Raw genomic sequence first — 55,991 nt, 5'->3', positions numbered from 1 at the left:
ATCGATGACGGACGGGGCGAGCCGCTGACGGCGGCTTCCGTACGGGGGCGGCCCTGCCACGCGGACCCCGCGCACGACAGCGGCTGCCCCGGCCACGCCCGCCCCGCCCCACCCCGCCTTCGGGCCCGCTACCCCTCCACCAGCTCTGCCTTCAGCCGCTTCTTGTCCGGCTTGCCCACGGACGTGAGCGGAATCGTGTCCACCTGGTGCACACCGCTCGGCGCGTACATCGCGCCCTTGTGCGCCACCACGAACGCGGTGATCGCGGCGGGGTCGACCGTGCGCCCCGGTGCGGGGACGACGGCGACGTGCACCTTCTCCTCCTCGTCGGCGGTGCGGACGCCGAAGACCGCGCAGTGCGCAACGTCCGGGTGGGTGTGCAGCAGGTCCTCCAGCTCTCCCGGGTAGACGTGCCCGCCCACCACGATGACCATGTCCTTGACCCGGTCCATCAGGTAGAGGTAGCCCGCCTCGTCCAGGTAGCCGACATCGCCGGTGCGTACCCAGCCGTCGCGGATGACCTGCGCGGTCAGTTCGGGCTTCTTCCAGTAGCCGGTCATCATGCCCTCGGAGCGGACGTACACCTCGCCGCTGGTGTCCGGCGGGAGGCGGTGGCCGTCCTCGTCGCGGATCTCGACGGTCACGCCGGGTACGGGCCGGCCGACGGTGATCTGGCCGCCCTGCCCGGTCCTGCCGTGCTCGTCGGGGCTCATCTCGGTGAGCAGCAGGGCCTCGGACTGGCCGTACCAGCCGTAGAGGACCGGGCCGAGGAGGTCGAGGCCCTGCCGCAGCCGGGCGGGAGAGGCCGGGCAGCCGCCGTAGGTGATGCGGGTGAGGCTGCTGAGGTCGGTGGTGGCCAGATCGGGGTGGTCGAGCAGGTGGTAGAGGAGGGGCGGCAGCAGCCACATGTGGGTGATGCGTTCGCGGGCGACCGCGGCGAGCACCGCGCCGGCGTCGAAGCCGTCCTGGAGGACGACGCTGCCCCCGGCGGCCAGCGTCATGTCGGCCAGCTGTCCGGCCAGATGGGCGAGCGAGGTGCAGGCGAGCAGGCGGGGCGGGTCGCCTGCGGAGGTGAAGGAGTACGCGACCGCTTGCGCGTACGGGCGGTGCGCCATCTGGATGCCCTTGGGGACACCGGTCGTGCCGCCCGTGTAGCGGATGCACCAGTCGTCGTCGGGACGGGCCGCGCTCTCGACCGTACGGCCCGACGGGCGGGCGGCTGCCGCGGCGGTCAGGTCCTCGGCGTCCAGTCCGCAGGGGGCGCCGGGGTCGCCGGGGGCGAGCAGCAGGACGTCCGGCGCGGCGCCGTCCAGATGGGAGAGCAGTTCCGCGGCGGGCTTGGCCGATTCCGGACCCACGAGAAGCAGGACGGTCTCCGCGCTCTCCACGACGCGCGCCTGGGTTTCCGGTGCCTGCCCCTCGTACAGCAGGACGATCCTGGCGCCCAGCAGATTGACCGCGTACCGGGCGGACAGCGCTTCCGGCCGGTTGCCGGACAGCATCGAGACGGTATGGCCGCGCCCGATGCCGCGGTCGGCCAGTTCCGCCGCCGTACGGTGCACGCTGTCGTGAAATGCGGCGGCGGTGATGTTCCGCCCGTCGGAAGTGGTCAGCACCCGGCGTTCCGGGTGGTCCGCCAGTTCTCGCAGGATGTTTTCGACGTAACTCGTGAACGCTGTCATGAGCTGCGCCTCCTTGTCGTACAGCGCACCGGCGCGCGGCGCGTGGGCGGCGCGGAGTGCGTGCGGATGGGGATGAGGAAGGGGAAGGGGAAGGGGCAAGGGGAATGCGTACGGACGGGGAGCGCGAAGGGCGCGAGCACGACGTTAGGCGGGATCCCTCATGCCTTCCAAGACCAATTCCGGCATGTGGCGATACCCGGGGAGGCATGAGAGGGCGAGCGGGCCGGGGGCGGAGACGCTCCGTGCGCGCGGAGCGCCCGGCAGCGGTACGGAAATCTCGTCGCCACGCGTTGTCATACCTTCGGCCATTTCTTTCTCCCCCGTTACGGTGAGGAAAGGAACGGGCCCGCCGATTAGCCTGGACGGCTCGTCACTCCATTTCCGCACCGCGGCATTGCGGTATCGCGGTATCACCTGGAAGAGAGCCTTTCGTGCGTTCCAACATGCTGTTCGGAGGCGTGTACGGAACGGTGCTCGCCAGTGCGCTGCTGGCCGCCCTGCAGAGCGAGGGAACGCCGTTCACGCCCGTTTACGACGCGCTGTGGGTATTGGTCACGGCCGCCACCGCGGCGCTCGCGCACGGCTACGCCCACCACATGTCCACCCACCGCGGCAACAGAGCGGGCCACCGCTGGTACGCGCTGGGGCACCGGCTGATCGACGAGTGGCCGCTCGTGGTCGCCTCGCTCCCCACCGTGGTGCTGCTGCTGGCCGCCGGGGGCTGGGGCTGGCCCGAAGGGCCCACCACGGCGGCCGGGCTCGCGCTCAACGCCACGCTGCTGTTCGGCTGGGGCACGGCCGCCGCGCTGCGGATGGGGTACCGCAGGCGCGGGGCCGCGCTCATCGGGATGGCCGACGCCGCGCTCGGGCTGCTGATCGCGGTGGCGAACGCGCTGATCAAGTGAGGGGCGCCCGGGCCTCACCCGTCACTCAGGCGCCCGGCCCCGCCCCCAACGACGCCTCCGCCGCCGCCAGCACCTCCGTCACCCGCAGTCCGAACCGTACGTCGCAGGGGTGCCGTTCACCGGTGCGTACGGCGGTGAGCAGCGCGTCCACGGCGCGCCCGTACGCCACGTCCGGGCCGTCCTGGCGGCTCGGGAGCGCGGTGGTGCCCGAGGTGCCGTAGAGCGTGACGGAGACTCCGGAGGCCGCGCGCGGGGCGGTCAGGCTGAGGGTCGCCGAGCTCGCCGCGCCGCCCGTGTGCCGCAGCGTGAGCAGCACGGTGTCGCCGGGCCCCCGGGTGGCCGTGACGTGCTCCGCGTCCCCGAGGACGGGCAGCAGGAGGGAGAGCGCGTGCGGGCCGACGTCCCACAGGGCGCCCTTCTCACGGCGCCAGGGGGAGTCCACGTACGGGCTGTCGCTGTCGGCCGCGAAGACCGAGCCGAGCCAGTCGGCGTGCGCGGTGAACCAGCCACCGGCCGCGGCGGCCTGGTCGGTCCACTCCCCCTCCGCGACGCCGAAGCGCGCGGTGAAGAACACGACGGAGGCGACGCCCGCCCGGTCGGCGGCGTCGGCCACCGCACGCGCTTCGGCGACGGTGGTGGCGACGGGCTTGTCCAGGAGCAGGTGCCGGCCGGCGTCGGCGGCCCGTACGGCGAGGTCCGCCTGGACGGACGGCGGCAGCGCGACGGCGACCGCGTCGGTGTCGGCGAACAGGTCCTCGGGGGTCGCGTACGGGCGGGCGCCGTGGCTCGCGGCCAGTTCGGCGGCGGCTTCCGGGCGGCGTCCCCAGACGCCCGTGAAGGAGACGCCGGGGTGCGCGGCGAGGGCGGGGGCGTGGACGCGCTGTGCCCAGGGGCCGGTGCCGAGGAGTCCGATGCGCAAGGTCGTCGTCATGCCCGCCAGTGTGCCCCGCCGCGCAAGGACACCTCTGTACGCCGGGCCGCCCCGCACGCCCATCCCCGCCCCGGCCGACGCCTCCGGCACTCCCGCATCCGTGCACCCCCGCATCCCGCATCCCGCGCGCGCACGTTGCGCGCGTCGTGGCGCGCCGCGCACCGGCCCGCAAGGCCCGGCCGTGCCCGTTCTCCGTGCGGAAGTTCTCCGTGGCCGGGGCGTCCCGTTTTCGGTGGGAATCTCGTGCCGATGGCGGGGCACTTCGGGACGGATGACGTAGCAGAGGGCCATCCGCAAGAATTCGCCGCATCTTTCGTTGTCCGGCTCCCGGGACCGCAGTACAAGGAGAGGACTCCATCGAGGAGAACCCCCACAGTGCACCGCGAGACCCGAGAGGCCCGGTGACCCGCAATGCCGATCGAGTTCCACACCGCCGTCTCGAACGAGCCGGAGGAGCAGCAAGTCGTCTTCACCGCCGAAGAACTGGCCGTACAGCAGCCGTCCGAGGGGCCGCAGGGCGACGCGGCCAGGGCGACTGCCGACGGCCTGGAGAACGTACGGGGCTACAACCGTCCCGAGGGCACGCCCGAGCAGCTCTGGCAGCCGCCGACCGCGGTGCTGCCGGACATCGGCGAGGCGTCCTTCGGCCCGCCCCCGGTCGCGGCCGAGACCGTGCACGGCCCGGACGACCGGGTGCAGATCACCGACACGTCCGTGTACCCGTGGCGGGTGCACTGCTCGCTGCTGATCACCGCGGCGGACAACTCCCGCTGGATCGGCACGGGCTGGTTCATCGGCCCGCACACGCTGGCCACCGCGGGGCACGTCGTCTACATCAAGAACAGCGGCGTCGCCGGGCGCGACGGCTGGGTCAAGAGCATCAACGTGATGCCGGGCCGCAACGGCAACACCCTTCCGTACGGCGTCGTGACCAGCACCAGCTTCCGTACGGTCAACGGCTGGGCCAACAACGGCGACGAGAACTACGACTACGGCGCCATCATCCTGCCCAGCAACCTCGGCAACACCACCGGCTGGTTCGGCTTCGGCGTGTGGTCCGACGCGGACCTGCTCAAGACCGTCGGCAACATCTCCGGGTACCCGGGCGACAAGCCGGCCGGTACGCAGTGGTACGACGCGCGCGGCGTCGCCTCCGTCGGTCCGCGCAAGGTGTACTACGACATCGACACGGCGGGCGGCCAGAGCGGCAGCTCCGTCTACCACTTCTACAACGGCGGCCGGTACGGCATCGCGATCCACGCGTACGGCGGCGCGGTCACCAACTCGGGTACGCGGATCACCACGCCGGTGTACAACAACTACGTGGCGTGGAAGGCGTGACAGGCCGCTCGGCAGGCCTGACCGACCGGCAGTAGGAAATGAAAGGTCCCGGTATGGCGGTGATCTCCGGAGTCGTGGTGGACGCGGACGGCCGGCCCGTCCCGGACGCCCGGGTGTACCTCGCCGCGGGCCCCGGGTCCTTCCCGGACGTGGCCGCGCTCACGGACGACGAGGGGCGCTTCACCCTCTCCGCCGGCACCGACGGCGGCTACACCGTCGAGTGCCGGTCGGAGCGGGGCGGCGCGTCACAGGTCGCCGGGACCGCGGTCACGGTGCGGGGCGGATCGGCCGACCCGGTCGAGATCCGCCTCGCCTGAACCGGGGCCCGGGGCCGGTCCGGCCGGTCCGGCCCCTGCCCAGGGATGATGGAGGGCATGAAAGCGCCCTCCGCCTACGCTCCCTGGCTCACCCCGCTGTACGTCGGCGCTGTCCAGCTCGGCGCGTACGCCACCGCGCGGCTTCCCGCGCGGGAGCGCGCCGAGCTGCTGCGCGCGCACTCCACCAACGTCGACAACCTGCGGGCGGGCCGCTGGCGGACGCTGGCGACCAGCGCCGTGTTCGTGGAGAGTCCGCTGCCCGTCCCGTACGGACTCGCGCTGCTCGCGGCGCTCGGCACGGCCGAGGCGGCGTGGGGCACCCGGCGCGCCGCCGCGATGTTCGCCGCCGGGCACATCGGCGCCAGCATGCTCGTGTACGGCGGGCTGCGGGCGGCCCGCGCGCTGTCCCACAAGGCGGTCACGCCCGACACCGAGCGGGCGGTGGACGTGGGCGCGAGTTACGGCTTCTACGCCACGGTGGGCGCGCTCGCCGTCTCCGTACCGCACCGCGGCGCGCGGGCGGCGGCCACGGCGGGGATGCTGGCACTGGGCGTCGGTCCGCTCCTGGACCGACGGCGGGACTTCACGGACGCGGGGCACCTGGCGGCGCTGCTGCTGGGCATGGGAGCGGGCGCCGCGTTCAAGATCCGCCACCGCGTGGCCGTCCCCCTGCGCCTCCCGTCCCGCGCCACCCCGCGCAACCGTCGTACGGCCGCCCCGCCCCGCCGCCGTACGGCCGCCCCGCCGCGCCGTCCGTTTCGCGCCGGTCCGCAGGCCGCGTGAAGGACAGATCACCGGCTGTCTGATTGAATGGGGTCATGGCCAGCCTTACCGACACCGCGACGGGTCGCAGCGACCTTGAGCCCTTCTGGCCGTCCCGGCAGGGACATCACTTCGACCGTCTGTGTTGCCGCGCGCACTGAGCGCGGGCCCGCACACGCCTCCCAGACGCCTTCCAGCGCGTCTCCAGCCCTGCCCGCGCGCACGACGTCCACCGACGCCCCTCTGCGCGAAAGAGCTGACGATCATGACGAACGTCCGTACCCTGCCTGCCACTTCCGCCGCCGCCGCGACGGCCACCGCCTCCCCCGTCCCCGCCGTGCCCGGCAGGCAGCGACAGCGCCTGCGCGCCGTGGCACCCGACGAGCTGCCGCCGGTCGCCGAGCTGCTCACCTCCGGCGCGACCTGGCTCCCCGCGCCTCAGCACAGCCTTCCGGCGCTCCCGGGGCAGCCGGCGATGGTCGGCTACCTCGTGCTCGTCCCGGCGGAACAGGTGCCGGCCGCGGCCGTACCGCCCGTGTCCGCCGGGGAGCCGGACCCCGCTCCGGCCACGACCGGTGACGCGAGCGTCCGTATCGACCCCGAGCAGCGGACCGTGCACGTCCACGGCCGGGCCCTGGACCTGACGTACCTGGAGTTCGAGCTGCTCGCCCACCTCGTGGCGCACCCGCACCGGGTGCACACCCGCGACCAGCTGGTGACCACGGTGTGGGGGTACGGGCACGTCGGGGACGGCCGTACGGTCGACGTCCATGTCGCCCGGCTGCGCCGCAAGTTGGGCGCGGGCCTGCGCTCGTCGATCGTGACCGTACGGCGCGTCGGCTACAAGTACGTACCGAGCGCCTGACCGGCGGTCACGCGGTCTCCATGCTGCCGGGCCGGCCCTCTGACGGTGCCGTTGACGGCCGCGCGGGCGCGTTCCGCCAGTGCGCGCCGGTCGTGCGCGCCGGAGTGCGGGAGCAGCGGCGGGTGCACGGTGACGCGGACCGTCAGGCCGCGCGCGCCGACCACCCGCCGCACGGAGGACAGGAATTCCTCGTCGCCGAGGAAGCCCGCGACCGTGCTGGGCAGCCCCTGCTGTTCGTAGGCGATGGTCACCGGCCGTACGGGGGCGCCCGCGTCCAGCGCCGCCTGGAAGGTGGCCCGCCGGAAGGCGCCGTACGCCACCGAGCACCAGGTGGTGGCCTGCGGGAACGCGGCCACCGACCGTCCGGAGCGCAGCAGTTCCGCCAAGGAGGCCACGGTGGCGGGCAGGTGCCGCGGACTGTCCCGGTCGATGAAGCGGGTCCCGGCGCGGCGGGCGAGGGTGCCGACCAGCGGCCAGTCGCCGATCTCCCGCTTGGCGAGCAGGGTCACCGGCTCGACGGCGAGCAGGGCGGGGATGTCCAGCCAGGAGATGTGGTTGGCGACGACGAGGGTGCCGGAAGGGGACACGGCCGGGACCGAGAGGCCCGCCGTGTCCGTCGCCGCGTCCACGACGATCCGCACGCCGATCGCGCCGAGCACCGCGCGCGCGTGCGCCCGCAGCCTCGCCGGTTCGGCCGTCCGCTCGCCGTCCCGCAGCGCCCGGCCCGCGGCGTGCGCGAAGGCGGCGCAGCGACGGGCGGCCTCCGTGAACGGGACGCGTGGCACGGCGTGGGCGGCGCAGCCCGTGGTGCACTCGGACCGTACGTCCCAGGTACTCACGCCCGGCTCCCGGACGGTGTGTCCCGCCGCTCCGAAGCGTCCCGCCCGTCCGGCAGGCCCCCCAGGAAGAACCGGCGGTACCGGTCGCCGAGCCGCTCCATGTCCAGCACCACGAAGAAGTCGGCCACCCCGAACTCCGGGTCGTACGCGGGCGGCCCGCACACCCACGCGCCGACCCGCAGGTAGCCGCGGAGCAGCGGCGGCAGGAGTGACACGTGCGGCCGGGCGTCCGGTCCCGGCCCTTCGGGGCGCCATGGCCGGTGCGGGGTGACCCGCAGTCCGGGCGGCGCGGCGTACCGGGTGCGGCCCAGCTCCCAGGCGGCGGCCGCGGCCACGCCCCCGTCCCCCAGCGGTACGGAGGCGCAGCCCGCCAGGTAGCGGTGCCCGGAGAGCAGGGTGTAGCGGGCCAGCGCGGCCCACATCAGGTTGATGACGGCGCCGCCGCGGTGGTCCGGGTGGACGCAGGACCGTCCGGCCTCGATGAGCGAGGGGCGCAGCGCGGCCAGTGCCGACAGGTCGAACTCGCCGTCGGAGTAGAGGCGGTCGCCGCGTCCGGGCGGCACCAGCCGGTAGGTGCCGACCACGTCGCCGGTCGCGGTCTCGGTGACGATCAGGTGGTCCGCGAGGTCGTCGACGGGGTCGATGTCGTGGCCCGCCAGGGGCGAGTGCAGGGTGGCGCCCAGTTCCTCGCCGAAGACCTGGTGGCGCAGGCGCTGGGCGGCGCGTATCAGGCCGGGGGTGGCGGCGATCGAGGTCGCGTACGCGGCCGGCGGTGCGGCCGGTGCGGTGGTCGGCGTGACGGCGGGCTGGGGGGCTGCGGACACGGTCGCGGGGACGCTCATGGGGCTCTCCGTCCGGGGAATTCGAGACGTGGTGAGGCCGGCAGGGGTCGCGGATGCGGGAGAAGGGGGAAGGCGGAGGGGAAGGGCCGGGGCGCCGGGTTCGGCTGGGTGCCGCGGGTACCGGCCCGCGGCTGCCCACCATGGTGGGGCTGGCTACACCCCACTGTGGGGGCGGAGCCCAGTGACCTGGTCTTCTCCACCCGGCAGACTGTTCCCGTGCCCGACGTCCGGGCACGTGAAGCGCAGGGAGCGTACGGATGAGGGTCCGCCGAACACTGGTTGCCGCCGCCCGGGGGGTGGGGCTCGCCGCCGTCTCGCTGGCGGGATCGGTCCTGCTCTTCTCGCTCACCCTCGTCTCGCTCACCCTGCTCATGGTGGGCCCCGGCTGGCTGACCACCCCGCCGGTGGTACGGCTGACCCGCCGGTTCGCCGACCACCGGCGGGCGTGGGCGCACAGCTGGACGGGCATCCGCATACCGGCCGACTACCGGCCGTCGCCCGGCCCGCAGCCCGGCCTGCCGGGTATGGCGCAGCGCTGCCAGCACGTGCTGAGCGACCCGGCGACCTGGCGGGAGCTGCTGTGGCTGCTGGTGGACATGGTGGCCGGGTTCCTCACGGCGCTGCTGCCGGTCCTGCTGATCGCGTTCGGTATCGAGGGATTCGTCATCCCGGTGCTGGTCTGGAGCGGGGTGGACCTCGGCGGCCAGACGTACGGGTTCCTGTACGCCTCGGACCCGGTGCAGGTGGCCCTCATGCCGGTGCTGGGCGCGGCGGCACTCGCCGCGTCCCGCTTCAACCCGAAGCTGCTCGCCCTGCACTTCCGCCTCGCCGCGGTGTTCCTCACGCCGCCCAAGGCCGAGCTGGCGGCCCGTGTGGCGCGGCTGACCGAGACCCGGCACGACGCGGTGGACGCCTCGGCCGCCGAACTGCGCCGGATCGAACGCGACCTGCACGACGGCGCGCAGGCCCGGCTGGTCGCCATGGGCATGGACCTGGGCACCATCGAGGCGCTGATCGAGCGGGACCCGGCCAAGGCCAAGGAGCTGGTCGCCCGCGCCCGTACGTCCTCGGCGCAGGCCCTGACCGAACTGCGCGACCTGGTCCGCGGCATCCACCCGCCGGTGCTGGCCGAACGCGGGCTGGACGACGCCGTACGGGCCCTGGCCCTGCGGATGCCGCTGCCGGTGGAGGTGACCGGACGGCTCCCGGGCCGCCTGGAGGCGCCGGTGGAGTCGGCCGCGTACTTCTCGGTGAGCGAGCTGCTCACCAACACCGCCAAGCACGCGGACGCGGCGCGGGCGTGGGTGGACCTGGAGTACGCCGACGGGCGGCTGCGGATCACCGTGGGGGACGACGGCCGGGGCGGCGTGGTCCTGGCGCCCGCGGGCGGGCCCGGCCAGACCGGCACGGGGATGCCCGGCCAGGCCGGTACGCACTCCGGCCTGCACGGACTCGAACGCCGACTCGGTACATTCGACGGCATACTGGCCGTCAGCAGCCCGGCGGGCGGTCCCACCCTGGTGACGCTGGAGATTCCGTGCGCGTTGTGCTCGCCGAAGACCTCTTCCTGCTGAGAGACGGTCTGATACGGATGCTGGAGGCATTCGACTTCGAGATCGCCGCCGCGGTCGACAGCGGTCCCGCCCTGACGCGGGCGCTGGCCGAGGAGCAGCCGGACGTCGCGGTCGTCGACGTCCGGCTGCCGCCGTCCTTCACCGACGAGGGCCTCCAGTGCGCGCTGGCCGCCCGTCGCGCCCGGCCCGGACTGCCGGTGCTCGTCCTGTCCCAGCACGTCGAGCAGCTGTACGCGCGCGAGTTGCTGGCCGACGGCACGGGCGGCGTCGGCTACCTGCTCAAGGACCGGGTCTTCGACGCCGAGCAGTTCATCGACTCGGTACGACGGGTGGCGGCCGGCGGCACGGCCATGGACCCGCAGGTGATCTCCCAGCTGCTGTCCCGGCGGTCGCAGGACCGACCGATGGCCCGGTTGACGCCACGCGAGACCGAGGTGCTGGAGCTGATGGCCGAGGGGCGCTCCAACACGGCCATCGCGGCCAAGCTGGTCGTCACCGAACGTGCCGTCGCCAAGCACACCTCCAACATCTTCGGAAAGCTGGATCTGCCGCCGTCCGACGACGACAACCGCCGGGTCCTGGCGGTGCTGGCCTATCTGGACCGCGGCTGAACCCGCCGGCCCTGGCGGGCTCCTGTAGCACACCTCCGAGGATCGCTGGAAGCTCATCCGGCCACCGCGTACGCTGACGATCCGTACGCAGACCCGTACGGACCGCGAGCGAGGAGTTCACCGTATGAGTGCCGCAGCTGACAAGGAGTGGCTCTACGCCCTCGACATCTCCGACGCCACCTGGCAGCGCGCCCCCGGCGAGTCCGAGGAGGCGGTGGAGATCGCCTTCCTGGAACAGGGCGCGGTGGCCATGCGCAATTCCAAGGAGCCCGACGTGGTGCTGCGGTACACCGAGGCGGAGTGGCGCGCGTTCGTCCTGGGCGCGCGGGACGGGGAGTTCGACCTGGACGTCACACACCGCCCGGGATAGTCCGTACACGGGCGCGGGCGGGGCGTGCCGCCGCCCGGGGCGCGTGGTGACTGACCGGGGCGCGTGGTGATTCAGGTGACCATCCCAGCATTCACTCGTTTCACCGAACGTGGAGCAGCAGCAGGCAACAGCACCCCGTCCGGACGGCCCGCGCCCCGGGTCCGGTGGCGTTCCCGCCGCCTTCGTCGGTGTCGACCAGGCGGAGGCGGCCCTGGTCGAGCACTACCCGCGGCTGACGCGCCTGGCCTACCTGGTGCTGCCGCCCACGCTGGGGCGCAACCGGCGCGTCCTGACGGCGCATTCGGTCGTCCAGCGCGCGCTGCCGCGCAAGGGCGTTCCCGCACAGCCGCATGCTCTGCCGTCCCAGCGCCGCCCCGGCCGGCCGGTCACCGACCCCGGTTACGCGCTGGTTCGACTACGGGTGCTGCGCGCGTCCCTGGCCGCCGAACACCCCCGGGTGCGGCTGCCGTTCGTACGCCGCGAGGTGCCCGTACCCCCGATGCCGCCGCTACTGCCGCAGGTCTGGGGGCTGCGGTTGTTCCCCCGTTCCGGCGGCATGGACGAACTCACCCTGCAACGCGCCCTGTCGGCGCTGCCCGCGGCGGCCCGCGCGGCGTATGTGCTGCGCGCGCTGGAGGGCCTGGGTGACACGGACGTGCGGGCGGTCCTGGAGGCGGCCGGGGCCGAGGACGTGCAGGGCGCGCTCGCCGCGGCGTCCGGTGCGGCTCCGGCGGCGGGCGGCCGGGACCGGGCACTGCTGGAGTCCGCCGAGTTCGACCCCTGTTCCCTCCAGGCCCGGCCCACCGACCTCCTGCGGCGCCGCCGGCACGCGCGCGCGGCGCTGGCGGGGGCGGCGGCGCTGGTGTGCGGTGCGCTGCTGACCGTGCCGGGTGACGGGCGGGGCCCCGATGGCGCCGCGGCTCCCCCGTACGCCGAGAACGCGGCAGCGCAGGCCGCCCTGGACCCCGCCCAGGTGACGCGGGCCGCCGCCGGTACGTGGCGGAACGCGACGCGGCGGGGCCTGTCGGCATGGCCTGCCCGGGGAGACCGTACGCACGACCGGGCGCTGCTGCGGCGCGCGCTGGCCGTGTGGGCCAGGCCCGGCCCGGACGTACAGGTCTCGGCCACCCCGGGCACCGCCAAGGGCCCTGCGGCCGGCCCGCCACAGCTGCTCTACGCGGGTGTGGCGGACCGTGCCGCGGTGGTGCTCCTGTACGACGGACTGCGCGTGGTGCGGTATGCGGAACCTGCCGACGGCTCCGAGGGGACGGGCAGCGCGGTGCTGGATCTCGCCCGTACGGACGGCGCGGACGACTCCTCCGCCACCGCCCTGGTGCTCAGCCGTACGGACAGCAACGTCCGCTACCTGACCTCCCCCTGGACCGGGCGCACCGAGCTGACCGACCTGCTGGAGCCCACCGGCGCGGCCCGGCCCCTGCCCATCGGCGAGGACGGCACGACCGGCCCCGTACCGTCCCCCGCGCGCGCCACCACCTGCACCGTCTGGCAGGCCCTGCGGATGGACGGCCACCTCTTCACCGACCTCGGCGAACTGCTCCCGGCCCGGCTGACGTCCGGAGCACCGGACCGGCCCGGCGACCCGGACGGACCGGACGGCGGACCGCAGGCGCGTACCGCCTGGGCGCGCACGGCGTGCCACCTCGGCGGGCTGCGCGGCCGGGGCGTCCGTGCGGTCAACTCCTGGGCGTTCGCGCAGCAGCAGTTGCCCGCCGGGGTCGGGACCGCGACGTGGGTGTGCACGCGCGCCGAGACCTGGCGGGGCGCGGGCAGCCGCACCTTCGCGCAGGTCCAGACGCCACCTACGGGCGAGCGGGGGCACGCACCGGGCACGGTGGTGGCGCGTTCCGAGGGCGGCCCGGGATGCGGCCCGCGCGAGCCGTGGGCGCTGGCCGGGGTGTTGTGGAAGGCGCCCGGCGGACAGTGGTGGCTGGTGGCCGCGGGCAGCGGACAGCTCACGGAGATCAGCGCGAGCGGCGGGATCACCGGCCGCGCGACGGGCCCGCAGCTGGCCGTACCGGCCGCGGCGGGTGCCCGGGCCGAGCTGTCGGGGCGGCTGCGGAGCGGGGAGCGGGTGCGGGGGCTGCGGTAGCCCGACGGGGCGCGCGGCCCCGCGGAATTTCCGGCCCGAAGCCTGTTGCCGATCCCGTACCCGCCAGTACATTGACGCCATGTCTAATACGGCCTCGTTGCGGCCCCGGCCGGTCGCCTCCGAGCACACCCCGCTGAAAGCACGCAACGTCGCCTTCGACTGGGCGGACACCCCCCTGCACTGGATCCCCGGCGACCCGGACAGCACCCACACCATCAACGTGCTGCACCTGCTGCTGCCCGCCGGTGAACGCTGGTTCGTGCACGTCTACAAGCAGGTGCTGCCGCAGATCCGGGACGCGCGGCTGCGGGAGGACGTGATCGGGTTCATCGGCCAGGAGGCGATGCACTCCCAGGCGCACGACGACGTGCTGCCGCACCTCAAGCGGCTGGGCCTGGACCCGGCCCCGTACACCGCGCAGGTCGACTGGCTCTTCGAGAAGCTGCTCGGCGACCGTACCGTGCCGCCGGGCCGGGCGAGCCAGTGGTGGCTGATGGAGCGCGTCGCGATCATCGCCGCGATCGAGCACTACACGGCGTTCCTCGGGGACTGGGTGCTCAACGCGGAGGCGCTGGACGCCAGGGGCGCCGATCCGACGATGCTGGACCTGCTGCGCTGGCACGGCGCCGAGGAGGTCGAGCACCGCTCGGTCGCCTTCGACCTGTTCATGCACGTGGACGGCGGATACCGGCGCCGGGTGCGGACCTGGGCCACCGCGTTCTCCGCGCTGGTCTTCCTCTGGCAGCGCGGCACCCGCTTCTTCATGGCGAACGACCCTTCCCTCGCGGACGGCAGGGCCAGTTTCAGGGAGTTCTTCCGCGCGGGGCGGCAGGGCGTACTGCCCGCCCCCGGCGCCATGGCCCGCTCCATCCCCCAGTACCTCAGCCGGACCTATCACCCCTCGCGGTACGGCAGTACGGAGCAGGCCGCCGCCTACCTGGCCGGCTCCCCCGCCGCGACCGCCGCCGAGGCCCGCCCGGCACAGCATCCGGCACCACATGCGACGCAGCAGCCGACACAGCACCCGACAGGAGCCGCCTGAGATGCCGTCCCTCCCCCGGATACGTACGGTCCTGGTCGCCGCCGGAGCCGCGCTGGTCGTCCAGCGGGCCCTGCGGCGGCGCATCGGCCGGTCGCCGCTGTGGCCGATGCCCGCGCTGGAACAGCCCGTCTCCGGCCAGGGACGGAACCGCTCAGGTCCCCTGCACCTGCTGGTCGTGGAGCGCGCCGAGGAGGCCGAGGGCGTCGTACGGCTGCGCCTGGAGGGTGACGGCCTGCCGGGCTGGGAGCCCGGGGCCCACCTCGACGTGGTGCTGCCCTCCGGCGCCGTACGGCAGTACTCGCTGTGCGGCAGCCCGGCCGACACCGGCTCGTACACGATCGCGACGCGGCTGATCGAGGACGGCCGGGGCGGATCGCGCGAGGTGCACGAGCAGTTGCACGAGGGCACGACCGTCGAGGTGCGCGGGCCGCGCAACCGCTTCCGGCTGGAGGAGTGCCACGCCTACCTGTTCATCGCGGGCGGCATCGGCATCACGCCGATCCTGCCGATGCTGCGGCAGGCCGAGTCCGAGGGCGTGCCCTGGCGGCTGGTGTACGGCGGGCGGTCGCGCGCGTCGATGCCGTTCCTGACGGAGATCGAGAAGCTGGCGGGCGCCGCGTCGGACCGGGTGACGGTGGTCGCCGCGGACGAGGACGGGCTGCCGGACCTGGCGGGCGCGCTCGCCGACGCCCCGCCGCACGCCGCCGTCTACTGCTGCGGCCCCGATCCGCTGATGGACGCCGTGGCCGGGCTGCTGCCGCAGGGGGCGCGCGGGCTGACCCTGTACACCGAGCGGTTCGCGCCCGTCGCGGCGTTGGCGCCGGGCGAGAACGCGGAGTTCGAGGTGGAGCTGCGGCGCACCGGCCGCACGGTCACCGTCCCGGCGGACGGCAGCGCCCTGCGCGCCATTCGCGAGCAGGCCCTGCCGAACCTCCCGTACTCCTGCGAGCAGGGCTTCTGCGGCACCTGCCAGCAGCGGGTGCTCTCCGGCGAGGTCGATCACCGCGACGAGCTGCTGACCGACGCCGAGCGGGACGACTCGATGCTGATCTGCGTCTCGCGGGCGCGGGGGGAACGCCTGGTGCTCGATCTCTGACGTCCGTCCGCCGGGCCGGGCCGGTCCCCGCCGTCCGGCCCCCGGTCGCTCGATTCCGCGGTGCCTCCCCGGTGGTTAGGGTGTGCCCATGACCAACGGGGCGCGCCGCAGGATGGGTGTCGAGGAACGACGTGAGCAGCTGATCGCCGTGGCGCTCGGCCTGTTCAGCCACCGGGCACCGGAAGAGGTCTCGATCGACGAGATAGCCGAGGCGGCGGGCATCTCCCGGCCGCTGGTCTACCACTACTTCCCGGGCAAGCAGAGTCTGTACGAGGCGGCGCTGCGCCGGGCGGCCGACGAACTGGCGGCCCGTTTCGTGGAACCGCACGAAGGACCGCTCGGCGTCCGGCTGCTCCGCGTGATGGAACGGTTCTTCGACTTTGTCGAGGAGCACGGTCCCGGCTTCTCCGCGCTGATGCGCGGCGGCCCGTCCATCGGTGCGATGGAGGGCGTGGGGTCCGGCCGGACGAGCGCGATGATCGACGGGGTGCGCCAGGCCGCTTACGAGCAGATCCTCTCCCACCTGGGAGTGGAAGAGCCCGCTCCGCGCATGGAGCTGGTGGTCCGCTCCTGGATCTCGCTCGCCGAGACCACCGCGCTGATCTGGCTGGACAGCCGCGCCATTCCGCGCGGCGAACTGGAGCGCCAGCTGGTGCACGACTTCGCGGCGCTGGCGGCGGTGAGCGCCGCGTACGACGAGGAGATGGCCGCGGTCCTGGGCCGGGTGCTGGCCGACGAGCCGTCCGACGGGCCGTTCGGCGATCTGCTGGCCCGGCTGATGGCGCTGGCGCCGCAGCCGTCCTGAGAACCTGACGGGGAAGACTCCTGCACGGGCGGTCCGGCCAGTGGTTGTTGTGGTTCTGGCCAGGGGGGACGCTCGTGGAGGGGGCCGGGGCTGGGGCCGGGGCCGAGACTGGGGCTGGTTGTTGGTGCTCCTCGTTGCCGGTCTTCTCCGCCGGAGTCTGTCTCGCTCCAAGGCGCCGGAGGCGGGCTGTGCGGCCGGGTGAAGCCGGGGCGGATGGGCGTTCAGTGCCGACCTTAGATATCCGTTAGGTCGGCACGGCAGGGTCAGGGACATCCGCTGGGGGGCGGGCCCTTTGCAGCGCTCCCCTTTTTCGGTCCTCGCTCGTCTCCGTAGTGGTGTCTGCTCGGCACGGATCCGCCGACAGGCCGTCTGCCGAGCCGAGCCCCTACCTGGACCACGAGTCCTCGTGCCGCCGCTGGAGGCACGGCCGCTCGTGCAACGCACCCCTATCGAAGGACTCAACCGTGACGTCAACTCTGCGCGCCGCACTCGCGCGCTTGCTGGCAGCTTCGCTCGCCGTGCTGGCCTTGGCCGGTCTGACCGCCCCCGCCGCCCATGCCGACACCACGCGCCCGCGTGAGCAGATCATCTGGAACGTCAGCAGCCTTCTGCAGGGGGACATGAATGATGCCTACAGTCGCTACTGGAACATGATCGGCGCCTTGCGGAACGCCGCCGGCCATTACGTCGGGAACGGCGTCGGCGCCACCGAACGCCTGCGAGCGGACGGGGCGCGCGCCGTCGAGGTCCGCCTCATGGACGGCGACCGGGGCGTCGCCGCCCTCTACGTGCGCTCCGACAACCTCTACCTGATGGGTGTGTGGACGCCCAGCTCGCAGAGTGGTTCCGTGTCCGGTCTGGTCGGCTTCCGTGACCAGCGCGCCGAGATGCAGGCCATCCTGCAGCGCAACGGCACTCCGGCCCCGGTCACCGACTTCGGCTTCAACTCGAACTACGACGCGCTCGGCAGCGACACGCGCGCCACTGTGGGAATGAACGGCTACACGATCGCGAACGCCGTGCGCGCGGTGAGCGGATACAACAACCACATGACCCATACCGCGCAGACCGGCTTCCAGGCCAGCCTGATCATCCTGATTCAGGCCGTCTCCGAGGCAGCCCGTTTCCAGGACATCGCCATCACGGTGGGCAACAACATCCGCAGTGGCAGGTCGGGGTCGGACACACGGCTGTCGCTCGGCCAAGTGAACCTGGAGAACAACTGGGGCGGCATTTCGGAGTGGCTCCACTCCGCCCTCAATCCTGTGCCGGGCACGACCCTCGCCATCATGAACCTCAACGGCACGGACTACCACAGCCTGGAGGAGTACACCCGGCGTTACCACTACACCCTGGCGCTGGGAAGCCACTTCTGACCCTGCCCGGGTGCCCGGCGCGGCAGCACCGCGCCGGGCACCCGGCTCCGAGACGGACGAGCCCGTTCCGGTACCGCTGGGGCACAATCCGCGCATGGACATGATCACCTTCCGCCGCGCCGCGGACACCGACGCCGACGTGGCCGCCCTCGTCGCGCTCTACGACGGCGCCGCCCGCTGGATGCAGGGCCGCGGCATCAGCCAGTGGACGCCCGGCGAGCGGGACGCGGAGCACTTCCGGCTGCGGATCAAGCAGGACGAGGTCTGGTTCGCCGAGGTGGGCGGGGAGATCGCCGGGGCGTGGGAGCTGTGGTGGGAGGATCTGCCCGCATGGGGCCCGCAGCCGCCCGTCGCGGGCTATCTGCACCGGCTGATGGTCGACCGCGACCGGGCGCCGGCGGGCACCGGCCGCGCGATGCTGGCCCGTGCCGAGCGGCGGATCGCCGAGGCGGGCCGTCCGTTGAGCCGCCTCGACTGCAAGTCGAGCAATCCGCGCCTGCGGCCGTACTACGAGAGTGCGGGCTACCGGGTCGTCGGCGAGCAGCGGGCGAAGGAGGGTTCGGACGGGAGCCGGTACACCGTCACGCTGCTGGAGAAGCAGGTGCCCGGACCTGGGGCGTAGGCGCGGGCGCAGGGAGCGCACAACCGGCGCACTTCACCAGCGCGCGCTGGTCCGCCGCGCAACCGTCGCGGGTTGTACGGCCCTTTGTCCGGCGCCGCCAGGGCTTTCGGACAATTCCCGGACGGCGCACAGTGGTGTCACCGGGGCCTGAGGGCACGGGATCACGGGGGCCCATGGAGTCCGCTCCGGCGGACGGATGGGGGAACCATGGGGGACGATCCACGGGGGAAACAGGCCCCGGAACCGCCACTGGCGGATGGGCCGTCCATGGGCAGGGCGGCCCATGGACGGCCCCACAACGCGGCGGCACCGCGGGGCGGCCACGCGGGGCGGCCGCCCACAGGCAGCCGCCCATGAGCAGCGAGGCCGTTCACCGCGCGGCGAACACCGCGACCGTACGCGCCGGGACGCCGAACGTCCCCGTCCGCTTCTCGTACGAAGCCGTCTTCACCACCGGGTCCGCGCCGCGCGCCTGCACGCGGTGCAGCCCGTACCGCTTGCCCGCGAGCGACGGCAGCCGCTGAAGCTGCCGCTGCGGCGTCGCGTTGAAGACCACGATCAGCTTGCCGAGCCGCATGGTGACGACGCCGGGTGTCTCTCCCGTCCCCGACAACGGGAAGGAAAGCGCTTTCTGTACGGCGTCGGCGCTGTCCAGCCCGAAGGCCGGTTCGGTGGCGTGGATGCGGAGCAGGTCGCGGTAGGCGGCGGAGGTGGCGGCGATCTGCGGGCAGCCGGGGCGCAGGGCGGGGTCGGCGAGCAGCGGCCGGGCGTACGGCCATTTCTCCTTGTTGTCGGCGGCGGGCGGCAGGCCGCGGCCGAAGCCGTTGCCGTCCCGGCAGTCCCAGTGCAGGGCGTTGAACCAGTCGCCGCTGTCGTGGGAGTTGCGGTCGAGGGACTTGGAGCGGAGCAGATCGCTGCCCGCCTGGGAGAGGGCCGGGCCCTGGGAGAGCGCGGCGGTGGCCAGGGCGACGACCTGCATCCGGGCGCGGTCGGTGGCCGAGGTGCCCTGCGGGAGTTTGTAGGCGAGGGCGTCGTACAGCGTCTCGTTGTCGTGGGCGTCGGCGTAGGCGAGGGCGTCGCCGGGGGCGGCGGCGTACCCGGCCGGGCTGCCGTTGTAGTCGACGTCCGATCCCTTGACCGTGCGGCCGGAGGTGTCGGTGAAGGAGTAGTCGGCGAGGTTGCCCGTGAGGCCGACCTTGAGCAGGTCCTGGTAGTGGAGCAGGCGCGCGCGCTGTTCGGCCGGGGTGCCGTTGGCGGGCGAGGCGTTGGGGTCCGTGGCGAGGCCGGAGGCGAAGCCCTGGACGCGCGGGTCCGGGTCGAAGGGCCCGCCGCCGCGTACGGCGTCGCGCGCGCGGTCGTTGAAGGTGGCGATTCCAGTCCCGGCCATGTTCCGCTGGGTGGCCTGCACGAAGCGCGCGTCGTCCGCGACCTCGCCGAAGTTCCAGCCTTCCCCGTACAGGACGATCGCCTTGCCGTCCACGCCGTCCTTGGCGGGGGTCAGCGCGTCCAGGGCCTTGCGTACGGCGAGGATGTTGGCCTTCGGGTGGTGTCCCATCAGGTCGAACCGGAAGCCGTCGATCTTGTACTGCCGGGCCCAGGTGACGATCGAGTCGACGACGAGCCGGCCCATCATCCTGTGCTCGGGCGCGGTGTTCGCGCAGCAGGTGGAGGTGGCCACGGAGCCGTCGTCCAGCAGCCGGTGGTAGTAGCCGGGCACGATCCGGTCCAGTACGGACAGCGCGTTCTGGCCGCTCGCGGCGGTGTGGTTGTAGACGACGTCCATGACGGCGCGCAGTCCGGCGCCGTTCAGGCCCTGCACCATGCGGCGGAATTCGCCGGTCCGGGCCCGTGGCGAGTCGGGGTCGGAGGCGTACGAGCCTTCCGGCACGGTGTAGTGGAACGGGTCGTACCCCCAGTTGTACGCGTCGCGGGCGGCGGTCTTGCCGACGCACTCCTGCTGCCGCTCGGAGTCGGCGGGCAGCGCCGCCAGGTCGCAGTCCGGGCGGACTTGGTCGGAGCGCCGTTCCGGGATGGTCGCGATGTCGAACGCGGGCAGGAGGTGGACGTAGGAGGTGCCGGCGTCGGCGAGGGCCTTGAGGTGCCGCATGCCGTCCGAGCGGCGGTCGGTGAAGGCGAGGTACTGGCCGGGATGGCGCGAGGTGCGGTCCGCGACGGAGAAGTCGCGGATGTGCAGTTCCTGGATGCGGGCCCGGTTCAGCGGCACCGCGGCGGGCTTCTTGAGCCGGTCCCAGCCCTTGGGCGCGAGGCGCGGGTCGGCGAGGTCGACGACGAGGCTGCGGGTGGAGTCGGCGGTCAGAGCGGTCGCGTACGGGTCGGTGACCTTGTTCGTGACGAAACGGCCGGCGGTGGGGGCCCAGACGGTCACGACGTACCGGTACGGCTTGCCCGCCCAGCCGCGCGTGCCCCGCGCCTGCCACACGCCGCTCGCGTCGTCCCGCCGCATCGCGACCGTACGGCCGTCGAGTTCCAGCGCGACGGTGCGGGCGGTCGGCGCCCAGACGGAGAGGGTGGGACGGCCGCGCCGGAAGACCGGGCCGAGCGGCGCCGTGGCCGCGGCCGGGCCGTACAGGTCGTCCAGTACGCCGGGGATCTGGACGCCGGTGCTGACGCGCCGCCCGTCGGCGTCCGGCTGGACGGCGACGAGCCGGTCGCGCAGCGCGGTCAGGGTGAGCTTCCGGTCGCGCGGGTCGACGGCGAACGCCGGGAAGTTCCTCAGATGCGGATACGCGGCCTGCTCGTCCGAGGTCAGGGCGCCGGGCGTGAGCCGTATCCGCCGTATCCCCTGCCCCTCCCCTTCCGCCCCGAACTCCAGCTGGGCGTCCGCCCGCCGGGCGCCTTTCCAGACCACGGTGTCGCGGTCGATCCACTGGGCCGCCGCCGTGGCGGGAGCCGGTGGCGGTGCGGCGTTCGCGGGGGGCGGGGCGGGCAGGACCGCCGCGCACAGGGCCATGGCCACGGCTGCGACGGTACGGCGGAGGGTGCGCCTCACGTAAGGACTCCTTCAGGACGTTCGGTACGTGCGAGGCGGGCCGGGGGTGGCTGGCGTCCCCGGCCCGCCGCCGCCTCAGGCGTCGGGCCTCGGGCCTCGGGCCTCGGGCCTCGGGCCTCGGGCCTCGGGTGCGGGTCAGCCGCAGCTACGCGCGCCGACGTGCAGCGCGAGCGCTGTGTTCGGGGCGAGGGTGGCGGTGAAACGCCCGTCGCCGTCCACCGTCACCGGTTTGCGGCTCTGTACGTCGCAGTACGTGCCGGCCGGCAGCGCGGTCTGGAACGTACGGGTCAGCGCGCTGCCCTCGTGGTTGACCACGGCGTAGCCCTTGTCGCCGCGTCCGAAGGCGATGGCGTCGTTGCCGTTGTCCCACCAGTGGGTGACGGGCGCGCCGTGGGTCGCGTTGCGGAAGCCGACCATGGCGCGGATCTCGGGCCAGTTGTGCTGGCACTTCCACCCGTCCTGCCAACAAGCTTGCACCGCGCCCCCGTTCGGGGGCCCCGCGTCATGGTCGGAGAACTCGTACCCCGAATGGACGTCGGGCGCTCCGTACGGCCAGGCCAGCATGAAGACGTTGGCGAGGGTGTAGTCCGCGCCGTCCTTGTAGCTGAGCGTGGAGCCGTTGCGCTCGGTGTCCCAGTTGTCGACGAAGACACCGGACTGCGCCGAGGGCAGGTAGGCCCAGCCCTCGCCGAAGTTCTTCAGATAGGCCAGCTTCTCGTTCTGGAACACGCGCTTGAGGTCGCGGCCGTACCGGAATTCCTGGACGTCACCGTTCCCCAGGTACTCGGCCGGGGAGACGGCTTCGCCCTCCCCGTAGATCGCTTCCTGCTTCCAGTAGACGGAAGGATTCTTCAACTGCCGCTTGATCGCGGCGAGATCCTCCGCCGGCATGTGCTTGGCCGCGTCGATCCGGAAGCCGTCCACACCGAGCGACAGCAGGTCGTTCAGGTACGCGGCGATCCGGGACCGGACGTACGGCTCGCCGGTGTCCAGGTCCGCCAGGCCGACCAGTTCGCAGTGCTGCACGTTCCAGCGGTCGCGGTAGTCCGTGATCGGCCCGGTGCAGTCGTCCATGTCCTGGCGCTGGTAGATCCCCGGGTAGTCGTACTTCGTGTACGACGAGCCGCCGGTGCCCGTGCCCGACCCGGCCGCCATGTGGTTGATCACCGCGTCCGCGACCACCTTGACCCCGGCCGCGTGACAGGCGTCCACCATGTTCTTGAAGGCCGCCCGGTCGCCGAGCCGCCCGGCGATCTTGTAGCTGACGGGCTGGTAGGAGGTCCACCACGCGCCGCCCTGGATGTGCTCGGTGGCCGGAGACACCTCCACATGGCCGTAACCGGCGGGCCCCAGTGTGGTCCCGCACTCCTTCGCGACCGACGCGTAGCGCCACTCGAAGAGTTCGGCGGTGACGTCCTTGGCCCCGGGCGGCGCCGCGTGCGCGGGCTGCGGCGGTGGGGCGAGGACGGCCGCCGCCGCACCGGAGAGGAACGCGAGCACGGCGGCCACGGGTCTGCGCGCGGGTCGCCTGTGGCGGGTGGGGGCCATGGTTCCTCCTGAGGGGGTGGGAGGTGTTCAGCCGTTGTTCTATCCGCCGCGCCTGATTGGTGCAAGAGTTTGCGCAAGGGATTGCAACGGCGCTACGGCGATACGCCGTGCCGGCACCACGGCGCGACGGCGGTCCCCCCCACCAAAGCGCGGCGCCCGGCGGGGTGTACAGCCCTGAGGCCGCACACCCTGCCGGGCGCGGATGTCGATGGTGCTCCCGATGGGGCGCCGGTACCGTCGGTGGCATGGGGGATGACATACAGCGCCGGGACGTCGACGAGAAAACCGTCACGAACGTGTTCAGCGCGGAGGTCAACCACGGACTGGTGATCCAGGCCGGCTCCTTCGAGGGCGACCTCCATGTGCACACGCCGCCGGAGCGGAGCGCCGAGCAGGAATCCGCCATGGCGGAGATGTGGCAGCGCCTGGCAGCGCAGGAGGATGCCAGGCGGGAGGCCGAGTGGCGCAGGGAACGGGAACGTCAGCGTCGGCGACGCAGCCAGGACATCGCGAGCGCGCTGCACGCCCAGGAGGAACGGGTGCGGCCCGTCAGGGTGGTGGTGCACGTGGTGACCACCGTACTGATGCTCGTCCTGCTCATGTTCGGGAACTTCTCCGCCGTCTCCTTCGCCGGAGTCGCCCTGTGCATCGCCGGTGCGGCCGTCGCCCGCTTCGCGCCCACTTCGTTCCTGGAGAAATTCCTCGGCAAGGGGTGACCCCGGCCCCGGGCGGACGGCCCCCGGAACGCGGAAAGTCCGCGCCCCGGTGGGTCGGACCGGGACGCGGACTCTCGCGGCACCTCATCGGCGGAACGTTCCCCCACCGGCCGGCGAAGAGCGCTCAGCGATCAGCGGTAGAAGATCGGCATGATCGTCTCACTGTCGTCGCACCACACCTCGTGGTACCCGTTCGCCTGGGCGCCCCCGATCTCCTTCGCCTCGCACTCCCCCTTCGAGGGGTACTTCTCGGCACCGGCGGGAATCCAGCCGTCGCCGGGCGGCGGGGCGGCGGAGGCGGTGGTGGCGGTCAGCGGGATGGCCACCGCCGCGGCACCGACGGCCAGCCCCACACCGATACGCGTACGCCACGACTTCATCATGATCTCCTAGCTGGTCCGTGAACTCTGGTCCGCAACGTTCCGAGCTGCCCCGACGGGCCCCGGCGGCTACGCGTGGGCGCTGATCACACCACCGGTGCTGAGCACGACAGGCACACCGTTGGCGACGAGCCCGGCGTCCTGCTGGTTCGCCTCGACCGTGCCGTACACCGCGCCTCCCCTGCCGAGGATCTGCGCGCGGTAGTGCAGTTCGCCGACCTTGGTGACCTTGGCCGTCCAGCCGCCCGCCAGCTTGAAGGTGCCCGGCCCCTGCTGTCCGCCGCCCATCCAGGAGTGCACCTTGCCGTCCAGCGACAGCACGACGAACATGTCGTTGGCGTCCAGCCCGGCGTCACGCTGCTTGGTCTCCAGCGTGGCGAGGACGTCACCACGGGCGACGATCTTGGCCCGGTAGTGCTGGTCACCGAGCTGCTGGATCTGCGCCTTGCTGATGCCGTCCGCCAGGGTCACGGTGCGGGCCGGGGCCCCCGCCTTGGGCCGGGCGGCCTGCGGGCCCACGGCACCGGCCTTGCCGTCCGCCGTGGAGCCGGCGCCCGCCTTGGCTTCGGACCCCTGCGACCCTGCGGACGACCCCGCGTCGCGGGACTCGGCCACCGTGCCCATGTCCGTCTGCCCCGCGGCCTTCGTGCCGGTGGCATCCGAGCCGGAGCAGGCGGTCAGGGACAGGCCGGCCGCCGCGACCAGGGCCGCGGCGGCGACGGGCGGTGCGGACGGTGGTGCTGGCGCTCATTGCGAACCCCCGGGGCAATCGGTGACGTGGTGTCTGCTCGGTACGTCACCCACTCTGTCCGGGGCCACTAGCGCAGTACTGCCGCCCCGCTAACACCCGGCTAACACGGCTGCGACGAGCGGCGGGGTGCCACGCCGGGCCGCGGGACCCGACCGCGCGGACAACCCGACCGCGCGGACAACCTGACCCGAACCGTCGTTGACCGCGCCCCGCACCGGCAGTTGCATGGAACGCGCCTCTGACGCCCCGCGGAAGGACGGTGAGTGCGATGGCCAACGACGCCCTCGACCGCAAGTTCAGCATCCTCTTCGACTGGTTCGACCGCACCGAGGACGGCTGGCTCACCCACGAGGACTTCGAGGTGATGGCCGGGCTGTTCCTGGCGGTGGCCCGCCCCGAGGACCACGAGAACCGGGCCGCGCTGCGCGAGGCCTTCGGCAGGTGGTGGGAGATCCTGCGCGACGCCGGCGGCACGGACGACGAAGGCCGGGTCGGCCGTCAGCCGTTCATCGACCTGATGCGCTCGCACGTCACCGACCCGAAGACCTTCGAGCACGTCGTGCTGCAGATCGTCGACGCGCTCATGCAGGCCCTCGACACCGACCGCGACGGCGTGCTCACCACCGACGAGTACATCCGGATGTACGAGGCGCTGCACATCCCCCCGGAGACCTCGGGCCCGGCCTTCCAGCGGCTGGACCGCGACGGCGACGGCGTCATCAGCCACGCCGAGTTCCGCCAGGCCATCGAGGAGTTCTACCTCAGCCCGGACCCGGACGCCCCGGGCAACTGGCTGCTCGGTTCGCCGCTCGGCGGGTGAGCGCGGTCTTCACGGCCTTCAGGGCCTGCAGGGCCTGCACGGCCTTCAGGGCCTGCACAGCACCGCGCGCGTCCGGCGCCGTCGGTCCGACCTCTCACGCCCCCTCACGCACAGTCAAGAACACCCCCCGCACCCGCTCCCCCGGCCCCTCGGTCCACGTCGCGCTGATGTGGCCCGTCGTGGACCCGCCGTCGCTCTCGTCCGGTGTCAGGACGCGGTGGACGCGCAGGAGCAGGGGACGGGTGGAGCGGACGAGGATGTCGGTGGCGGACGGGCTTTGAGTCACGGCGGCAGGGGCCTGTACGGCGCTGTGGCCGGTGCCCATGAGCCGTGCCCGGACGGTGGGGTCGAGGGTGTCGCTGACGCTCTGGGCGTGGGCCTCGGCCTGGCCGGTGAGGAGGGCGAAGAGCTGGGCCACCAGGACCGGGTCGTGGGTGCCGTCGTACGCCCAGCGCTTGCCGAGTACGCCGTGTTCCAGGGTGCCGATCAGTGCGTGGTCGGCGCCGGGCAGCGGTGCGCCCCGGTAGGTGAGCGGGACGTGGTAGCGGACCGGTGCGGCACCGGAGGTGTCGGTGGCGACCATGAACTCCATGCCGACCTCGCCCTCCGGGTCGTCCAGCCGGAAGCCGCCGGCCGTGGTCAGGTCCGGGGCGGCGCCGTCGCCCGCGTACCAGGGCTGGGCGGGGAGCCAGCGGGCGAGGAGTTCCAGCTTGGTGGGCGAGAGGGTGGTGTGGTGGATGACGGCCATGGTCCGGCACCTTCCCGTCGAGTGGCAGCGGTGATCACGCGATTGTGTGGTCATCCTGCCATCCGCGGCCGTGCGCGCTACCCCGCCGGCTCCGGGAGCCGGGCGGTCGATCCCCGTACCACCAGCTCCGGCTGGAAGACGAACTCCGTGTGCCGGTCGGGCGGCCCGTCGCCGTCCGCGCGGGTGCGGATCTCCTCGATCAGCGCGTCCACGGCTGCCGAGGCCATCGCCCGTACCGGCTGGCGCACGGTCGTCAGCGGCGGGTCGGTGAAGGCGATGAGCTGGGAGTCGTCGAAGCCGACGACGGAGATCCGGTCCGGTACGTCGAGGCCGCGCTGGCGGACCGCCCGTACGGCGCCGAGGGCCATCAGGTCGCTGCCGCAGACGACCGCCGTGCAGCCCGCGTCCAGGAGGGAGGCGGCTGCCGCGTGGCCGCCCTCGACGCCGAAGAGGGTGTGGCGGGTGAGGTGTTCGGCCGCCTCCTTCCGCAGGCCGAACTCCTCCTTCAGCGCCGCTGCGAAGCCTTCGGCCTTGCGGCGCGACGGGACGTAGCGGACCGGGCCGACCGCGAGGCCGATGGTCCGGTGGCCGAGTTCGGCGAGGTGGCGTACGGCCATACGGGAGGCCGCCCGGTCGTCCGGGGAGACGAAGGGGGCGGCGATGCCCTCGTGGTGGCCGTTGATGAGGACGTACGGGAGGCCGCGGTCGGTGAGGCGGTTGTAGCGGGCGGGGTCGGTGGTGCTGTCGGAGTGCAGGCCGGAGAGGAAGATGATGCCGGTGACACCGCGGGCTTCGAGCTGCTCGACGAGTTCGTCCTCGGTGGCGCCGCCGGGGAGCTGGGTGCACAGCACGGGCGTGTAGCCGTGGCCCGCCAGTGCCTGTTCGATGAGCTGCGCGAAGGCCGGGAAGATCGGGTTGGTCAGCTCCGGGACGATCAGGCCGACCAGTCCGGCACTGGCACGCCGCAGCCGTACCGGGCGTTCGCCGCCGAGCAGGTCGAGGGCGGCCAGCACCCGCTGCCGGGTGCCGCGGGCCACGCCCGCCTTGCCGTTCAGCACCCGGCTGACGGTCGCCTCGCTGACCTGGGCCTGCGCGGCGATGTGCGCCAGCCGGGGGCCGTTGCCCCCGGCCGGCGGCGCGTCGGGGAGGTCGGTCACGCTTCCCACCACACGGCGGTGTCCGCCGGGAGGATGAGTTCGTCGTCCACGGTGCGGAGCTCGCCGGAGGAGAGCAGCGGGCGCCAGCCGGCGTGGGCGGGGGCGCGTACGGGCTCCGGCGTGGTGTTGACCGTGCAGACGAAGCCGCCGGGGCGGCGGAAGGCCAGGACACCTTCGGGTGCGTCCAGCCATTCGACCTCGTCGCCCGCGCCGAGCCCGGGGTGGGAGCGGCGCAGCCGGAGGGCCGTACGGTACAGCTCCAGCATGGAGGCCGGGTCGCCGGTCTGCGCGGCGACGCTGAGCCGCGCCCACTCCGGCGGCTGCGGGAGCCAGCTGCCGCCCGTACCGAAGCCGTACGGGGCCGTGTCGCCGGACCACGGGATCGGCACCCGGCAGCCGTCGCGCAGCCCGTCCTGGCCGTCGCCGCGGAAGAACGCGGGGTCCTGGCGGACCTCGTCAGGCAGGTCGGTGACCTCGGGGAGGCCCAGTTCCTCGCCCTGGTAGACGTAGGCGGAGCCGGGCAGGGCGAGCATGAGGAGGGCGGCCGCGCGGGCACGGCGCACGTCGCCGCCCAGGCGGGTGGTGTGCCGTACGACGTCGTGGTTGGACAGGACCCAGGTGGTGGGGGCGCCCACGGGCCGCATGGCGTCGAGGGAGTCGTCGATGGCGGCGCGCAGTGCGGCGGCGTCCCATCCGGTGCCGAGGTAGTGGAAGTTGAACGCCTGGTGGAGTTCGTCGGGGCGCAGGTAGAGGGCGGTGCGGTCGGCGCTGGGGGTCCAGGCTTCCGCGACGCCGATGCGCTCGCCCGCGTACTCGTCCAGGACCTTGCGCCAGGAGCGGTAGATCTGGTGCACGCCGTCCTGGTCGAAGAAGGGCAGGACCTGGTTGCCGAGGAGTTTGAGCTGGTCCGTGCGGCCCATGTCGGGCAGGCCGGGGGCCTTGACCAGGCCGTGGGCCACGTCGATGCGGAAGCCGTCCACCCCGAGGTCGAGCCAGAAGCGCAGGATGGAGCGGAACTCGTCCTGGACGGCCGGGCTGTCCCAGTTGAAGTCGGGCTGTTCGGGGGCGAACAGGTGGAGGTACCACTCGCCGTCCGCGACGCGCGTCCAGGCGGGGCCGCCGAAGACGGACTCCCAGTCGTTGGGCGGGAGTTCGCCGTTCTCGCCGCGGCCCTTGCGGAAGTGGAAGCGGTCGCGGAGCGTCGAGCCGGGGCCTTCCTCCAGCGCCTGCCGGAACCAGGCGTGCTGGTCGGAGCAGTGGTTGGGGACGACGTCCACGATGACGCGCAGGCCCAGGCCGTGCGCGTCGCGGATGACGGCCTCGGCGTCGGCGAGGGTGCCGAAGGCCGGGTCGATGACGCGGTAGTCGGCGACGTCGTAGCCCGCGTCGGCCTGCGGGGAGGAGTAGAACGGGCTGAGCCAGACGGCGTCGACGCCCAGGTCCTTGAGGTAGGGCAGGCGGGTGCGGATGCCCGGGAGGTCGCCCATGCCGTCGCCGTTGCCGTCGGCGAAGCTGCGCGGGTAGACCTGGTAGATCACCGCGTCGCGCCACCACTGGGTGGCACCGGGTGCGGTCGCGTCCGCGGCGTCGGCGGGCGCTCCGGTGGCGTGGTGCCGGTTGGTCTGCTGGGTCATGTCATCCCTTGGTGGTGCCGGAGGTCAGTCCGGCGACGAGGTGGCGCTGGGCGAAGGCGAAGACCAGGCCGGCCGGGACCGCGATGATCACGGCGGCGGCGGTCATCGAGCCCCAGTCGTTGACGTACTGGTTGACGAAGGTCTGCAGACCGCCGGCGAGGGTCAGGTTCTCCTCCCCGGTCATGAAGGCGGAGGCGTACGCGACCTCGGCCCAGGCCGTCACGAAGGTGTAGAAGCCGGTGACGGCCAGGCCGGGGCGGGCCAGCGGCAGGACCAGGCGCCAGAAGGTGCCGAAGGGGTTGAGACCGTCGACGCGTCCGGCTTCGTCGATCTCCACCGGGATGGTGTCGAAGAAGCCCTTCATCATCCAGGCGCAGAACGGGACGGCGATGGTCAGGTACGTGACGACCAGCCCGGCCGGCTGGTTGAGCAGGCCCAGGCTCGCCATCAGGTTGTACAGCGGCACGATCAGCACGGCGACCGGGAACATCTGCGTGATCAGCAGCAGCCACATCAGCGGGCGCATCCCGGGGAACCGGAAGCGGCTGACGGCGTAGCCGGTGGTCGCCGCGACGAAGACGCCGAGGACGGTGGTGATGCCGACGACGACCAGCGAGTTGCCGAACCAGGTCAGGAACTGGGTGTCGGCGATCACGTGCCGGTAGTTGGCGAAGGTGAAGTGGGTGACCAGCTCGGTGGAGAAGGCGTCGTTCTTCGGTTTGAAGGAGGTGATGAGCAGCCACAGCGGCGGGAAGACCGCGACGACGGCGGCGATCAGGAGGGTCGCGTGCAGGCCGGCGGAGGCCAGCGGACTGCGCCTGTTGCGCGAGGACTTGGCCATCACCACACCTCACCCTGCTTGCGCAGCGAGCGGCGGTAGACCACCGCGATCAGGGACAGCAGGAGCAGGATCAGCACGCCCCAGGCGGCCGAGCCGGCGAAGTCCCGCGGGCTGTCGACGAAGGAGAGCCGGTAGGCGTACGTCACCAGGATCTCGGTGGCGTCACCGGGGCCGCCCCGGGTGAGCAGGTAGATCACCGGGAACATGTTGAACGTCCAGATGGTGGAGAGCAGGATCACGGTGCTGCTCACGCCGCGCAGACCGGGCAGGGTGATGTCGCGGAACCGCTGCCAGGCGTTGGCGCCGTCCATCTCCGCGGCCTCGTACAGCTCGCCGGGGATCGACTGGAGACCGCCGAGCAGCGCGACGAGCATGAACGGTACGCCCAGCCACACGTTGACCGCGATGACCGACAGCTTGGCCCAGGTCGGGTCGTTCAGCCACGGCACCGCGTCGATGCCGCCGCCCGCCAGGAGCTTGTTCAGCAGGCCGTTCTTCTCGTTGTAGAGCAGCCGCCAGGTGAAGACGGAGACGAAGGCGGGGATGGCCCAGGGCAGGATCAGGGCCAGCCGGTAGAAGGTGCGGCCGCGCAGCGTGCGGTTGAGCAGGTTGGCGAGGGCCAGACCGATGGAGAAGGTGAGGGTGACACAGGCCACCGTCCACAGCACGGTCCAGCCGAGGCGGCCCCAGAAGACGTCGTCGCCGAGGATCTCGGTGTAGTTCTCCAGGCCGGTGAACTGGTAGGTGGCCGGGATGTGGTTCATGCCGATGTTGCGCTCGACGTTGGCCTCGTTGGCGTCCGTCAGCGACAGGTACAGGCCGCGGACCAGGGGGTAGCCGATGATGACGCCGATGACGAGGACCACCGGGGCGACCATGGTCCAGGCGTACCAGTGGGTGCCCAGGGCTCTGCGTACCCGGCCCGGCGGCGCGGCGGCGGCAGCCTCCTTCCGCCGGGCCCGGGCCATCCGTGCGGTGTCCGTCACTTGTAGTCCTTGAGGAGCTTGCGGTAGCTGTCACCGACGGCCTTGGCGGCCTGCTCGGGGGTGCTGGCGCCGGTGAGGACCTTGTTCATCTGGACCTTGATCGGCTCGAAGAGGGCGTTGCCCTCGGCGATCCAGGGGCGCTGGACGGCCTTGTCGACGGCAGGCTTGAAGAAGGCGACCATCTCGTTGTTCTTGACGGACGGCACCTCGTACACGGACTTGCGGGTGGGCAGCAGGCTCAGCTGTTCGGTGGTCTGCTGCTGGATCTTCGCCGAGCTCATGTACTTCGCGAAGGCGTAGGACGCCTGGAGGTTCTTCGAGCCCGCGTAGACGGAGAGGTTCCAGCCGCCCTGCGGGGAGCCCTGGGAGGCGCTGCCGCCGGGTACGGGCGCGATGCCCAGGTTCTTCCGGTCCTTGAACTCCTTGCCCGCGCGGACGCCTTCGAGGTCCCAGGGGCCGCTGACGGCCATCGCGACGCTGCCGTCCTTGAGGGCCTTGAGCTGGTTCTCCTGGCCGTCGGTGGCGTCGGTGACGGCGGCCTTGGCGTCGACCAGGTCCTTGATGGCCTTGAAGGCCTTGACGCCGGCGTCGTCGTCGATCGTGACGACCTTGTCGCGGGCGTCGACCAGGTCGCCGCCCTCGCCGTAGAGGTAGGGCAGGAACCAGTACGGGTCGTCGCCGCGCAGGTACAGCGCGGTGGCGCCGGTCTTCTCCTTGATCTGCCCGGCGGCGGCGGTCAGCTCGGCGAAGGTCTTGGGGACCTCGACGCCGGCCTGCTTGAGCAGCCGCTTGTTGTAGAAGAGACCGAGGGTGTCGGTGACCTGCGGCACCGCGTAGGTCTTGTCCTTGAATCTGGTGCTGCCGAGCGCCTGCGGCAGGTAGTCGGCGGTGTCGTCCAGGGCCGGGGTGCCGTCCAGCGGGGCGAGGTAGCCGAGGTTGGCGAAGTCGGCGACCCAGGCGACCTCGGTGCGCATCACGTCGGGGGCGCCGGCGCCGGCCCCCGCGGCGTTCTTGAACTTGGCGTTGGCCTCGCCGAACGCGACGCTGACGTACTTCACGTCGACCTTCGGGTGCTCCTTCTCGAAGCTCTCGGCCAGCTTCTTGTACGTCGCCTTCTCGGCGTCGTTGGAGGTGTCCCAGAAGGTCACGGTGCCCGACAGCTCGCCCCCGCTCTGCCGGCCGTCTCCGCCGCCGCCTCCGCACGCCGTCGCCGCCATTGCCAGACCCGCGACCAACGCGGTGGTCGCCATGCCACGCCGCATGTGAACTCCTTAAGGGAACGCCCGAGATGGCGTCGGAACGCCTTGCCCGGCCGTTCGGAACGCCTGTGATGGCGGACAGGAACGTAACAGCGCCGACATGAATTCGAAAGACCTTGCGGTAAATTTCTGCAAGGAGACAGGAAGGCGTTACAGGGGGCGGCGCCCGCGCACACCGCGCCCACCGCACCCCGGCAGGCCGCTCACCAGGGCTCCGAGCGCCCGCGGGCCCGTCACCCCGCCGTGCTCCGCGCGTTGAGCCCGTAGACGACCGTCCGACGATCGATGCCTGGACCCTGCAAGACGATGCATGGACGCTCTGCCCCGAATCGCCCCACTCTCGAACAGGGATGCCAGATGACCCAGGAGCTGACCTCGACCGACCCCGGCCACGCGGCGGCGGAGCCCGGCGGGCGCCCCGGCTGGTGGCGCGACGCCGTCATCTACCAGGTGTACGTCCGCTCCTTCGCCGACTGCGACGGGGACGGCATCGGCGATCTGCGCGGCGCCCGCGAACGCCTGCCCTACCTGCGCGAACTGGGCGTGGACGCGGTCTGGCTCACCCCGTTCTACGCCTCCCCGCAGGCCGACGGCGGGTACGACGTCGCCGACTACCGCTCCGTCGACCCGCTGTTCGGCAGCCTCCAGGACGCCGACGACCTCGTACGGGCCGCGCACGCGCTGGGCCTGCGGGTGATCGTCGACATCGTGCCCAACCACACCTCAGACCAGCACCCCTGGTTCCGGGACCCGGAACTGGCCCGCCGGCGCTACCTCTTCCGCCCCGGCAAGGGCGCCTCCGGCGAGCTGCCGCCCAACGACTGGGAGTCGGTCTTCGGCGGGCCCGCCTGGACCCGTACCGAGCGCGGCGACTGGTACCTGCACCTGTTCGCCCCGCAGCAGCCCGACCTGAACTGGGACGACCCGGACGTGCACGCCGAGTTCGAGTCGGTCCTGCGGTTCTGGCTCGACCTCGGCGTGGACGGCTTCCGCATCGACGTCGCCCACGGCATGGTCAAGGCCCCCGGCCTGCCGGACATCGGCCACAAGGAGCAGGCCAAGCTCATCGGCAGCCAGGTGCTGCCCTTCTTCGACCAGGACGGCGTCCACGAGATCCACCGCGCCTGGCGCCGGCTGCTGGACTCCTACCCCGGCGAGCGCATCGGCGTCGCCGAGGCGTGGGCCCCCAGCCCCGAGCGGCTCGCCCTGTACGTCCGCCCCGACGAGTGCCACCAGGCGTTCAACTTCCAGTTCCTGACCGCCGACTGGTCCGCCGCCTCACTGCGCGCCGTCGTCGACGCCTCCCTCGCCGCGACCGCCTCGGTCGGCGCCACCACCTCCTGGGTACTGTCCAACCACGACGTGGTCCGGCACACGACCCGCCTCGGCGGCCTCCAGCGGGCCCGTGCCGCCACGCTCATGATGCTCGCGCTGCCCGGCTCGGCCTACCTGTACCAGGGCGAGGAGCTGGGCCTGCCGGAGGTCACCGACCTGCCCGACGAAGTGCGCCAGGACCCCGCTTTCTTCCGCGGCGACGGACAGGACGGGTACCGCGACGGCTGCCGCGTCCCGATGCCCTGGTGCGGCGACTCGGCCGCGTACGGCTTCGGTCCCGGCGGCAGCTGGCTGCCCCAGCCGCGGTCCTGGAAGGACCTGTCCGTACGGGCCCAGACCGGCGACCCGGCCTCCACCCTGGAGCTGTACCGCGCCGCGCTCGCCCTGCGCCGCGCGCACCCGTGCCTCGGCGACGGGGACCTCGCCTGGGCCGACGCCCCCGACGGACTGCTGGCCTTCACCCGTACCGGCCGCCCGGGCCGTACGGAGCTGCTGTGCACCCTGAACACCCTGGACCGCGCCGTCGAACTGCCCCGCCCCGGGCGGCTGCTGCTCTCCTCCGCGACGGTCCCCGCCGACGGCGCCACCGCCGTCCTGCCGGGCGACTCCTGCACCTGGTGGGCCCTCTGACGGGCGGCTCCCGCGCACCGGACGGGCCGCCCGGCGGCACGGCCCGCCGCCGAGCGGTGCGGGCAACGTGGGCAATCCGACAGGCGACCGGTACAGTCCCCTCCATGACCGCCCGGCTGGCCGACATCGCAGCGCAGGCGGGTGTCAGCGAGGCCACCGTCAGCCGGGTGCTCAACGGAAAACCCGGTGTCTCCGCCACCACCCGCCAGTCCGTGCTGGCCGCGCTCGACGTGCTCGGCTACGAGCGTCCCGTCCGGCTGCGGCAGCGCAGCGCCGGGCTGGTCGGCCTGATAACCCCGGAACTGGAGAACCCGATCTTCCCGGCGTTCGCCCAGGTCATCGGCCAGGCGCTGACCCGCCAGGGCTACACCCCGGTACTGGCCACCCAGACGCCGGGCGGCTCCACCGAGGACGAGCTGACCGAGATGCTGGTGGACCGCGGCGTCGCCGGGATCATCTTCGTCTCCGGACTGCACGCGGACACCTCCGCCGACATGCAGCGCTACGAGCAGCTGCGCGGCCAGGGCGTGCCCTTCGTGCTGATCAACGGCTTCTCCGACAAGGTGCAGGCGCCCTTCGTCTCGCCGGACGACCGGGCCGCGATCCGCCTCGCCGTCACCCATCTGGCGGCACTGGGCCACCAGCGGATCGGGCTGGCCCTGGGGCCGAAGCGCTTCGTGCCCGTCCAGCGCAAGATCGAGGGCTTCCTGCACAGCATGAACGAGCAGCTCGGCCTGGGCCGGGAGGCGGCCCAGGAGCTGATCCAGCACTCCCTGTACACCCTGGAGGGCGGGCAGGCCGCGGCCGGCGCGCTGCTCGCCCGCGGCTGCACGGCGGTGGTCTGCGCCAGCGACATGATGGCGCTGGGCGCGATCCGGGCCGCCCGGCAGCAGGGCCTGGACGTGCCCCGGGAGGTCTCCGTCGTCGGTTTCGACGACTCCCCGCTGATCGCCTTCACGGACCCGCCGCTGACCACGATCCGGCAGCCGGTCACCGCGATGGGGCAGGCGGCGGTGCGCGCCCTGCTGGAGGAGGTCGGCGGCACCCCGGCGCCGCACAGCGAGTTCGTCTTCCACCCGGAGCTGGTCGTCCGCGGTTCCACCGCTTCGGCGCCGAAGACCGTCCGGGTCCCCGGCCAGGGCGGTTCCGCCGCCACGGACGGCAGCCGGGCGGGTACGGACGGAGAACGGTGCGGCCCGGAAGGCAGCCGGGCCGGTACGGACGGAAGCTCCGCCTGAGAGGTCCGGCGGTGTCCGGTACGGACCGGTCCGTCCCTGCCGAAAGGCAGAGCCACCCCCGACCGGGGTGGGGGACGCGCCTCCCCCTAAGGTGCTAGGCGGGCCTCCGCAGGACCCGACCGGAGGGTGATCGGCCGCCGACCCCTTTCTGGCAGACTGTCTGCCTATGGGTGAAGCGCATGTGAAGACTCTTGACGGCCGTACGGCCGTGCCGCCACCCACCGAGGACGAAGCGCCGAGTGCGCCCTCCGGTGGCCGGCTGGCCCGCCTGCGCTCTCCCCGTACCCCGCGGCTCTGGTTCGAGATCCTGCTGATCGCGGTCAGCTACTGGGTGTACTCCCTCATCCGCAACGCCGTGCCCGAGCAGAAGGCCCAGGCGCTGAAGAACGCGGACTGGATCTGGCAGGCCGAGCAGACCCTCGGCATAGCGGTGGAGAAGACCGTCAACCACGCCGTGGACTCGGTGACCTGGCTCATCGTCTCGATGAACTATTACTACGCCACGCTGCACTTCATCCTGACCATCGGTGTGCTGGTCTGGCTCTACCGCTGGCACCCCGGCCGGTACGCGGCCGCCCGCCTCGCGCTCTTCGCCACCACGGGCGTCGCCCTCGTCGGCTACTACTTCTACCCGCTGGCCCCGCCCCGCCTGATGAACGGCGGCGGCTTCATCGACACCGTCATCGTCCACCACACCTGGGGCTCGATGGCGTCCGGCAACCTGGCGTCGATGTCCAACCAGTACGCGGCGATGCCGTCCATGCACATAGGGTGGTCGCTGTGGTGCGGCGTGATGATCGCGCTGATCGCCAAGCCGGTGTGGGCCAAGGTGCTGGGCCTGCTCTACCCGACGACGACCCTGGTCGTCATCGTCTCCACCGCCAACCACTTCTGGCTCGACGCGGTGGGCGGCATCCTGTGCCTCGCCTTCGGCATCGGCCTGGCCTTCGCCTGGTACGCGGCACTGCCGCACCGGCTGCCGCGGCGGGTGGCCACGGCCTGAGGCCACGGGCCCGCCCAGCGCAGGCCGCCCGGGCCGGCCGGACCCGGACCTGCCCGCCCCGGGCCCGTCCTCAGCCCGCCGCCCCGTAGAAGATCTCCTCCACCACCGCGCGGGCCCTGCGGGTCGTCCGCCGGTAGTCGTCCAGCATCTCCCCGACGTGCCCCTCCTCGTACCCGAGGTAGCGGCCCACCGCCGCCAGCTCCCGCGCGTCGGACGGGAACGTGTCGCCGGGACGGCCCCGTACCAGCATCGTGGCGTTGCGCACCCGCGACGCCAGCACCCACGCCTCGTCCAGGATCTGCGCGTCCTCCGTGGCCAGCAGCCCCGCGTCGCGGGCCGCTGCCAGCGCCGTGCGGGTACGGGTGGTGCGCAGCCCCGGCTCGTTCCAGGCGTGCTGCATCTGGAGCAGCTGTACGGTCCACTCCACGTCGCTGAGGCCGCCGCGCCCCAGCTTGGTGTGGGTGGTCGGGTCGGCGCCGCGCGGCACCCGCTCGGTCTCCATCCGGGCCTTGAGCCGGCGGATCTCCCGTACGGCGTCCTCGCCCAGGCCCTCCATCGGGTAGCGCAGCGGGCCGATCAGCTCGATGAAGCGCTCCCCCAGGTCGGCGTCGCCCGCGACCGGCTCGGCGCGCAGCAGGGCCTGCGACTCCCACACCAGCGACCAGCGCCGGTAGTAGGCGGCGTAGGAGGAGAGCGTGCGGACCAGCGGTCCGGTCTTGCCCTCCGGCCGCAGGTCGGCGTCGATCGGCAGCGGCGGGTCGGAGGACGGCAGCTGGAGCAGGCGGCGCATCTCGTTGGCGACGGCGTGCGCTGCCTTGGCGGCCTCCTGCTCGTCGGCGCCCTCGCGGGGCTCGTGCACGAACAGCACGTCGGCGTCGGAGCCGTACCCCAGCTCCCGGCCGCCGAAGCGGCCCATCCCGATGACGGTGAAACGGGTGGGCAGGGTGTCGCCCCACTGGTCGCGTACGGCGGCGCGCAGCGCGCCCGCGATGGTGGCGGCGGTCAGGTCGGAGACGGCGGTGCCGATCACGTCGGCGGCGTGGCCGCGGTCCGCCTCGGCCGGGTGGCCTTCGGTGCCGTACGCGCCGATCAGGTCGGCGGCGGCCGTACGGAACAGCTCGCGCCGCCGTACCCCGCGGGCCGCGGCGACGGCCTGCTCGGCACCCTCCGCACGGCCGACCGCGGCCAGCACCTCCTGCTCCAGCGCGGCACGGGAACGCGGCTGGAGCCCGTCCTTGGCGCCGAGCAGCGCGACCGCCTCGGGGGCGCGCAGCAGCAGGTCGGGGGCGAAGCGGCCGGCCGACAGGACACGGGCCAGGTTCTCGGCGGCGGCGCCCTCGTCGCGCAGCAGCCGCAGGTACCAGGGGGTCTTGCCGAGCGCGTCGGAGACCTTGCGGAAGTTGAGCAGTCCGGCGTCCGGGTCGGCGGAGTCCGCGAACCAGGCGAGCAGGACCGGCAGCAGGGTGCGCTGGATGGCGGCCTTGCGCGTGACACCGGAGGCCAGCGCTTCGAGGTGGCGCAGCGCGGCGACCGGGTCGGCGTAGCCGAGCGCTTCGAGGCGCTGGCCGGCGGCCTTGGCGGAGAGCCGGGTGCCGCCGGGCTCCAGGTGCGCGACGGCGTCCAGCAGCGGCCGGTAGAACAGTTTCTCGTGCAGCCGCCGTACCTCGCGGGCGTGCCACTTCCACTCCTTGCGCAGCGTCGCCACCGGTTCGGTGCGCTGGCCCATGGAGCGGGCGAGGCGCCGCAGGTCGGGCTCGTCCTCGGGCATCAGGTGGGTACGGCGGAGCTTGTAGAGCTGGATGCGGTGTTCCAGCGTGCGCAGGAAGCAGTACGCCGCGTCGAGCGCCTTGGCGTCCTCGCGGCCCACGTAGCCGCCGGACGCCAGCGCCGAGAGGGCTTCCAGGGTGCTCGGGCTGTGCAGCGTCCCGTCGCTGCGGCCGTGCACCAGTTGCAGGAGCTGGACGGCGAACTCCACGTCGCGCAGCCCGCCGGGCCCCAGCTTCAGTTCCCGGTCGACCTGGGCGGCGGGGATGTTCTCCACGACGCGGCGGCGCATCTGCCGTACGTCGGTCACGAAGTTCTCGCGCTCGGAGACCTGCCAGACCAGCGGGGTGACCGCGGCCACGTACTCCTTGCCCAGCTCTTCGTCGCCCGCCATCGGCCGGGCCTTGAGCAGGGCCTGGAACTCCCAGGTCTTGGCCCAGCGTTCGTAGTAGGCGAGGTGGCTGTTGAGGGTACGCACGAGCGGGCCGTTGCGGCCCTCGGGGCGCAGGTTGGCGTCCACCGGCCAGATCGTGCCCTCGGCGGTGACGTCCGAGCACACCCGCATCATCCGGCCCGCCAGCCGCGTCGCGGCCTGGAGCGCCTTGGCCTCCTCGGTGCCGTCGCGCGCCTCCGCGACGAAGATGACGTCCACGTCCGAGACGTAGTTCAGCTCCCGGCCGCCGCACTTGCCCATCGCGATGACGGCGAGCCGGCAGGCGGCGGCGTCGGTGGGCTGCTCCTCACCGGCGATCTCCAGCGCGGCGCGTACCGTCGCGGTCGCCAGGTCGGCCAGCTCCGCGGCGGTCTCGGCCAGGTCGGTCGTCCCGCACACGTCGCGCGCCGCGATACCCAGCAGGCACCGGCGGTACGCGGCGCGCAGCGCGTCCGGGCGCGGCCGGTCCCGGCCCCGCTCGCCCCAGACGCCCTCGGCCAGCGCCGCCTCGAACTCCGGCGTGGTCGGGTGCAGGTCGGCCGCCTCGTACGTGACCAGCGACTGCCAGTCGCGCGGATGCCGTACGAGGTGGTCGCCGAGCGCCTCGGACGCGCCGAGCACCCCCAGCAGCCGGTCGCGCAGCGGCTTCGCGGTGATCAGCGTGGACAGCAGCTTGTGCCGCTCGTCCTCGTCCTGCGCCTCCGCCAGCCGCACCAGCGCGGTCAGCGCCAGGTCCGGGTCGGCGGTGCCGCCCAGCGCCTCCAGGAGCACCGAGTCGTCCCGTACGGCGGCCAGTTCGGGCGCCTCCAGCAGCCGCCCCGCCGCCGACGGGTCGGTGAAGCCGTACCGCAGCAGCCGCGAGAAGGCGCTGCTGCGCCGCCCCTGGCCCTGCGGAGCGGGGTGCGCGGTCACAGGACCGGCAGCATCTTGCGCAGCTCGAACGCGGTCACCTCGGAGCGGTATTCCTCCCATTCCTGCTTCTTGTTGCGCAGGAAGAAGTCGAAGACGTGCTCACCGAGGGTCTCCGCGACCAGTTCGCTGCGCTCCATCAGCTCGATGGCCTCGCCGAGGTTCTGCGGCAGCGGCTCGATGCCCATGGCGCGGCGCTCGGAGTCGGACAGCGCCCACACGTCGTCGTCGGCGCCGGCCGGGAGCTCGTACCCCTCCTCGATGCCCTTGAGGCCGGCGGCCAGCAGCACCGCGTAGGTCAGGTAGGGGTTGGCGCCGGAGTCGATGGAGCGGACCTCGACCCGGGTGGAGCCCATCTTGCCCGGCTTGTACATGGGGACGCGGATGAGCGCGGAGCGGTTGTTGTGGCCCCAGCAGATGTACGAGGGGGCCTCGCCGCCGGCGCCCGCGGTGCGGTTGGCGCCGCCCCAGATGCGCTTGTAGGAGTTGACCCACTGGTTGGTGACGGCGGAGATCTCGCCCGCGTGCCGCAGCAGGCCGGCGATGAAGGAACGGCCGACCTTGGAGAGCTGGTACTCGGCGCCGGACTCGTGGAAGGCGTTGCGGTCGCCCTCGAACAGCGAGAGGTGGGAGTGCATGCCCGAACCCGGGTACTCCGAGAACGGCTTGGGCATGAACGTGGCCTGCACGCCCTGCTCCAGCGCGACCTGCTTCATCACCAGCCGGAACGTCATGATGTTGTCGGCGGTGGACAGCGCGTCGGCGTAGCGCAGGTCGATCTCCTGCTGGCCGGGGGCGCCCTCGTGGTGGCTGAACTCGACCGAGATGCCCATCGATTCGAGCATGGTGATCGCCTGGCGGCGGAAGTCCATGCCGACGTTCTGCGGGGTGTGGTCGAAGTAGCCGGAGGAGTCGGCCGGGCTCGGCCGGGTGCCGTCCACCGGCTTGTCCTTGAGCAGGAAGAACTCGATCTCGGGGTGGGTGTAGAAGGTGAAGCCGAGGTCGGAGGTCTTGGCCAGGATGCGCTTGAGGACGTAGCGCGGGTCGGCGTAGGACGGGGAGCCGTCGGGCATCAGGATGTCGCAGAACATCCGGGCGGTGCCGGGGGCCTCGGCGCGCCAGGGCAGGATCTGGAAGGTGCCCGGGTCCGGCTTGGCGATCATGTCGGACTCGTACACCCGCGCGAAACCCTCGATCGCGGAGCCGTCGAAGCCGATACCCTCGTCGAACGCCTGCTCCAGTTCGGCGGGGGCCACGGCCACGGACTTCAGGAACCCCAGCACGTCGGTGAACCACAGTCGTACGAAGCGGATGTCGCGCTCCTCCAGCGTACGGAGCACAAACTCCTGCTGCTTGTCCATGGCTCACCAATCCTTGCAGGTCAATCGGCCTGTCCCCACCCCATCGGGCAACGAGGTGTGGCACACCAGTATCACGTGAGGGGGTTACCGTCACATTACGCACCCTCGGCCGGGAACAGAACCGCCGGACCCGGGGCGACACCGGCACGTTTGCCCGGGGGCGGTGGGCGGTACTCCGGGAGAGGGCGGCCCGGATCGTCCCGCTTTGCCCCACTGGCACCCGGGGCCGTGCCGCCGCGCCGGGCCCGCCCTGGTCCGCGCCTCCCCCCGAGTGCCCGCCGACGGCCGAGGAGAACCCGTGAGCAAGCACTTCGACGTCACGGCCGTGACGTTCTACTTCGACTCCGCGTGCCCCTGGACCTGGCGCACCGCACGCTGGCTGGCGGACGCCACCGGGCGCCGGGGCATCCCGCTGTCCTACCGCGCCTTCGACCTGACCGACGGGGCGCCCCTGGACGAGTTGCCCGCCAAGCGCCGCCCGGCCGCCGCCGGGAGCCGCTGCCTGCTGCGGCTGGCCGAGGCCGCGCACGCCGACGGCCGGGACACCCTGACCGGCACGGTGTACGCCGCGTACGGCGCCGCGGTGTTCGACGGCGACGCCGACCCGTCGCCGGAGCTGGCCGAACGGTGCCTGGCGGAGGCGGGCGCCGCGACCTATGCCGACGTGCTGCACGACGCCGCGCTGGACCGGCCGGTGGCCCGGGCCCGCGAGCAGGCGCAGGAGTACTCCGGCGAGGACGCGGGCTCGCCCGTCACGGTCCTCACCACCCGCCGCGGCGAACGCGGCTTCTTCGGGCCCGTGGTGGCGCCCACGCCCACCGGCGCGGACGCCGACCGCCTGTGGGACGCGTTCGTGGGCGCCGCGTCCGTACCGCAGTTCTTCGAGCTGCGGGCGCGGCGGACGGCGAAGCCGTGAGCGCCTGCGATTCCACCGGCGCGGTTCGGCCGGCCGGCTACGTCACGACGTAGCTCCCGATCCGGTCGGTCACGACCGACACGGCCTGCCGGACGCTGAGCGGGAGGCCGCTGCCCGACTGTGGACGGCGGGTTCAGCGTCCGCGCTGCGGGCCCTCCAGGTCAGGGGTGAGCGACAGGACCGCCGTGGCCACCGCGTCCGGCGCGTCGGCCATCACCAGGTGTCCGGCCGGGGCGGCGACGGCGAAGGTGCCGCCGAGCTGTGCGGCCAGTGCCCGCTGCCGCTCCAGCCAGCGCAGTTCCCGCGGTGTCTCGCTGCCCTCGTACGCCGCCAGGACCGTCACCGGCACGCCGTGCAGCGGACGGTCCGGGCGCAGCGCGGCCACCTCGGCGGCCTGGTAGCCGTACATCGCGTTCTCCAAGGCGCAGGCGCGCAGCACCCGGCTGGTGCGGTAGGCACCGGTCTCGTACGGATCACGCGGATGGTCGCGCACGGTCAGGACGCGGGTGGTCAGCCGGCGCGCGGCCGGGCCGAGGGCGCGCGGCACCCCGGCCGCCGAGAGCACGGAGGCCAGGCCGCCCGCCCAGGCCGTACGGACGGCACGCGGCAGCAGCGGCCGTGGGTCCTCCTCCACGCTGCCGTCGGCGAGCACGATGCCCGCGGTGCGGTCCGGGTACAGCCGCGCGAACGCCTCGGCGTGGAAGGCGGCCAGGCTGTGGCCGACGACGGTGCACGAGCCGGGCAGCCCGAGCGCGTCCAGGACGTGGGCGATACGGGCCGCCTCGCCCACGGCGGTGGGCGGCTCCTGGGCGGGCGCGCTCAGCCCCAGGCCGGGCCGGTCGAAGCGGACCACCGTACGGTGCGGGGCGAGCCGGGCCGCGACCGCGTCCCAGTCGAACCAGCTCATGCCCAGCCCGCCACTGAGCACGCACACCGGGCCGCTGCCCTCGCGCAGCACGTGCAGCACCACGCCGTCCACGCGCAGCATGCGGCCGGGGGCGGGGACGCCCGGGAATCCCTTCGTGCCGTCTCTCGTGCTCTGCCGCCTCCGCCGCTCGCCGTCCCCGCTCATACCGGTTCCCCTTCCCTCCCCGTAGTGGTGCCCGCTCGCCCGACACACCACGCGAGCAGCCCGACGTACAGGGCGACGAACAGGACCTGGAGGCGCTGGCCGACGCCCAGCGCCCAGGTGCCGTGGCCTTCGGTGAAGGCCGCGATGGAGGAGAGCGTCCAGGCGGTGGCGGCCAGTTCGGCCAGGGTCAGCCACGGTGCGACACGGCCGAGCGGCGGCCACCAGCCGTACCGGCGGGCGGCCACGGTCAGCAGGACCAGCGCGGCCAGGGCGCCCACCATGGCCAGCGAGCTGCTGATCGCGTGCGCGGTGTGGGTGGCGGGCACCAGGCCCGCGGTCTCGCGGGCCGCGCACTCCGGGTCGCTGGTGGGCGCGCAGCTCAGCGGCAGCCGGGAGTCGACGGCGGTGGCGGCGCCGAAGAGGGCGAGCGCCGCCCAGCCCGCCATGGCCCAGGGGCGGCGAGGAAAGGTGCAGAGCGCGGCGACCGCACCCGCCAGTACCAGCAGTCCGGCGAGCAGGTCCGTCGCGCGGAACAGGCCGCCGAGCGGCTGGTCGGCGGCGGCCAGTTCGCTGACGTACGTCCGGACCGGGTCGAGGCCGGTGGACAGGACGACCTCCAGGACCCAGGCGGTGTACGCCACCGCACCGAGCAGGAGGAGTACGGGGGCGGCACGACGGCTCTTGCTCGGCTGCACGGGCATCCTGGGGGTCGGGCTGGGACGCCTGGGGCGTCTGGGAAGGTCAAGGATAGGCAAAGTCGGCGCGGATCGGGGTGCTCGGGAGCGGCATACCCCGCAGGGGTAGGGTGCTGGGCAGTGGTACCGGGAGGACCGTCGAGATGCCGTACGCAGTGCGAAGCCGGGGAAGCCGGGGGAAGGCAGCCGGGTGGTGCGGCCGCCTGCTGCTGTTCGCCGCGCTGATCGTCGGCATCGTCGGCATGCACACGCTGGGGCACCCGGTGGGCGGGCACGGTTCGGGGCCGCTGCCCGCGGCACATCAGGGACAGCCCGTCGGCGAGGCGCGCCCGGGCCCTGAGACGCAGCACGCGCTACAGACTGGACACGCACCGCCGGTACACCACCCGATACAGGCACAGTCGGCACCTCAGGCACACCACCCGATACAGGCACAGTCCGCGCCTCAGGTTCCGCCCCGCGCCCGGGGCTCCGCCACCGCCGACGACCACCACGCCATGAATCCCGGCGCGGTCTGCCTGGCCGTGCTCTCCCTCTGCGTACTCGTCCTCGTCCGTACGGGACGGTTGCTGGGCCGGCAGGCCGCCGACCTCCTGGCCGCCGTACGGGCCCGGCTGCTGCGCGGCCTGCGCCCCCTGCCGCCACCGGTCCCCCGCCACAAACACCTCGCCCGGCTCTCGGTCCTGCGCGTGTAGACGCGCGGCCCGGCCGCCGACGCCTGCGCGCGTCCGCGGCCCGGCTCACGCGCGCTCACCGCAACCGTTTCCCACCCTTACGAGGTGTTTCTCCACCATGCGTACGCACACCCGCCGCGCCGTGCTCGGCGCGGGCATCGCGGCCGCCGGCAGCGGCCTGCTCACCGCCTGCTCGTCGGGCTCCGGCACGGACGGCACGAAGGACGCCGGCCATTCGGGCCACGCCGGCGACCCGGCCGAGGCGCCGGAAGGTTACGTCTCCCCCGACGGCCCGGAAGTGGCCGCCGCCGAGGCGAAGCGGGGCCCGGGCCCCGTACGGAAGGTCGCGCTGACCGCCACCGCCGCCCGGCTCGACCTGGGCGGCCGTACGGTCGGCAGCTGGGCGTACGGGGACGACCTGCCCGGCAAGGAGGTACGGATCACCGCGGGCGACACCCTGGAACTGACCCTCGCCAACCATCTGCCCGAGGCCACCTCCCTGCACTGGCACGGCCTGGCCCTGCGCAACGACATGGACGGCGTACCGGACCTGACCCAGCGCCCCGTGAAGGCGGGCGGCTCGTTCACGTACCGCTTCGCCGTCAGCCACCCGGGCACGTACTGGTTCCACCCGCACTCGGGCGTGCAGCAGGACCGCGGCCTGTACGCGCCACTGATCGTCGAGGACCCGAAGGAGCCCCTCGCCTACGACAAGGAGTGGGTGGTCGTCCTGGACGACTGGGTCGACGGGGTGGACGGCAGCACGCCGGACGCGGTGCTGGCCGAACTGTCCAAGGGCATGGACCACGGCGGAATGGGCCACGGTGGGATGGGCCACGGTGGGATGGACCACGGTGGGATGAAGCACGGCGGGATGGATCATGGAGCGCACTCCATGGGCGGTCGCGCGGCGCCCTCCCCCGCCGGCCCCTCCCGCATGCTGATGGGCGCCACCAGCAAGCTGCTGGGCGGCGACGCGGGCGACGTGGACCACCCGTACCACCTGGCCAACGGCCGTACGCCGCAGGATCCGCAGACCTTCCGCGCGCGGCCCGGCGACCGGGTCCGCATCCGCTTGGTCAACGCGGGCGGCGACACCGCGTACCGCGTCGCGCTCGGCGGCCACACCATGACCGTGACGCACACCGACGGTTACCCCGTCACCCACGCCCCGACGGACGCCCTGCTGCTCGGCATGGGCGAGCGCTACGACGTGGTGGTCACGGTCAAGGACGGCGTCTTCCCGCTGACCGCGCTCGCCGAGGGCAAGAAGCGGACCGCGCTGGCCGTGCTGCGTACCGGCGGCGGGGCGGCCCCCGAGGAGTCCGTACGGCCGAAGGAACTGGACGGGCGGCTGCTGACGGCCGACCGGCTGAAGGCCGACGGGCCGGTGCGGCTGGCGGCGCGCAAGCCCGACCGGACCCTCCGGTTCGACCTCACCGGCTCGATGGAGAAGTACGACTGGGCCGTCAACGGCAAGAAGTACACGCCGGACCAGCGCTACCCGGTGCGGGCCGGGGAACGCGTACGGCTCTCGTTCCGCAACAACACCACCATGTGGCACCCGATGCACCTGCACGGACACGCCTTCGCGCTGCCGGACGGCGGGCCGCGCAAGGACACCGCGATCGTGCTGCCGGGCCGCCGGCTGGACGTCGACCTCGACGCGGACAACCCCGGCCTGTGGATGCTGCACTGCCACAACGTCTACCACGCGGAGTCCGGGATGATGACGGTCCTCGGGTACCGGAAGTAGGCGGTACGGGAGCGGGGCCGGCCGTCCGGCGGCCGGCCCCGCTCGCGCGCACTCACCGCGGGCTCACGCCTCGCCCCTGAGCCTCGCGCCTCACCCCTTGCCGAACGCGTGCGCGGGGAAGGCGCCCGCGGCCCTCAGCATCCCGGCGAAACCGTCGGCCAACTCGGTCAGCCGCGCGGTGGCGGCCGGGCCGAGGTGGTCGTACGGGGCCGCGTCCAGGCGGTCGGTGAGGGCTTCCGCCTCCCCGCGCAGGGCCGTGCCCGACTCCGTGAGGTCCCCCGCCCCGTCCAGCAGGCCACGCTCGCGCAACCCGTCCCGGGCGGCGGCCCACTGCTCGGCCGACCAGCCGCGGGTCCGCATGAAGAGCGCCGATGTCGGCGCCGTGCCGGTGGCGTTGTGCAGGACCAGCGCCTCGATCCCGGTCAGGCCGGCCACCGCCAGGGCGGCGAGGTGCCCGTCGCCCCGGTGCTCGCGCAGCAGCGTCGCGGCGTGCCACAGGGCCAGGTGCGGCTCCTCGGGCACGGGAAGGCCGGCGTTCGCGGCGTACAACGGCCGCGCCTCGCGGCGGCACGCCTCGGTGGCGCGCAACGCCAGTTCGGCGGCTTCGGCCATGTCGTGCGACGTGCAGGCGTCCTCGCCGAGCAGCCGCCGCAGCGCCTTGTCCATGCCGCGCTGCCGGGCCGCGACCACTGCCTCAGGGGTGGTGATCGTCCAGGCGGCGGGGATGTACCGCCGTACGTGCTCGTGGCTGAAGTTGTAGAACGTCGCCGTGACGGTGCCCGCGTCGACCGTCCCGAGCGGGGCCGCCCGGCCCGCGTAGTAGGTCATGGGTCCGGGTTCCAGTCCGAGCGCGGCGAGTTCGTCCTGGTGCTCCGGCGCGAAGTACCCGCACACGTGCAGAGGGGCTATGGCGTGGTGGCATCGGCGGCCCGCGCTCGCCTCGTACGCGGTCATGCCGAAGGCCTGTCGTGGAGGCAGCCGGTCAGTCCGGCCGCGGTCTGGGTGAGGTGCCGGGCCAGCACCTCGGCGGCGGTGTCGGCGTCGCGGGCCAGTACCGCCTCCTCCAGGCGCCGGTGTTCCTCGGCGCCGTTCCGGCCGGGATTGCGGTGCGCCGACCAGCGGCGGGCCAGTTCGCTCGCGGTCCACATCCGGTCGAAGGTCTCCAGCAGGGCGGGGTTGTCGCACCCTTCCAGCAGGGTGCGGTGGAAGACCCGGTGGGCCTCGGACCACGCGGCGCTGTAGTACTCCCCCTCCTCGGGCACGAAGGCCGGGGTACGGGCCAGCCGGTGGTGGGCGGCGCGTACGCGGGACTCCCAGTCGAGGTCGCCGCGCTCGACGGACAGGCGCAGCACCGCCGGTTCGATGGTCCGGCGAGCTTCCGCGATCTCCTGCCAGCGGCGGTCGGAGAAGGCCGGGACGGCGAAGCCGCGGTTGGGCAGCCGGTCGGCGAGGCCGTCACCGACCACCCGCACGAGCGCTTCGCGGACGACGGCCAGGCTCACGCTCATTTCCCTGGCGAGGTCCTGCGGCTTGAGGGGGTCACCGGGGGCGTGGTCTCCGCGCATGATCGCGTCCCGCAGGTGGACGTAGACCTGCTCGGAGAGCATCCGCTTGCCCGGCGCGACCGGGTCGGGAGTCGATTGATTCATGGACTCATCATAGATGAAACATCGGATAATCGATTATCGGTGCTATGGTCGATTCACAGTCGGGCAGCACACGATCGATTCACGGTCGGGCGGCGGCGCACCGCCCCCGACCACCACCTGCAACACGGCCCGACTTCGATACGGCCCGAGTTCAATACGGCTCGGCCTCGGCCCGGCCTCAGTACGGCCCGGCCTCGGTACGGCCCGACTTCAGTACGGCTCAGCCTCAGCACAGCCCGAAAGGAACAACGCGTTGCGCGCCAACGACCCCTTCGCCCGCCTCCCCGAGGCGGCTTCCTTCACCGTCACGAGCACCACCGTCACCGACGGCGCCGCCTGGGCGCCCGAGCAGCACGCCTCCGGCGTCCCCGGCGGGAAGGACCTCTCCCCGCAGCTGACCTGGAGCGGCGCCCCGGAAGGCACCAAGAGCTACGCCGTCACCGTCTACGACCCCGACGCCCCCACCGGATCCGGGTTCTGGCACTGGGCGGTCGCCGACATCCCCGCCACCGTCACCGAGCTGCCCGAAGGCGCCGGCGACGACACCGGCTCAGGCCTGCCCGAGGGTGCCTACCAGCTGCCCAACGACGCCCGCGCCGCCCGCTACATAGGGGCCGCCCCGCCCGCCGGGCACGGCCCGCACCGCTACTTCGTCGTGGTGCACGCCCTCGACGTCGAGTCCGTCGGCGTCCCGGCCGATGCCACCCCGGCCGTTCTCGGCTTCACCATGTCCGGTCACACCCTCGGCCGCGCGGTCCTGACCGCCACCGCCGAAACCCCTGCCGCCTGACGCTCCCGCACCCCGGAACTACAGAAGCGGCCCCCGGCCACAGTCGTGGTCGGGGGCCGCTCTCGCGGTGGTCCGGCGGGGCCGGGTCAGTTCACCCGGTCCGGCAGTTCCGCCGGTACGTCGTCGGCGTCCTCGCTGCTCGCGACGATGCGCGAGGACCCGGAGCCGCCGCGGTCGAGCAGCCCGGCGGTCACCGCGATGCCCAGGCCGATGACGGCCAGCACCGCGCCGACCAGTGCCGGAGAGGTCCAGCCCCAGCCCGCCGCGATGGCCACGCCGCCGGCCCAGGCGCCGCCCGCGTTGGCCAGGTTGAACGCCGAGTGGTTGGAGGCCGAGGCCAGGGTCGGCGCGTGCTGCGCCTTCTTCATGACCAGCATCTGCAACGGGGTGGTGGTCATGAAGCCGACCGCGCCCAGGATGACGACGCAGACCAGGGCCGCCCACTGCACGTGCACCGCGTAGGTGAAGACCACGAGGGTCACGGCGAGGGCGCCGAGCGCCCCGTACAGCGTGGGCCGCAGCGCGCGGTCGGTCAGCGGGCCCGCGGCCAGCGCGCCCAGCGTCATTCCGGCGCCGAAGAGCGCCAGGACCAGCGGGACGGACCCCTCGGCGAAGCCGGAGACCTCGGTCATCATCGAGGCGAGGTAGCTGTAGACGGCGAACACACCGGCGAAGCCGAAGACCGCGGTGACCAGGCCGAGGACGACCTGCCGGTTGCCCATGGCGCGGATCTCGTGGGCCACGCCGCCGTGCTCCGCTCGCGGCATGTGCGGCACGAGGCGGGCCAGCGCGGCCATCGCGACCAGGCCGATGGCGGCCACGACCAGGAAGGTCGCGCGCCAGCCGAGGTGCTGGCCGAGCAGGGTCGCGGCGGGCACGCCGACGATGTTGGCGACGGTCAGGCCGAGGAACATGGTGGCCACCGCGCGGGCCTGCCGGCCTTCCTTGACCAGCCGGGCGGCGACCACCGCGCCGACGCCGAAGAACGCGCCGTGCGGGAGCCCGGCGAGCAGCCGGCCGGCGATCAGCAGGCCGAAGCTGGGCGCCAGCGCCGAGGCCAGGTTGCCCACGGTGAAGACGGCCATCAGCAGCAGGAGCATCCGCTTGCGCGGGAGGCGCGACCCGAGGGCGGTCAGCAGCGGGGCGCCGATGACGACGCCGAGGGCGTAGGCGGAGACGAGATAGCCGGCCGTGGGCACGGACGTACCCAGATCGTCCGCGACATTGGGCAGCAAACCCATCATCACGAACTCGGTGGTGCCGATGCCGAAGGCGGAGACGGCCAGCGCGAGCAGCGCCAGGGGCATGAGAGACCTTTCGAAAACGTGCGTACGGTCCCGAGCACGGTGGTGCTGCGATGCGCTGGGCACCGGAGCACCGGAGCGGTCCGTGCGGCGCGCCGGGGCGCCGGGGGTTCCGTACGGCGTACGCGGCTGGATGTCCGTAAGTTCTTCTACGGAACAAAGTCTCTCAGCCCATTCATTCCGACGGGAGAACGGAATGTTACGGAGGAGCGGCGACGGACGGTCGCGGCGCCCCGGCCTAGCGGGCACTGCCTGCTCGGCCCGGGGCGCCGCGGCCGTCCGGGCTTTGTCAGATCTTGACCGAGGCGGCGAGCGGAAGGTGATCACTACCGGTCCGGGGCAGCGACCAGGAGGACACCGGGTCGATCCCCTTCATCATGATCTGGTCGATCCGCGCCATCGGGAAACCGGCCGGCCAGCTGAAGCCGAAGCCGTCGCCCGCCGCGCCCTGGGCCGAGCGCATCTGGGAGGTGACCGGGGCCAGCGAACGGTCGTTCATCGTGCCATTGAGGTCGCCGAGCAGGATGACCTGCCCGATGCGCTCCTTGGAGATCGCCTCGCCGAGGGCGGCCGCGCTGTCGTCGCGCTGGTTGGCGGTGAACCCCGCGTTGAGCTTGACCCGTACCGACGGCAGGTGCGCGACGTAGAAGGCGACCTGCCGACCGTCGGGCGCCTTGACGGTGGCGCGCAGCGCGCGGGTCCAGCCCATCTTGATGTTCACGGGCGCGGCGTCGGAGATCGGGTGCTTGCTCCACAGCCCGACCGTGCCCTGCACCGTGCGGTACGGGTACGCCTTGGCCAGCCCTTCCTTGTACGTGGGCAGCGCGTCGCCGGTCAGCTCCTCCAGGGCCACCACGTCCGCGCCGGACTTCACGATGTCCCTGGCCGTGCCCGCCGGATCGGGGTTGTCGGCGTCCACGTTGTGGGTGGCGACGGTCAGGTTGCCGCCGGTGCCCTTCTTGTCCGTGACCTGTCCGCCGAAGAGGCTGACCCAGACGACGGCGGGCAGCAGCAGCGCGACGATCGCCGTCGTGGAACGCCGCAGCACGGCGGCGATCAGCAGCACCGGGACGCCGAGCAGGCCGAGCCACGGCAGGAACGTCTCCAGCAGGCTGCCGAGGTTGCCCACGGTGTTGGGGACGTGCGCGTGCACGATCATCAGCAGCCCGAGCAGGACCGCCAGGACCGCGAGCACGATGCCCCGCCGCCACATGCCCTCCGGGCGCCACCAGTCGCGCAGGCGCCGTGTTCCGGAGGCGGCCCGCTCAGGGTCTTGGCCCTGCCCCGACTCCGTCATGTATGCCTGCGCCATGCCGCTGCCCTCACTGCCGTGCTCCGTACGCCCCACCTGTGGTCTCCGACCCTAGGCGATGGCCCGTAATGCGTTTTCTTAGAAGTGGAGACGGCGCGCTGACGGCTCGGGGTTCCTGCCGCGAGGGCCGTGGCAGGGGCTGTGACAGAACGGGCATAGTCCCGTCATGGAGCGGTCAGGTGACGTGCCTTCCGCGGCTGCTCGTCGCTCGATGGGGCGCTGCTGTCGGGCGGTTGACGACCGGATCTCTCCGACCGTCTTCGGAAGGTATCCGGACGATCTTCGGACGGCCCCTGGACGATCTTCGGACGCTCTCCGGACCACGGGCCACGGGCGGGCACCGGCCGGACGGCAGGCGGCACCGGCCCGGCGACGAGCGGCGCCGGCCGGACGTCAGCCCCGCGGCCGTACGCCGTCCAGCACCGTGTCGACGATCTCCTCGGCCAGCCCCTCCGGCAGGTCCGCCCACTCGTGCAGCACGGCCCGGGACAGCACCGGGCCGACGAAGAGGTCGGCGAGCAGGTCGATGTCCCGGTCCGTCCGCACCTCGCCGCGTTCCCTGCCGCGGCGCAGCACGGACAGCAGCACCTCGCGGCGGGCCTGTACCACCGTCTCGTGGTACTCCCGCCAGAGCGCGGGCTGCGCCTTGACGTGCGTGACGACGGTGCGCAGCAGCGCCGAGTTGCGCTTGGCCAGGCCGCGGATGCGCAGGAACTCGATGATGCCCACGAGGTCGTCGCGTACGGACACCCCGGCCGGCGGCGGCACGTCCGTGTCCAGCGAGCGCATCACGTCCAGCATCAGGGCGCTCTTGCCCGGCCAGCGCCGGTAGACGGTGGCCTTGCCGACGCCTGCCTCGCGCGCGATGCCCTCCATCGACAGCTCCCCGATGGAGACGCCGTCCTCGATCATGCGCAGTACGGCTTCGATGATCGCGGTGTCGGCGGCCGCGCTGCGGGGGCGGCCTCGGCGGGGGCTTTCGGTACGGGGGTCCGGGGCGTCCGGGGTATCCGGGGTATCCGGGGTATCCGGGGTATCCGGGGTATCCGGGGTATCCGGGGTATCCGGGCTGTCCGCGGCGTACGCGGCGCCCGGCGTACGAACCGCCGCCTGCGCCCCCGCCGCGACGTCCTCCCCGAACACGTCCTCCCCCGCCACGTCCCCTTCCGTCACGTCCTCCCCCGGCGTCCCGCTCATGTCCGTGCTTCCGCCTTTTCCTGCTTCGCCCGGTCCGTACCGCGCGCGTCGTTCCCCATCCTGCCCGGCAGGAAGGCGGCGACCACGACGGCGCCGAGCACCGCGATGGCGGCGGAGCCGAGCGCGGTGACGTGCATGGCGTGGATGAACGCCGCGGTCGCGTCGTCCTTCAGCGCCTGCCCGGCCGGGCCCAGGCTCCGGGCGAGCCCGAGTGTCGCCTCGATGGACTCGCCCGCTGCGTGCCGGGCGGTCTCGGTCAGGCCGGGGACGGACCGCAGTGTCCCTTCGATGCCGTCGCGGTAGACCGTGGACAGCAGCGAGCCCAGTACGGCGACCCCGAGCGTGCCGCCGACCTGCCGGAACGTGTTGTTGAGCGCCGATCCGGAGCCCGCCTTCTCACGCGGCAGCGCCTGCATGATCGATACGGTGACCGGCGGCATGATGTGCGCCATGCCGGTGCCCTGGACGAAGAAGAGCACTTCCAGCACCCAGATCGGGGTGTCGGTGTCCAGCAGCAGGAAGCCGGACATGGTGGCGGCGACCAGCAGCATCCCGACCGTGCAGACCACGCGTGAGCCGAAGCGGTCGACGACGTGCCGGGCCCGGGGCGCGAAGATCATCTGGGCGGCGGCCAGCGGCAGGATCAGCAGGCCCGCCTGGAGCGGCGTGAAGCCGCGCACGCTCTGGACGTAGAAGACGACGAAGAACGTGACCCCCATCAGCGCGAAGAAGACCAGCGCGATGGCACCGACGGCGGCCGAGAAAGCCGGCTTACGGAAGAGATCGACGTCGATCGACGGGTGATCGATGCGCTTCTCGTACAGCACGAACCCGACCAGGACGAGCAGTCCGCCCAGGACGGTGCCCAGCACCTGCGGATCGGTGAAGTCGGCGAGCTGGCCGCCCTTGATGATCCCGTACACCAGCAGCACCAGGCCGACGACCGAGAGCAGCACACCGACCGGGTCCAGCTTGCCCGGCCGGGGGTTCTTGGAGTCGGGCACCAGGAGGACCATCGCGGCCAGGGCGACCAGCACGATCGGAACGTTCACCAGAAAGACCGAACCCCACCAGAAGTGGTCCAGCAGCAGTCCGCCCGCGATCGGGCCGATCGCGATGGCCAGGCCCACGCCGCCCGCCCAGATGCCGATCGCCTTCGGCTGCTCGTCCCGCTCGAAGACGTTCATCAGGACGGCGAGGGTGGCGGGCATCACGAAGGCGCCGCCCAGGCCCATCACGGCCCGGAAGGCGATGAGCTGGCCGGGCGACCCGGCGACGGCGGCCAGCACCGAGCCGGCGCCGAACACCACCAGCCCGAAGATCAGCACCTTCTTGCGGCCCAGGCGGTCGCCGAGCAGCCCGGAGGTGAACAGCAGGCCCGCGAAGACCAGCGTGTAGGAGTTGATCGCCCACTCCAGCTGGCTCTGGGTGGCGCCGAGGCCGGTGGGGGCCGGGGTGGCGATCGTCTTCATCGCCACGTTGAGGATCGAGTTGTCCAGCACCACGATCAGCAGGCTGAGCATCAGGACGGAAAGGATCACCCAGCGGCGGCGGTGGATGTGCTCCGGCACGAGCCGGGGCGCGTCGGCTATGCCGGCGGGGGTCGATGAGCTGGCCATGTCCCCACCCTACGCTGATTCCGATACGGGCCCGTTCCGTATCGCAGGAGTGTCCAGGGCACCCCTGCGACGCCCCTTCCACTCCCCCCGCGGCACGTGCCAGCATGGAAGGGAGTCCGGAGACGCCGTCAGGGCGCTTCGAGATGACGAACAGGAGCCGTCGCCATGACGCAGCTTTCGCCTGCCCAGAATCCGCCCGCGGACGGGACGCCCGCACCCAAGACACCCGCACCCGGCGGACCCGCCGCCAAGCCCGCGTCCGACAGCAGCAAGAAGGCGCTGTACGGAGGGAAGAGCTCGCGCCGCGTGACCGTGCGCGACATCGCCGCCGCCAAGGAGCGCGGCGAGAAGTGGCCCATGCTCACCGCCTACGACGCGATGACCGCGTCCGTCTTCGACGAGGCCGGCATCCCGGTGCTGCTGGTCGGCGACTCGATGGGCAACTGCCACCTCGGGTACGAGTCCACCGTGCCGGTCACGATGGACGAGATCACGATGCTGTCCGCGGCCGTCGTCCGCGGCACCGAGCGCGCCCTGATCGTCGCCGACCTGCCCTTCGGCGCCTTCCAGGAGAGCCCGGTCCAGGCCCTGCGCAACGCCACCCGCCTGGTCAAGGAGGCCGGTGTGGGCGCGGTCAAGCTGGAGGGCGGCGAGCGTTCCGCCCACCAGGTCGAGCTGCTGGTCTCCTCCGGCATCCCGGTCATGGCCCACGTCGGCCTGACGCCGCAGTCCGTCAACGCGTACGGGGGCTACCCGGTGCAGGGCCGCGGCGAGGAGGCGGCCCAGCAACTGCTGCGCGACGCCAAGGCCGTGCAGGACGCGGGGGCCTTCTCCGTCGTCCTGGAAGCCGTGCCGGCCGAGCTGGCCGCCGAGGTCACCCGCTCGCTGCACATCCCCACGGTGGGCATCGGCGCCGGCATCGGCTGCGACGCCCAGGTCCTGGTCTGGACGGACATGGCCGGTCTGACCAGTGGCCATGTGCCCCGCTTCGTCAAGCAGTACGCGAATCTGCGCGAGGTCCTGGGCAGCGCGGCCAAGGACTTCGCGGAAGAGGTCGTCGGCGGCACGTTCCCGGCGCAGGAGCACAGCTTCCGCTGACGGGACTCCGGTGGCGGCGTCTTCCCGGCGCCGCCGCCGGTACGCCGCCGGTACGCCGCCGATCCACCGTCGGTCCGCCGCCGACCCGCCGCCAGCCCGCCGCCTTCGGCCCTGCACGGCCCCGCACCGCTCCCACCTGGGCTGTCGGTCAGCTGTCGGTCGTTTGTCAGTGGGGCCTGCCATCGTGGGGGCATGACGCGAAAGACGACATCCAACGGCGCGGGGAACGCCGTCGAAGTGCGGGGGCTGGTCAAGCACTTCGGCGAGGTGAAGGCCGTGGACGGGGTGGATCTCGATGTACGGGAAGGCACCGTGCTCGGCGTGCTCGGGCCGAACGGCGCGGGCAAGACGACGCTGGTCCGCTGCCTGTCCACCCTGCTGGTCCCGGACGCCGGCACGGCGACCGTGGCGGGCTTCGACGTGGTGCGCCAGCCGCGTGCGCTGCGCCGCACCATCGGCCTCACCGGGCAGTACGCCTCGGTCGACGAGAAGCTCTCCGGCCGGGAGAACCTGTACATGATCGGCCGGCTGCTGGACCTCTCCCGCAAGGACGCCCGCGCGCGGGCCGACGAGCTGCTGGAGCGGTTCTCCCTCACCGAGGCCGCCGGCCGGGCCGCCGCCAAGTACTCCGGCGGTATGCGCCGCCGCCTGGACCTGGCCGCCTCGATGATCGGCCGGCCCGCGGTGCTGTATCTGGACGAGCCGACCACCGGCCTCGACCCCCGCACCCGCAACGAGGTCTGGGACGAGGTCCGCAGCATGGTGCGGGACGGCGCGACGGTCCTGCTCACCACCCAGTACATGGAAGAGGCCGAGCAGCTGGCCCATGAGCTGACGGTCATCGACCGCGGCCGGGTCATCGCCGAGGGCGAGGTCGACGAGCTGAAGACCAAGGTCGGCGGCCGTACGCTCCAGATACGCCCGGCGCGGCGCGACGAGCTGGACCGCATGGTCGGCGCCATCGCGCAGGCCGGCCTGGACGGCGTCGCGGGCGCCACCGCCGACCACGAGGACGGCGTGGTCAACGTGCCGATCGTCAGCGACGAGCAGCTGTCCGCCGTGGTCGGCATGCTCGGCGAGCGGGGCTTCACGATCTCCGGCATCAACACCCACCTGCCCAGCCTGGACGAGGTGTTCCTGGCCATCACCGGCCAGAAGACCTCGGAGGCCGGCAGCGGCGGCCCCGAGGACGGGCCGCGGGACCAGCAGGACGTTCAGGACAAGCAGTTCGAGGAGGTTCCGGCATGAGTGCCGCGACGGTGGCGGCGCCGGGCAGGCCGCAGCGGCCGGGTGCCG

General features: G+C 72.8%; 50 protein-coding genes (1 of these 50 cut by a window edge). 26 read left to right on the top strand and 24 right to left on the bottom strand.

Annotated elements, in window-relative coordinates:
- Positions 1-128: 128 nt before the first annotated feature.
- A complete protein-coding gene (locus JXZ78_RS26675) occupies positions 129-1,682 on the bottom strand; it encodes an AMP-binding protein (RefSeq protein ID WP_030019860.1) in 1,554 nt (517 codons plus the stop codon).
- A 431-nt stretch (positions 1,683-2,113) separates the two neighbouring features.
- On the opposite strand from JXZ78_RS26675, the gene JXZ78_RS26670 reads away from it, so the two are divergent.
- On the top strand, positions 2,114-2,587 hold the full coding sequence (locus tag JXZ78_RS26670; protein WP_078624211.1) for a hypothetical protein: 474 nt from the start codon (positions 2,114-2,116) through the stop codon (positions 2,585-2,587).
- A 25-nt stretch (positions 2,588-2,612) separates the two neighbouring features.
- Here the strand turns inward: JXZ78_RS26670 and JXZ78_RS26665 are convergent, their stop codons facing one another.
- Entirely contained in the window at positions 2,613-3,518 is a 906-nt protein-coding gene (locus tag JXZ78_RS26665) for a Gfo/Idh/MocA family protein (protein WP_208870143.1), read from the bottom strand.
- Positions 3,519-3,929: 411 nt separating this feature from the next.
- Between JXZ78_RS26665 and JXZ78_RS26660 the strand changes: the two genes are divergently transcribed.
- The 4 genes from JXZ78_RS26660 (at position 3,930) to JXZ78_RS26645 (ending at position 6,803) form a co-directional block, all read left to right on the top strand.
- Positions 3,930-4,859 carry a trypsin-like serine peptidase gene (locus tag JXZ78_RS26660; protein ID WP_030019857.1) on the top strand — a complete coding sequence of 310 codons (930 nt, stop codon included), beginning with the start codon at positions 3,930-3,932 and terminating at the stop codon, positions 4,857-4,859.
- Positions 4,860-4,912: 53 nt separating this feature from the next.
- Positions 4,913-5,176: a carboxypeptidase-like regulatory domain-containing protein gene (locus JXZ78_RS26655; protein WP_030019856.1), complete on the top strand. Its 264-nt coding sequence runs from the start codon at positions 4,913-4,915 to the stop codon at positions 5,174-5,176.
- 57 nt (positions 5,177-5,233) lie between these two features.
- The gene (locus JXZ78_RS26650; protein ID WP_238783392.1) at positions 5,234-5,959 is read left to right on the top strand and encodes a rhomboid-like protein; all 726 of its coding nucleotides are present in this window, start codon (positions 5,234-5,236) and stop codon (positions 5,957-5,959) included.
- 244 nt (positions 5,960-6,203) lie between these two features.
- Positions 6,204-6,803 carry a winged helix-turn-helix domain-containing protein gene (locus tag JXZ78_RS26645; RefSeq protein WP_030019854.1) on the top strand — a complete coding sequence of 200 codons (600 nt, stop codon included), beginning with the start codon at positions 6,204-6,206 and terminating at the stop codon, positions 6,801-6,803.
- On the opposite strand, the gene JXZ78_RS40855 is transcribed toward JXZ78_RS26645, so the two are convergent.
- Positions 6,779-7,642 (bottom strand): lysophospholipid acyltransferase family protein, encoded by an 864-nt coding sequence (locus tag JXZ78_RS40855; protein WP_078624209.1) that lies wholly within the window; start codon positions 7,640-7,642, stop codon positions 6,779-6,781. The two genes, JXZ78_RS26645 and JXZ78_RS40855, sit on opposite strands and share 25 nt — an antisense overlap.
- Entirely contained in the window at positions 7,639-8,484 is an 846-nt protein-coding gene (locus tag JXZ78_RS26635; RefSeq protein WP_050502411.1) for a GNAT family N-acetyltransferase, read from the bottom strand. Before JXZ78_RS26635 ends, JXZ78_RS40855 begins: the two co-directional genes overlap by 4 nt.
- 257 nt (positions 8,485-8,741) lie before the next feature.
- On the opposite strand from JXZ78_RS26635, the gene JXZ78_RS26630 reads away from it, so the two are divergent.
- From JXZ78_RS26630 to JXZ78_RS26590, 9 genes are all read left to right on the top strand, one after another.
- Positions 8,742-10,058, top strand: a complete 1,317-nt coding sequence (locus tag JXZ78_RS26630; RefSeq protein WP_030019851.1) for a sensor histidine kinase — start codon at positions 8,742-8,744, stop codon at positions 10,056-10,058.
- A complete protein-coding gene (locus JXZ78_RS26625) occupies positions 10,022-10,669 on the top strand; it encodes a LuxR C-terminal-related transcriptional regulator (RefSeq protein WP_030019850.1) in 648 nt (215 codons plus the stop codon). Before JXZ78_RS26630 ends, JXZ78_RS26625 begins: the two co-directional genes overlap by 37 nt.
- A gap of 124 nt (positions 10,670-10,793) precedes the next feature.
- Positions 10,794-11,039, top strand: coding sequence for a DUF397 domain-containing protein (locus tag JXZ78_RS26620; RefSeq protein WP_030019849.1), 246 nt, complete (start codon positions 10,794-10,796; stop codon positions 11,037-11,039).
- Between the two features lie 109 nt (positions 11,040-11,148).
- A complete protein-coding gene (locus JXZ78_RS26615; protein ID WP_030019848.1) occupies positions 11,149-13,149 on the top strand; it encodes a hypothetical protein in 2,001 nt (666 codons plus the stop codon).
- 79 nt (positions 13,150-13,228) lie between these two features.
- Positions 13,229-14,191, top strand: coding sequence for a metal-dependent hydrolase (locus JXZ78_RS26610; protein ID WP_050502410.1), 963 nt, complete (start codon positions 13,229-13,231; stop codon positions 14,189-14,191).
- A gap of 1 nt (position 14,192) precedes the next feature.
- On the top strand, positions 14,193-15,287 hold the full coding sequence (locus tag JXZ78_RS26605; RefSeq protein ID WP_030019846.1) for a PDR/VanB family oxidoreductase: 1,095 nt from the start codon (positions 14,193-14,195) through the stop codon (positions 15,285-15,287).
- A gap of 88 nt (positions 15,288-15,375) precedes the next feature.
- Positions 15,376-16,092 (top strand): TetR/AcrR family transcriptional regulator, encoded by a 717-nt coding sequence (locus JXZ78_RS26600; protein WP_030019845.1) that lies wholly within the window; start codon positions 15,376-15,378, stop codon positions 16,090-16,092.
- A 464-nt stretch (positions 16,093-16,556) separates the two neighbouring features.
- Positions 16,557-17,468 (top strand): ribosome-inactivating family protein, encoded by a 912-nt coding sequence (locus JXZ78_RS26595; RefSeq protein ID WP_238783391.1) that lies wholly within the window; start codon positions 16,557-16,559, stop codon positions 17,466-17,468.
- A 94-nt stretch (positions 17,469-17,562) separates the two neighbouring features.
- On the top strand, positions 17,563-18,090 hold the full coding sequence (locus JXZ78_RS26590) for a GNAT family N-acetyltransferase (protein WP_030019841.1): 528 nt from the start codon (positions 17,563-17,565) through the stop codon (positions 18,088-18,090).
- Positions 18,091-18,460: 370 nt separating this feature from the next.
- Here the strand turns inward: JXZ78_RS26590 and pulA are convergent, their stop codons facing one another.
- Together pulA and JXZ78_RS26580 are read right to left on the bottom strand one after the other, a co-directional pair.
- On the bottom strand, positions 18,461-21,100 hold the full coding sequence (pulA, locus tag JXZ78_RS26585) for a pullulanase-type alpha-1,6-glucosidase (protein ID WP_372498447.1): 2,640 nt from the start codon (positions 21,098-21,100) through the stop codon (positions 18,461-18,463).
- 135 nt (positions 21,101-21,235) lie between these two features.
- Complete coding sequence (locus JXZ78_RS26580) at positions 21,236-22,648, bottom strand: alpha-amylase (RefSeq protein WP_030019839.1); 1,413 nt, start codon at positions 22,646-22,648, stop codon at positions 21,236-21,238.
- Positions 22,649-22,893: 245 nt separating this feature from the next.
- Between JXZ78_RS26580 and JXZ78_RS26575 the strand changes: the two genes are divergently transcribed.
- Entirely contained in the window at positions 22,894-23,364 is a 471-nt protein-coding gene (locus JXZ78_RS26575) for a hypothetical protein (RefSeq protein ID WP_030019838.1), read from the top strand.
- 131 nt (positions 23,365-23,495) lie between these two features.
- Here the strand turns inward: JXZ78_RS26575 and JXZ78_RS26570 are convergent, their stop codons facing one another.
- The gene (locus JXZ78_RS26570; RefSeq protein WP_275128215.1) at positions 23,496-23,747 is read right to left on the bottom strand and encodes a hypothetical protein; all 252 of its coding nucleotides are present in this window, start codon (positions 23,745-23,747) and stop codon (positions 23,496-23,498) included.
- Positions 23,748-23,813: 66 nt separating this feature from the next.
- Complete coding sequence (locus JXZ78_RS26565) at positions 23,814-24,368, bottom strand: hypothetical protein (RefSeq protein ID WP_238783390.1); 555 nt, start codon at positions 24,366-24,368, stop codon at positions 23,814-23,816.
- A gap of 395 nt (positions 24,369-24,763) precedes the next feature.
- Between JXZ78_RS26565 and JXZ78_RS26560 the strand changes: the two genes are divergently transcribed.
- Positions 24,764-25,315 carry an EF-hand domain-containing protein gene (locus JXZ78_RS26560; RefSeq protein ID WP_030019836.1) on the top strand — a complete coding sequence of 184 codons (552 nt, stop codon included), beginning with the start codon at positions 24,764-24,766 and terminating at the stop codon, positions 25,313-25,315.
- A gap of 94 nt (positions 25,316-25,409) precedes the next feature.
- On the opposite strand, the gene JXZ78_RS26555 is transcribed toward JXZ78_RS26560, so the two are convergent.
- The 6 genes from JXZ78_RS26555 to JXZ78_RS26530 form a co-directional block, all read right to left on the bottom strand.
- The gene (locus tag JXZ78_RS26555) at positions 25,410-26,063 is read right to left on the bottom strand and encodes a maltokinase N-terminal cap-like domain-containing protein (protein ID WP_030019835.1); all 654 of its coding nucleotides are present in this window, start codon (positions 26,061-26,063) and stop codon (positions 25,410-25,412) included.
- Between the two features lie 77 nt (positions 26,064-26,140).
- Complete coding sequence (locus tag JXZ78_RS26550) at positions 26,141-27,229, bottom strand: LacI family DNA-binding transcriptional regulator (protein ID WP_372498446.1); 1,089 nt, start codon at positions 27,227-27,229, stop codon at positions 26,141-26,143.
- Entirely contained in the window at positions 27,217-28,854 is a 1,638-nt protein-coding gene (locus JXZ78_RS26545) for a glycoside hydrolase family 13 protein (protein ID WP_030019833.1), read from the bottom strand. The genes JXZ78_RS26550 and JXZ78_RS26545 overlap by 13 nt, the downstream gene beginning before the upstream one ends.
- 1 nt (position 28,855) lies before the next feature.
- Positions 28,856-29,695, bottom strand: a complete 840-nt coding sequence (locus JXZ78_RS26540; RefSeq protein WP_030019832.1) for a sugar ABC transporter permease — start codon at positions 29,693-29,695, stop codon at positions 28,856-28,858.
- The gene (locus JXZ78_RS26535) at positions 29,695-30,663 is read right to left on the bottom strand and encodes a carbohydrate ABC transporter permease (RefSeq protein WP_050502415.1); all 969 of its coding nucleotides are present in this window, start codon (positions 30,661-30,663) and stop codon (positions 29,695-29,697) included. The genes JXZ78_RS26540 and JXZ78_RS26535 overlap by 1 nt, the downstream gene beginning before the upstream one ends.
- Positions 30,664-30,677: 14 nt before the next feature.
- Positions 30,678-31,943, bottom strand: coding sequence for an extracellular solute-binding protein (locus JXZ78_RS26530; protein ID WP_030019830.1), 1,266 nt, complete (start codon positions 31,941-31,943; stop codon positions 30,678-30,680).
- Positions 31,944-32,297: 354 nt separating this feature from the next.
- Between JXZ78_RS26530 and JXZ78_RS26525 the strand changes: the two genes are divergently transcribed.
- The 3 genes from JXZ78_RS26525 to JXZ78_RS26515 all read left to right on the top strand — a co-directional run bounded on the left by JXZ78_RS26525 (position 32,298) and on the right by JXZ78_RS26515 (position 36,146).
- Entirely contained in the window at positions 32,298-33,905 is a 1,608-nt protein-coding gene (locus tag JXZ78_RS26525; RefSeq protein WP_030019829.1) for a glycoside hydrolase family 13 protein, read from the top strand.
- 104 nt (positions 33,906-34,009) lie between these two features.
- On the top strand, positions 34,010-35,143 hold the full coding sequence (locus JXZ78_RS26520; protein ID WP_030019828.1) for a LacI family DNA-binding transcriptional regulator: 1,134 nt from the start codon (positions 34,010-34,012) through the stop codon (positions 35,141-35,143).
- A gap of 166 nt (positions 35,144-35,309) precedes the next feature.
- Positions 35,310-36,146 (top strand): phosphatase PAP2 family protein, encoded by an 837-nt coding sequence (locus tag JXZ78_RS26515; RefSeq protein WP_030019827.1) that lies wholly within the window; start codon positions 35,310-35,312, stop codon positions 36,144-36,146.
- A 70-nt stretch (positions 36,147-36,216) separates the two neighbouring features.
- Here JXZ78_RS26515 and JXZ78_RS26510 read toward each other — a convergent pair whose 3' ends face one another.
- Together JXZ78_RS26510 and glnA2 are read right to left on the bottom strand one after the other, a co-directional pair.
- On the bottom strand, positions 36,217-39,255 hold the full coding sequence (locus JXZ78_RS26510) for a bifunctional [glutamine synthetase] adenylyltransferase/[glutamine synthetase]-adenylyl-L-tyrosine phosphorylase (RefSeq protein ID WP_030019826.1): 3,039 nt from the start codon (positions 39,253-39,255) through the stop codon (positions 36,217-36,219).
- Positions 39,252-40,613 carry a gamma-glutamylpolyamine synthetase GlnA2 gene (glnA2, locus tag JXZ78_RS26505; RefSeq protein WP_030019825.1) on the bottom strand — a complete coding sequence of 454 codons (1,362 nt, stop codon included), beginning with the start codon at positions 40,611-40,613 and terminating at the stop codon, positions 39,252-39,254. Before glnA2 ends, JXZ78_RS26510 begins: the two co-directional genes overlap by 4 nt.
- 298 nt (positions 40,614-40,911) lie before the next feature.
- On the opposite strand from glnA2, the gene JXZ78_RS26500 reads away from it, so the two are divergent.
- Complete coding sequence (locus JXZ78_RS26500) at positions 40,912-41,529, top strand: mycothiol-dependent nitroreductase Rv2466c family protein (RefSeq protein ID WP_030019824.1); 618 nt, start codon at positions 40,912-40,914, stop codon at positions 41,527-41,529.
- Between the two features lie 133 nt (positions 41,530-41,662).
- Here the strand turns inward: JXZ78_RS26500 and JXZ78_RS26495 are convergent, their stop codons facing one another.
- Together JXZ78_RS26495 and JXZ78_RS26490 are read right to left on the bottom strand one after the other, a co-directional pair.
- Positions 41,663-42,517, bottom strand: a complete 855-nt coding sequence (locus tag JXZ78_RS26495) for an alpha/beta fold hydrolase (RefSeq protein ID WP_033037595.1) — start codon at positions 42,515-42,517, stop codon at positions 41,663-41,665.
- 80 nt (positions 42,518-42,597) lie between these two features.
- Positions 42,598-43,302, bottom strand: a complete 705-nt coding sequence (locus JXZ78_RS26490) for a DUF998 domain-containing protein (RefSeq protein ID WP_030019822.1) — start codon at positions 43,300-43,302, stop codon at positions 42,598-42,600.
- A gap of 137 nt (positions 43,303-43,439) precedes the next feature.
- Here JXZ78_RS26490 and JXZ78_RS26485 point away from each other — a divergent pair, with 137 nt between their 5' ends.
- Positions 43,440-43,991, top strand: a complete 552-nt coding sequence (locus JXZ78_RS26485; protein WP_050502408.1) for a hypothetical protein — start codon at positions 43,440-43,442, stop codon at positions 43,989-43,991.
- A 97-nt stretch (positions 43,992-44,088) separates the two neighbouring features.
- On the top strand, positions 44,089-45,726 hold the full coding sequence (locus JXZ78_RS26480) for a multicopper oxidase family protein (RefSeq protein ID WP_030019820.1): 1,638 nt from the start codon (positions 44,089-44,091) through the stop codon (positions 45,724-45,726).
- Between the two features lie 90 nt (positions 45,727-45,816).
- Here JXZ78_RS26480 and JXZ78_RS26475 read toward each other — a convergent pair whose 3' ends face one another.
- Both JXZ78_RS26475 and JXZ78_RS26470 read right to left on the bottom strand, forming a co-directional pair.
- Positions 45,817-46,680 carry an SCO6745 family protein gene (locus tag JXZ78_RS26475; RefSeq protein ID WP_030019819.1) on the bottom strand — a complete coding sequence of 288 codons (864 nt, stop codon included), beginning with the start codon at positions 46,678-46,680 and terminating at the stop codon, positions 45,817-45,819.
- Positions 46,677-47,375: a GntR family transcriptional regulator gene (locus tag JXZ78_RS26470; RefSeq protein WP_030019818.1), complete on the bottom strand. Its 699-nt coding sequence runs from the start codon at positions 47,373-47,375 to the stop codon at positions 46,677-46,679. Before JXZ78_RS26470 ends, JXZ78_RS26475 begins: the two co-directional genes overlap by 4 nt.
- A gap of 253 nt (positions 47,376-47,628) precedes the next feature.
- Between JXZ78_RS26470 and JXZ78_RS26465 the strand changes: the two genes are divergently transcribed.
- Positions 47,629-48,165: a YbhB/YbcL family Raf kinase inhibitor-like protein gene (locus JXZ78_RS26465; protein ID WP_030019817.1), complete on the top strand. Its 537-nt coding sequence runs from the start codon at positions 47,629-47,631 to the stop codon at positions 48,163-48,165.
- An 86-nt stretch (positions 48,166-48,251) separates the two neighbouring features.
- On the opposite strand, the gene JXZ78_RS26460 is transcribed toward JXZ78_RS26465, so the two are convergent.
- The 4 genes from JXZ78_RS26460 to JXZ78_RS26445 form a co-directional block, all read right to left on the bottom strand.
- Entirely contained in the window at positions 48,252-49,472 is a 1,221-nt protein-coding gene (locus JXZ78_RS26460; RefSeq protein ID WP_030019816.1) for an MFS transporter, read from the bottom strand.
- Between the two features lie 286 nt (positions 49,473-49,758).
- Positions 49,759-50,766, bottom strand: a complete 1,008-nt coding sequence (locus JXZ78_RS26455) for an endonuclease/exonuclease/phosphatase family protein (protein WP_063726073.1) — start codon at positions 50,764-50,766, stop codon at positions 49,759-49,761.
- Positions 50,767-51,174: 408 nt separating this feature from the next.
- Positions 51,175-51,978, bottom strand: a complete 804-nt coding sequence (locus JXZ78_RS26450; RefSeq protein WP_238783389.1) for a TetR/AcrR family transcriptional regulator — start codon at positions 51,976-51,978, stop codon at positions 51,175-51,177.
- Positions 51,975-53,597, bottom strand: a complete 1,623-nt coding sequence (locus JXZ78_RS26445) for an MFS transporter (RefSeq protein ID WP_030019813.1) — start codon at positions 53,595-53,597, stop codon at positions 51,975-51,977. Before JXZ78_RS26445 ends, JXZ78_RS26450 begins: the two co-directional genes overlap by 4 nt.
- 165 nt (positions 53,598-53,762) lie before the next feature.
- On the opposite strand from JXZ78_RS26445, the gene panB reads away from it, so the two are divergent.
- The 3 genes from panB to JXZ78_RS26430 all read left to right on the top strand — a co-directional run.
- Entirely contained in the window at positions 53,763-54,695 is a 933-nt protein-coding gene (panB, locus tag JXZ78_RS26440) for a 3-methyl-2-oxobutanoate hydroxymethyltransferase (protein WP_030019812.1), read from the top strand.
- Between the two features lie 192 nt (positions 54,696-54,887).
- Positions 54,888-55,943, top strand: coding sequence for an ATP-binding cassette domain-containing protein (locus JXZ78_RS26435; RefSeq protein WP_030019811.1), 1,056 nt, complete (start codon positions 54,888-54,890; stop codon positions 55,941-55,943).
- Positions 55,940-55,991, top strand: partial view of an ABC transporter permease gene (locus JXZ78_RS26430; protein ID WP_030019810.1) — the 5' portion only. Its footprint extends 791 nt past the window's final position; only the first 52 of its 843 coding nucleotides appear in the window; the start codon lies at positions 55,940-55,942; its stop codon lies beyond the right edge, outside the window. Before JXZ78_RS26435 ends, JXZ78_RS26430 begins: the two co-directional genes overlap by 4 nt.

Source organism: Streptomyces monomycini, assembly GCF_022271435.1.
Classification (GTDB): domain Bacteria; phylum Actinomycetota; class Actinomycetes; order Streptomycetales; family Streptomycetaceae; genus Streptomyces; species Streptomyces monomycini.
Note: the sequence above shows the minus strand (reverse complement) of the source record. Positions and strands in the feature narration are given on the sequence as shown.

Excerpts from the sequence above, each read along its gene's own strand:
- JXZ78_RS26675 (WP_030019860.1), bottom strand. The coding sequence starts at position 1,682 with ATGACAGCGTTCACGAGTTACGTCGAAAACATCCTGCGAGAACTGGCG.
- JXZ78_RS26665 (WP_208870143.1), bottom strand. The coding sequence starts at position 3,518 with ATGACGACGACCTTGCGCATCGGACTCCTCGGCACCGGCCCCTGGGCA.
- JXZ78_RS26660 (WP_030019857.1), top strand. The coding sequence starts at position 3,930 with ATGCCGATCGAGTTCCACACCGCCGTCTCGAACGAGCCGGAGGAGCAG.
- JXZ78_RS26655 (WP_030019856.1), top strand. The coding sequence starts at position 4,913 with ATGGCGGTGATCTCCGGAGTCGTGGTGGACGCGGACGGCCGGCCCGTC.
- JXZ78_RS26650 (WP_238783392.1), top strand. The coding sequence starts at position 5,234 with ATGAAAGCGCCCTCCGCCTACGCTCCCTGGCTCACCCCGCTGTACGTC.
- JXZ78_RS26645 (WP_030019854.1), top strand. The coding sequence starts at position 6,204 with ATGACGAACGTCCGTACCCTGCCTGCCACTTCCGCCGCCGCCGCGACG.
- JXZ78_RS26635 (WP_050502411.1), bottom strand. The coding sequence starts at position 8,484 with ATGAGCGTCCCCGCGACCGTGTCCGCAGCCCCCCAGCCCGCCGTCACG.
- JXZ78_RS26630 (WP_030019851.1), top strand. The coding sequence starts at position 8,742 with ATGAGGGTCCGCCGAACACTGGTTGCCGCCGCCCGGGGGGTGGGGCTC.
- JXZ78_RS26620 (WP_030019849.1), top strand. The coding sequence starts at position 10,794 with ATGAGTGCCGCAGCTGACAAGGAGTGGCTCTACGCCCTCGACATCTCC.
- JXZ78_RS26610 (WP_050502410.1), top strand. The coding sequence starts at position 13,229 with ATGTCTAATACGGCCTCGTTGCGGCCCCGGCCGGTCGCCTCCGAGCAC.
- JXZ78_RS26605 (WP_030019846.1), top strand. The coding sequence starts at position 14,193 with ATGCCGTCCCTCCCCCGGATACGTACGGTCCTGGTCGCCGCCGGAGCC.
- JXZ78_RS26600 (WP_030019845.1), top strand. The coding sequence starts at position 15,376 with ATGACCAACGGGGCGCGCCGCAGGATGGGTGTCGAGGAACGACGTGAG.
- JXZ78_RS26590 (WP_030019841.1), top strand. The coding sequence starts at position 17,563 with ATGGACATGATCACCTTCCGCCGCGCCGCGGACACCGACGCCGACGTG.
- JXZ78_RS26580 (WP_030019839.1), bottom strand. The coding sequence starts at position 22,648 with ATGGCCCCCACCCGCCACAGGCGACCCGCGCGCAGACCCGTGGCCGCC.
- JXZ78_RS26575 (WP_030019838.1), top strand. The coding sequence starts at position 22,894 with ATGGGGGATGACATACAGCGCCGGGACGTCGACGAGAAAACCGTCACG.
- JXZ78_RS26570 (WP_275128215.1), bottom strand. The coding sequence starts at position 23,747 with ATGATGAAGTCGTGGCGTACGCGTATCGGTGTGGGGCTGGCCGTCGGT.
- JXZ78_RS26565 (WP_238783390.1), bottom strand. The coding sequence starts at position 24,368 with ATGGGCACGGTGGCCGAGTCCCGCGACGCGGGGTCGTCCGCAGGGTCG.
- JXZ78_RS26560 (WP_030019836.1), top strand. The coding sequence starts at position 24,764 with ATGGCCAACGACGCCCTCGACCGCAAGTTCAGCATCCTCTTCGACTGG.
- JXZ78_RS26555 (WP_030019835.1), bottom strand. The coding sequence starts at position 26,063 with ATGGCCGTCATCCACCACACCACCCTCTCGCCCACCAAGCTGGAACTC.
- JXZ78_RS26545 (WP_030019833.1), bottom strand. The coding sequence starts at position 28,854 with ATGACCCAGCAGACCAACCGGCACCACGCCACCGGAGCGCCCGCCGAC.
- JXZ78_RS26540 (WP_030019832.1), bottom strand. The coding sequence starts at position 29,695 with ATGGCCAAGTCCTCGCGCAACAGGCGCAGTCCGCTGGCCTCCGCCGGC.
- JXZ78_RS26535 (WP_050502415.1), bottom strand. The coding sequence starts at position 30,663 with ATGGCCCGGGCCCGGCGGAAGGAGGCTGCCGCCGCCGCGCCGCCGGGC.
- JXZ78_RS26530 (WP_030019830.1), bottom strand. The coding sequence starts at position 31,943 with ATGCGGCGTGGCATGGCGACCACCGCGTTGGTCGCGGGTCTGGCAATG.
- JXZ78_RS26525 (WP_030019829.1), top strand. The coding sequence starts at position 32,298 with ATGACCCAGGAGCTGACCTCGACCGACCCCGGCCACGCGGCGGCGGAG.
- JXZ78_RS26520 (WP_030019828.1), top strand. The coding sequence starts at position 34,010 with ATGACCGCCCGGCTGGCCGACATCGCAGCGCAGGCGGGTGTCAGCGAG.
- JXZ78_RS26515 (WP_030019827.1), top strand. The coding sequence starts at position 35,310 with ATGGGTGAAGCGCATGTGAAGACTCTTGACGGCCGTACGGCCGTGCCG.
- glnA2 (WP_030019825.1), bottom strand. The coding sequence starts at position 40,613 with ATGGACAAGCAGCAGGAGTTTGTGCTCCGTACGCTGGAGGAGCGCGAC.
- JXZ78_RS26495 (WP_033037595.1), bottom strand. The coding sequence starts at position 42,517 with ATGCTGCGCGTGGACGGCGTGGTGCTGCACGTGCTGCGCGAGGGCAGC.
- JXZ78_RS26490 (WP_030019822.1), bottom strand. The coding sequence starts at position 43,302 with ATGCCCGTGCAGCCGAGCAAGAGCCGTCGTGCCGCCCCCGTACTCCTC.
- JXZ78_RS26485 (WP_050502408.1), top strand. The coding sequence starts at position 43,440 with ATGCCGTACGCAGTGCGAAGCCGGGGAAGCCGGGGGAAGGCAGCCGGG.
- JXZ78_RS26480 (WP_030019820.1), top strand. The coding sequence starts at position 44,089 with ATGCGTACGCACACCCGCCGCGCCGTGCTCGGCGCGGGCATCGCGGCC.
- JXZ78_RS26475 (WP_030019819.1), bottom strand. The coding sequence starts at position 46,680 with ATGACCGCGTACGAGGCGAGCGCGGGCCGCCGATGCCACCACGCCATA.
- JXZ78_RS26470 (WP_030019818.1), bottom strand. The coding sequence starts at position 47,375 with ATGAATCAATCGACTCCCGACCCGGTCGCGCCGGGCAAGCGGATGCTC.
- JXZ78_RS26460 (WP_030019816.1), bottom strand. The coding sequence starts at position 49,472 with ATGCCCCTGGCGCTGCTCGCGCTGGCCGTCTCCGCCTTCGGCATCGGC.
- JXZ78_RS26455 (WP_063726073.1), bottom strand. The coding sequence starts at position 50,766 with ATGACGGAGTCGGGGCAGGGCCAAGACCCTGAGCGGGCCGCCTCCGGA.
- JXZ78_RS26450 (WP_238783389.1), bottom strand. The coding sequence starts at position 51,978 with ATGAGCGGGACGCCGGGGGAGGACGTGACGGAAGGGGACGTGGCGGGG.
- JXZ78_RS26445 (WP_030019813.1), bottom strand. The coding sequence starts at position 53,597 with ATGGCCAGCTCATCGACCCCCGCCGGCATAGCCGACGCGCCCCGGCTC.
- panB (WP_030019812.1), top strand. The coding sequence starts at position 53,763 with ATGACGCAGCTTTCGCCTGCCCAGAATCCGCCCGCGGACGGGACGCCC.
- JXZ78_RS26435 (WP_030019811.1), top strand. The coding sequence starts at position 54,888 with ATGACGCGAAAGACGACATCCAACGGCGCGGGGAACGCCGTCGAAGTG.